General features: G+C 66.3%; 45 protein-coding genes, 2 tRNA genes and 7 pseudogenes (2 of these 54 cut by a window edge). 30 read left to right on the top strand and 24 right to left on the bottom strand.

The features are described 5' to 3' along the window. Positions 1–1607: the 3' portion of an AAA family ATPase gene (locus tag F1D05_RS13345; RefSeq protein WP_185448002.1), read on the top strand. The gene continues 451 nt to the left of window position 1, outside the view; 1607 of the gene's 2058 nt are visible here — the last part of the coding sequence; the start codon falls outside the window, past its left edge; it ends in the stop codon at positions 1605–1607. Beyond that, on the top strand, positions 1604–2077 hold the full coding sequence (locus F1D05_RS13350; protein ID WP_185448003.1) for a DNA phosphorothioation-associated protein 4: 474 nt from the start codon (positions 1604–1606) through the stop codon (positions 2075–2077). The genes F1D05_RS13345 and F1D05_RS13350 overlap by 4 nt, the downstream gene beginning before the upstream one ends. 66 nt (positions 2078–2143) lie before the next feature. Here the strand turns inward: F1D05_RS13350 and F1D05_RS13355 are convergent, their stop codons facing one another. The 5 genes from F1D05_RS13355 to dndB are packed head-to-tail and all read right to left on the bottom strand — an operon-like array spanning position 2144 to position 8571. Next, a complete protein-coding gene (locus tag F1D05_RS13355) occupies positions 2144–3586 on the bottom strand; it encodes a DNA phosphorothioation-associated putative methyltransferase (RefSeq protein WP_281388941.1) in 1443 nt (480 codons plus the stop codon). Then, positions 3586–3975: a DNA sulfur modification protein DndE gene (gene dndE / locus F1D05_RS13360; RefSeq protein WP_185448005.1), complete on the bottom strand. Its 390-nt coding sequence runs from the start codon at positions 3973–3975 to the stop codon at positions 3586–3588. The genes F1D05_RS13355 and dndE overlap by 1 nt, the downstream gene beginning before the upstream one ends. Further along, positions 3975–5954, bottom strand: coding sequence for a DNA sulfur modification protein DndD (gene dndD, locus F1D05_RS13365; RefSeq protein WP_185448006.1), 1980 nt, complete (start codon positions 5952–5954; stop codon positions 3975–3977). The genes dndE and dndD overlap by 1 nt, the downstream gene beginning before the upstream one ends. Next, positions 5951–7477 (bottom strand): DNA phosphorothioation system sulfurtransferase DndC, encoded by a 1527-nt coding sequence (gene dndC / locus F1D05_RS13370; RefSeq protein WP_185448007.1) that lies wholly within the window; start codon positions 7475–7477, stop codon positions 5951–5953. Before dndC ends, dndD begins: the two co-directional genes overlap by 4 nt. Further along, positions 7474–8571 (bottom strand): DNA sulfur modification protein DndB, encoded by a 1098-nt coding sequence (gene dndB / locus F1D05_RS13375; RefSeq protein WP_185448008.1) that lies wholly within the window; start codon positions 8569–8571, stop codon positions 7474–7476. The genes dndC and dndB overlap by 4 nt, the downstream gene beginning before the upstream one ends. A gap of 166 nt (positions 8572–8737) precedes the next feature. Here dndB and dndA point away from each other — a divergent pair, with 166 nt between their 5' ends. Together dndA and F1D05_RS13385 are read left to right on the top strand one after the other, a co-directional pair. Further along, complete coding sequence (gene dndA / locus F1D05_RS13380) at positions 8738–9925, top strand: cysteine desulfurase DndA (RefSeq protein ID WP_185448009.1); 1188 nt, start codon at positions 8738–8740, stop codon at positions 9923–9925. Positions 9926–10012: 87 nt separating this feature from the next. Further along, positions 10013–10348 carry an NAD-dependent epimerase/dehydratase family protein gene (locus tag F1D05_RS13385; RefSeq protein WP_185448010.1) on the top strand — a complete coding sequence of 112 codons (336 nt, stop codon included), beginning with the start codon at positions 10013–10015 and terminating at the stop codon, positions 10346–10348. Here F1D05_RS13385 and F1D05_RS13390 read toward each other — a convergent pair. Next, positions 10306–11588, bottom strand: a pseudogene (locus F1D05_RS13390) (IS3 family transposase). The gene F1D05_RS13385 and the pseudogene F1D05_RS13390 sit on opposite strands and share 43 nt — an antisense overlap. Before the next feature lie 69 nt (positions 11589–11657). On the opposite strand from F1D05_RS13390, the pseudogene F1D05_RS13395 reads away from it, so the two are divergent. From F1D05_RS13395 to F1D05_RS13405, 3 genes and pseudogenes are all read left to right on the top strand, one after another. Then, positions 11658–11960 (top strand): annotated as a pseudogene (locus tag F1D05_RS13395) (transposase); the annotation flags it as partial. 63 nt (positions 11961–12023) lie between these two features. After that, positions 12024–13223 (top strand): annotated as a pseudogene (locus tag F1D05_RS13400) (IS3 family transposase). Between the two features lie 184 nt (positions 13224–13407). Further along, positions 13408–13950, top strand: coding sequence for a hypothetical protein (locus tag F1D05_RS13405; RefSeq protein ID WP_185448011.1), 543 nt, complete (start codon positions 13408–13410; stop codon positions 13948–13950). A gap of 115 nt (positions 13951–14065) precedes the next feature. On the opposite strand, the gene F1D05_RS13410 is transcribed toward F1D05_RS13405, so the two are convergent. The 8 genes and pseudogenes from F1D05_RS13410 to F1D05_RS13445 all read right to left on the bottom strand — a co-directional run bounded on the left by F1D05_RS13410 (position 14066) and on the right by F1D05_RS13445 (position 19947). Then, positions 14066–14138, bottom strand: a tRNA-Ala gene (locus F1D05_RS13410). 333 nt (positions 14139–14471) lie between these two features. Continuing rightward, a pseudogene (gene sepX, locus F1D05_RS42970) lies at positions 14472–15182 on the bottom strand (divisome protein SepX/GlpR); the annotation flags it as partial. 98 nt (positions 15183–15280) lie between these two features. Next, complete coding sequence (locus F1D05_RS13420; RefSeq protein WP_185448013.1) at positions 15281–15898, bottom strand: GNAT family N-acetyltransferase; 618 nt, start codon at positions 15896–15898, stop codon at positions 15281–15283. After that, positions 15898–16386: a MogA/MoaB family molybdenum cofactor biosynthesis protein gene (locus F1D05_RS13425; protein WP_185448014.1), complete on the bottom strand. Its 489-nt coding sequence runs from the start codon at positions 16384–16386 to the stop codon at positions 15898–15900. Before F1D05_RS13425 ends, F1D05_RS13420 begins: the two co-directional genes overlap by 1 nt. Continuing rightward, positions 16383–16868, bottom strand: a complete 486-nt coding sequence (gene moaC, locus F1D05_RS13430; protein WP_185448015.1) for a cyclic pyranopterin monophosphate synthase MoaC — start codon at positions 16866–16868, stop codon at positions 16383–16385. Before moaC ends, F1D05_RS13425 begins: the two co-directional genes overlap by 4 nt. Further along, positions 16865–18091: a molybdotransferase-like divisome protein Glp gene (gene glp / locus F1D05_RS13435; protein WP_185448016.1), complete on the bottom strand. Its 1227-nt coding sequence runs from the start codon at positions 18089–18091 to the stop codon at positions 16865–16867. Before glp ends, moaC begins: the two co-directional genes overlap by 4 nt. Before the next feature lie 10 nt (positions 18092–18101). Continuing rightward, positions 18102–18566 (bottom strand): GNAT family N-acetyltransferase, encoded by a 465-nt coding sequence (locus F1D05_RS13440; protein WP_185448017.1) that lies wholly within the window; start codon positions 18564–18566, stop codon positions 18102–18104. Further along, positions 18559–19947, bottom strand: a complete 1389-nt coding sequence (locus tag F1D05_RS13445; protein ID WP_185448018.1) for a UTP--glucose-1-phosphate uridylyltransferase — start codon at positions 19945–19947, stop codon at positions 18559–18561. The genes F1D05_RS13440 and F1D05_RS13445 overlap by 8 nt, the downstream gene beginning before the upstream one ends. A 58-nt stretch (positions 19948–20005) precedes the next feature. Between F1D05_RS13445 and F1D05_RS13450 the strand changes: the two genes are divergently transcribed. After that, positions 20006–20590 carry a 5-formyltetrahydrofolate cyclo-ligase gene (locus F1D05_RS13450; RefSeq protein ID WP_185448019.1) on the top strand — a complete coding sequence of 195 codons (585 nt, stop codon included), beginning with the start codon at positions 20006–20008 and terminating at the stop codon, positions 20588–20590. Here the strand turns inward: F1D05_RS13450 and F1D05_RS13455 are convergent. After that, positions 20571–23099: a penicillin acylase family protein gene (locus F1D05_RS13455; RefSeq protein WP_185448020.1), complete on the bottom strand. Its 2529-nt coding sequence runs from the start codon at positions 23097–23099 to the stop codon at positions 20571–20573. The two genes, F1D05_RS13450 and F1D05_RS13455, sit on opposite strands and share 20 nt — an antisense overlap. Positions 23100–23188: 89 nt before the next feature. Here F1D05_RS13455 and F1D05_RS13460 point away from each other — a divergent pair, with 89 nt between their 5' ends. Continuing rightward, the gene (locus F1D05_RS13460) at positions 23189–23656 is read left to right on the top strand and encodes a DUF1203 domain-containing protein (RefSeq protein ID WP_185448021.1); all 468 of its coding nucleotides are present in this window, start codon (positions 23189–23191) and stop codon (positions 23654–23656) included. A 125-nt stretch (positions 23657–23781) separates the two neighbouring features. Here F1D05_RS13460 and F1D05_RS13465 read toward each other — a convergent pair whose 3' ends face one another. Further along, the gene (locus F1D05_RS13465; protein WP_185448022.1) at positions 23782–25164 is read right to left on the bottom strand and encodes a hypothetical protein; all 1383 of its coding nucleotides are present in this window, start codon (positions 25162–25164) and stop codon (positions 23782–23784) included. Continuing rightward, a complete protein-coding gene (locus tag F1D05_RS13470; protein WP_185448023.1) occupies positions 25161–25889 on the bottom strand; it encodes a hypothetical protein in 729 nt (242 codons plus the stop codon). Before F1D05_RS13470 ends, F1D05_RS13465 begins: the two co-directional genes overlap by 4 nt. A 219-nt stretch (positions 25890–26108) precedes the next feature. On the opposite strand from F1D05_RS13470, the pseudogene F1D05_RS42540 reads away from it, so the two are divergent. The 3 genes and pseudogenes from F1D05_RS42540 to mscL form a co-directional block, all read left to right on the top strand. Then, a pseudogene (locus tag F1D05_RS42540) lies at positions 26109–26381 on the top strand (FmdB family zinc ribbon protein); the annotation flags it as partial. A 209-nt stretch (positions 26382–26590) separates the two neighbouring features. Continuing rightward, the gene (gene cpaB / locus F1D05_RS13480; RefSeq protein WP_185448025.1) at positions 26591–27220 is read left to right on the top strand and encodes a Flp pilus assembly protein CpaB; all 630 of its coding nucleotides are present in this window, start codon (positions 26591–26593) and stop codon (positions 27218–27220) included. Between the two features lie 118 nt (positions 27221–27338). Then, positions 27339–27722, top strand: a complete 384-nt coding sequence (mscL, locus tag F1D05_RS13485) for a large conductance mechanosensitive channel protein MscL (protein ID WP_185448026.1) — start codon at positions 27339–27341, stop codon at positions 27720–27722. 246 nt (positions 27723–27968) lie between these two features. Here the strand turns inward: mscL and F1D05_RS38835 are convergent, their stop codons facing one another. The 4 genes from F1D05_RS38835 to F1D05_RS13500 are packed head-to-tail and all read right to left on the bottom strand — an operon-like array spanning position 27969 to position 29446. After that, positions 27969–28229 (bottom strand): hypothetical protein, encoded by a 261-nt coding sequence (locus F1D05_RS38835; RefSeq protein WP_206686201.1) that lies wholly within the window; start codon positions 28227–28229, stop codon positions 27969–27971. After that, the gene (locus tag F1D05_RS13490; RefSeq protein ID WP_206686202.1) at positions 28183–28593 is read right to left on the bottom strand and encodes an alpha/beta fold hydrolase; all 411 of its coding nucleotides are present in this window, start codon (positions 28591–28593) and stop codon (positions 28183–28185) included. The genes F1D05_RS38835 and F1D05_RS13490 overlap by 47 nt, the downstream gene beginning before the upstream one ends. Next, entirely contained in the window at positions 28590–28733 is a 144-nt protein-coding gene (locus F1D05_RS13495) for a hypothetical protein (protein ID WP_185448027.1), read from the bottom strand. Before F1D05_RS13495 ends, F1D05_RS13490 begins: the two co-directional genes overlap by 4 nt. A gap of 26 nt (positions 28734–28759) precedes the next feature. After that, positions 28760–29446 (bottom strand): hypothetical protein, encoded by a 687-nt coding sequence (locus F1D05_RS13500; RefSeq protein ID WP_185448028.1) that lies wholly within the window; start codon positions 29444–29446, stop codon positions 28760–28762. Between the two features lie 200 nt (positions 29447–29646). Here F1D05_RS13500 and F1D05_RS13505 point away from each other — a divergent pair, with 200 nt between their 5' ends. The 3 genes from F1D05_RS13505 to F1D05_RS13515 all read left to right on the top strand — a co-directional run bounded on the left by F1D05_RS13505 (position 29647) and on the right by F1D05_RS13515 (position 32780). Then, on the top strand, positions 29647–30264 hold the full coding sequence (locus tag F1D05_RS13505; RefSeq protein WP_246486661.1) for a hypothetical protein: 618 nt from the start codon (positions 29647–29649) through the stop codon (positions 30262–30264). A gap of 169 nt (positions 30265–30433) precedes the next feature. Beyond that, on the top strand, positions 30434–31777 hold the full coding sequence (locus F1D05_RS13510) for an alpha/beta hydrolase (RefSeq protein WP_185448029.1): 1344 nt from the start codon (positions 30434–30436) through the stop codon (positions 31775–31777). Between the two features lie 508 nt (positions 31778–32285). Further along, positions 32286–32780, top strand: a complete 495-nt coding sequence (locus F1D05_RS13515; RefSeq protein WP_185448030.1) for a SigE family RNA polymerase sigma factor — start codon at positions 32286–32288, stop codon at positions 32778–32780. A 74-nt stretch (positions 32781–32854) separates the two neighbouring features. Here F1D05_RS13515 and F1D05_RS40155 read toward each other — a convergent pair whose 3' ends face one another. After that, positions 32855–33055 (bottom strand): hypothetical protein, encoded by a 201-nt coding sequence (locus F1D05_RS40155; protein WP_246486662.1) that lies wholly within the window; start codon positions 33053–33055, stop codon positions 32855–32857. Between F1D05_RS40155 and F1D05_RS40160 the strand changes: the two genes are divergently transcribed. The 9 genes and pseudogenes from F1D05_RS40160 (at position 33045) to F1D05_RS13560 (ending at position 40043) form a co-directional block, all read left to right on the top strand. Further along, positions 33045–33383, top strand: a complete 339-nt coding sequence (locus F1D05_RS40160) for an META domain-containing protein (RefSeq protein WP_246486663.1) — start codon at positions 33045–33047, stop codon at positions 33381–33383. The genes F1D05_RS40155 and F1D05_RS40160 overlap by 11 nt on opposite strands. A 92-nt stretch (positions 33384–33475) precedes the next feature. Then, entirely contained in the window at positions 33476–34768 is a 1293-nt protein-coding gene (locus F1D05_RS13525) for a S1 family peptidase (protein WP_246486664.1), read from the top strand. 134 nt (positions 34769–34902) lie between these two features. Continuing rightward, a tRNA-Arg gene (locus F1D05_RS13530) sits at positions 34903–34975 on the top strand. A 675-nt stretch (positions 34976–35650) separates the two neighbouring features. Then, positions 35651–37510 carry a serine/threonine-protein kinase gene (locus tag F1D05_RS41950; protein ID WP_185448031.1) on the top strand — a complete coding sequence of 620 codons (1860 nt, stop codon included), beginning with the start codon at positions 35651–35653 and terminating at the stop codon, positions 37508–37510. 20 nt (positions 37511–37530) lie between these two features. After that, a pseudogene (locus F1D05_RS13540) lies at positions 37531–37742 on the top strand (IS3-like element ISTesp3 family transposase); the annotation flags it as partial. A gap of 63 nt (positions 37743–37805) precedes the next feature. Then, a complete protein-coding gene (locus F1D05_RS13545) occupies positions 37806–38093 on the top strand; it encodes a YiaA/YiaB family inner membrane protein (RefSeq protein ID WP_185448032.1) in 288 nt (95 codons plus the stop codon). 491 nt (positions 38094–38584) lie between these two features. Then, positions 38585–38860, top strand: coding sequence for a hypothetical protein (locus F1D05_RS13550; RefSeq protein WP_185448033.1), 276 nt, complete (start codon positions 38585–38587; stop codon positions 38858–38860). A gap of 97 nt (positions 38861–38957) precedes the next feature. Then, positions 38958–39683, top strand: a complete 726-nt coding sequence (locus F1D05_RS13555; RefSeq protein ID WP_185448034.1) for an LmeA family phospholipid-binding protein — start codon at positions 38958–38960, stop codon at positions 39681–39683. 120 nt (positions 39684–39803) lie between these two features. Continuing rightward, positions 39804–40043 carry a DUF4242 domain-containing protein gene (locus F1D05_RS13560; RefSeq protein ID WP_246486665.1) on the top strand — a complete coding sequence of 80 codons (240 nt, stop codon included), beginning with the start codon at positions 39804–39806 and terminating at the stop codon, positions 40041–40043. Positions 40044–40181: 138 nt separating this feature from the next. Here F1D05_RS13560 and F1D05_RS13565 read toward each other — a convergent pair whose 3' ends face one another. Continuing rightward, the gene (locus tag F1D05_RS13565; RefSeq protein ID WP_185448036.1) at positions 40182–41144 is read right to left on the bottom strand and encodes an alpha/beta fold hydrolase; all 963 of its coding nucleotides are present in this window, start codon (positions 41142–41144) and stop codon (positions 40182–40184) included. A 112-nt stretch (positions 41145–41256) separates the two neighbouring features. Here F1D05_RS13565 and F1D05_RS13570 point away from each other — a divergent pair, with 112 nt between their 5' ends. Then, positions 41257–43974: an ATP-binding protein gene (locus tag F1D05_RS13570; RefSeq protein WP_206686203.1), complete on the top strand. Its 2718-nt coding sequence runs from the start codon at positions 41257–41259 to the stop codon at positions 43972–43974. Between the two features lie 146 nt (positions 43975–44120). After that, entirely contained in the window at positions 44121–44411 is a 291-nt protein-coding gene (locus tag F1D05_RS13575; RefSeq protein WP_185448037.1) for a hypothetical protein, read from the top strand. A gap of 102 nt (positions 44412–44513) precedes the next feature. On the opposite strand, the gene F1D05_RS13580 is transcribed toward F1D05_RS13575, so the two are convergent. Next, entirely contained in the window at positions 44514–45095 is a 582-nt protein-coding gene (locus tag F1D05_RS13580) for an adenylate kinase (RefSeq protein WP_281388942.1), read from the bottom strand. Positions 45096–45260: 165 nt separating this feature from the next. Between F1D05_RS13580 and F1D05_RS42545 the strand changes: the two are divergent. From F1D05_RS42545 to F1D05_RS13605, 4 genes and pseudogenes are all read left to right on the top strand, one after another. After that, positions 45261–47019 (top strand): annotated as a pseudogene (locus tag F1D05_RS42545) (non-ribosomal peptide synthetase); the annotation flags it as partial. Further along, complete coding sequence (locus F1D05_RS13585) at positions 46999–50070, top strand: non-ribosomal peptide synthetase (protein WP_343066632.1); 3072 nt, start codon at positions 46999–47001, stop codon at positions 50068–50070. The pseudogene F1D05_RS42545 and the gene F1D05_RS13585, both read left to right, overlap by 21 nt. After that, positions 50067–54770, top strand: a complete 4704-nt coding sequence (locus tag F1D05_RS40170) for a condensation domain-containing protein (RefSeq protein WP_246486666.1) — start codon at positions 50067–50069, stop codon at positions 54768–54770. The genes F1D05_RS13585 and F1D05_RS40170 overlap by 4 nt, the downstream gene beginning before the upstream one ends. Continuing rightward, a protein-coding gene (locus F1D05_RS13605; RefSeq protein WP_246486858.1) for a non-ribosomal peptide synthetase/MFS transporter crosses the window boundary here: on the top strand, positions 54742–57671 show its 5' portion. It continues 901 nt past the right edge of the window; only the first 2930 of its 3831 coding nucleotides appear in the window; its start codon is at positions 54742–54744; its stop codon lies beyond the right edge, outside the window. The genes F1D05_RS40170 and F1D05_RS13605 overlap by 29 nt, the downstream gene beginning before the upstream one ends.

The following is a 57671-nucleotide window of genomic DNA, read 5'->3' on the forward strand; positions in this document are numbered from 1 at the left end:
TCTTCTTCAACGGTGAGCGCATCGAGAATCTGGTCAAGAAGGGCGCCTACGCCGAGGTCCAGAAGGACATCAAGGTGCTACTCGATCTGGAACAGGTCGAGCGAGCCATCGCCCACCTGCCGAAGGTCGACAGGAAGCTAACCGCGGACCTCAAGAAGCACGGCGGCGACAAGGCCAGCGGGATCCAAGAGGCGATCGACGTCCTGGACGAGCGGGAGACGGCCGCCCAGGAGGAGCTGAAGGTCCTTGAGAGTGACCTAGCGACCTTGACTGAGGAACGCGACAGCGTCACCGATCTGCTTCGCCAGCATGCCGAGTCGGCGCCGATCCAGGCGGAACGTGATGCCGTCGGTAACGAGCTAGAGGAAGCCCGTTCGGCACGGGACGCTGCAATCGCTGAGCGTGCGCTTCTAGTGGCCACCCGTGGCTTCCAAGCCTTTACCGATACCCTCAGCGAATCCACGGCGGCAATGGCTCAGAGCCTTTACCAGAAAGGCGCCCTTCCGGCGCCGCTGAAGAGAGAGTTCGTCGACCAACTCCTCGATGATGGCTCATGCATCTGCGGCACGCCGCTGACTGAACACTCAGTGCCGTGGGAGCACGTTAAGGACTGGCGTCAGCGGGCCGGGCTGCAGGCGGTCGAGACAGCTTGGCAGCAGCTGAGCGGTCAGATCGCGCCACTCTCGGCGGCGCGAGACGAGCTGTGTGACTCGCTCGCCGCACTGATGAAGCGGATCGGGGCCGAACGCGATCGGGTCACACGCCTGGAGGAGCGCAAGTCCGAGCTGGACGGCAAGCTGCGCGACAGCCGTATGGAGGATGTGCAGGCGCTGGAGACAAATCGCATGGAACTCGATGGTCGCATCGGCGTCAAGCAACAGCGCATCGGCGCAGTGAAGGCAGAGCTCCAGACGATCGCCAAGGAGGTCGATCAGAAGACCAAGGAGCGTTCGCGGGCGGTGGTGACCGACGAGCTCGCCACGAAGGCTCGCTCTCGCTCCGACCTCGTGCAGTCGGTCAAGCGGGCGCTGGAAGACATTTTGGCGATCCGTGAAGAGGACATACGGCGACGTCTCGACGCGGAACTCAAGGCGGTATTCAAAAGCATTACACACCAAAACCATGTTCCGACGCTCAGCGCTGGCTTCGAGCTGACTCTCTACAAGGACGTCAACGGCGTCCAGCTACCAGTGCCGAAGTCGACAGGCGAGAACCAGATTCTCAGCCTGAGCTTCGTTGCCGCGGTATCCAAGCTGGCCCGTGAGATCCGCAAGGAGCGCCGCGCGGAGGGCGACTCGGTCGAGGACGCCGGCACATACCCAATCGTCATGGACGCCGCCTTCGGATCTCTCGACCAGGACTACCAGGAGGCAGTCTCTCGAGCGTTGGCCAAGATGGCGCCGCAGCTGGTCGTATTGGTCAGCAAGAGCCAGGGCCTCGGCAAGGTCGTTACCGAGCTCATGCCCTACGTCAGTCATCTCGGTGTCATCGAGACACACACCACCGCACCAGGAAGCGTGTCCGACGACATCGAGCTGGAGGGTATGTCTTATCCATACATCCGAGCGGCAGAGTCCGACCATTCCGAACTAAAGGTGATCAAATGACGATCGCACTCGCCGACGTACGCGTCCGTCGGCCGCAGCAGCATGAGGCTCTGATGCAGGAGCTGCAGAACGAGGCCAACTTCCCGACCTTCCGCGACATACTGCTGTTCTCGGCGGCCGTCGGTTACCGCCAGGAACGCAGCGTGCCGTTCTCTGCTGCAGCTGGCGACCCAATCCGTTACGAGACTCTCACCGGCCCAGCTTTTAGTGACACGCTCGTCAGCATGATCGCAGCCAACGTCGTGGCTGAGGACCCGGAGATAATGGATGCAGTGCGGATCGAAGAACGGATCAAGATCTTCGAGGAATACGCGAACGGGGGACTCGAATTCATCCAGGAACAAGTGAATGTCCGGCATCAGCCGGCCGCTCTCGTGGTGGTCGACCTCGTCGCCGAGGCATTTACGGAGAGCGGAGGCGCCAAGCCGGTATCAGTCGACGAGCTGCTGAGCGGCGTCACCTGGGGTTGATCCCCCGGCCCAATGGAGCATCGCGATTGGCCGACAAGGTTGCGACTATCCTATCGGCGCCCAAGGTTAGCTCCGCTTGAGGCGATGACCCTGAACGGTGACACCCGCCTTCGCCATGGTGCTCTGCCAGCCGACGAGAGTTCCGATGGAGCTGGGCTGTTCGTACAGACCGGCTCGGACCTCGGCGCGGGTTAATCGCTCATACAGCGGGCGCCGAGGATCATCGGCTCCGACGAACTCCTCTTTGCGGTGAAGCAGCGGTGGATTGTCAGACCTGGTGTAGTTCCGCCAGTCGACGCTGAGCTTCTTTAGGTTGACCGTGATGGCTGCCGCCAGAGTTGGGTGAGCATCGCGGTCGAATCGCGGGTATACCAGGTACGAAACCTGCGGGTCCGTTACCGAGAGTTTGATCAGGTTGGCTTGCTCGATAGTTCCGCAGAGGACTCGAGCACACCCCTCGTAGACCTGTAGAAGCGGAGGCAGCTGCGCAAGGGCCGACCGGTGGACGTAGAGCGAGGTCGGCGTCTGCTTGCCGACCGAGGATCCCCGTGCAGGGAGGTAGATCATCGTCTGGTCGCCGGCGCCGTACAGCAGCCGATCTGCTTGAAGACATGCTTCGCGATACGTGCTGAAGTGTGCCTTGATGTCCCGAGCCAGCGTGGTCCCAAGCTGGGTGAGTCGGGGACGTCGTCCGAAGCGGGACAGCGCAACGTAGATTAGTAACTCAGCACGTCTCTGACGAGCCACCTGTTCCCAGTAGTCAGCGTCAGTGACCTGCCGGATGAGTTGAGTACCCCTCCCAATCGTGCCAAGAGCGTCAATCACCAATCGTTCGTCATCAGCGGACAGTTCTCCCTTACGAGGCGGTCGCCCGTGCCCCGACAGGAAGCTCATGATCGGCGCGAGGATGTCCGAGTACTTCTCGTACATCTGATGCGGATCAACTCGCATACGCGGGCGGTAGCTATACACACGCCGAGCCAGGAACTGCTGTTCGTCGGCCGCGTCTCGAAAAACGTAGAAAATGCCGGGAGCGGCCGCCACCGGCTCGACCTCTAAGGCTTGGCGGATCCAATCCGCCAGTTCGGACTGTTGGAAGAACTTCTGGAACGTACCGGTCTTGGTGACGAGGCCATCCCCCATTGGGATGCCCACCAGATCTCGCGACTCCCACACCAGACGGGCGGATACCACCAGAAGTCGCCGAGCTAGATCCCAGGCGGATCGGAGGGTGTTGGCGCGTTCGATCGGATCCTCGATGACGTTTACAACGTATCCCAGGTTAACCACATCGGCGGCTCGCCGCTCGACGTTCGGGCGGTGAGCGGGATCCCAACCATCGACGCGGAAGCCGAGGGCATTGAGGCTGCGGACATCTCCGCCACGTCCGCAGCCGTAGTCGAACACTGTCATCGACTCTGCAAGCAGTTGATCCGAGAGCACCGTTGCGATGGGACGGGAGATAGCGCTCCGAGACATCGCCGTCCGGTGCCGCGGAACCTCGTGCACTACGCCGCCGATTCGTCCAGGGCCAGGCGCGTAAGACCGACAATGTCAGTCACCCGAGGATCGCCAACGAGGTATCCGATGCCGCGGTGTAGATGCAGGCGGAACTGTTGAGCAAGCGTCTCCTCGTCAAGCTCCAGGCCGTCTGTGTGGCAGCGGTATCGCAGGAGCGCCCACAGCTCGTCGCCATGGTTTCCAGCGAACACCCGCCATGTCATCTCAACGTTGCTGTCGAGGACGAGCTTCACAGTCGGCGGTTTCGCCGGCTCCACAAGGGATCGGCAGAGCGCCCATCGACAGAGGACGTTCCAGTGTGCGATCCCGGTCCGGCGCTTCAGCGTGATGAGCTGATCACGAGCCGACTGAGCCAGCCGGATGTGTTCGAGTGGCATCAGTTCTCGTCCTCCCAAAAGTAGCCAGGCACAACCGTCGTGCCGTTGGTAGAGCTGTCGAACACCAAACGGTACGAGCGCCCGATATGGGGATGCAGTTGCTTATACGACTCCGCGTCGATCTCGGTGTCAGTCGATAGCAGGAGAACCTGGTGGCTGGCGTGCGGAAAGTACCGACTCAGGAGGTGCTCACGATGCGTTCGATCGAGCCGGCCAAGCGGGGTATCGACAACGACCGGGAGCGGCTGGCCCGCGGCGCGAGCAAGGCCCCACAGCAGCGCGACCGCAAGCAGTTGCCGCTCACCCGCCGACAACTGTTCCGCGTGAATCTGACTCCCGTCAGGACGTGCAAGCTCGACTGAGTAGGTTTCAGGATCGATCGACACGGCGCTGATCAGCGCATCCTTACGCATGAGCCGCTTGAGCGCTTCCAGAATCAGCTCGCTGATACGCGTCAGATGCCGGCGAGTTGCCGCCGTTCGCAGTTTCTCTAGGGTCTCTCGGACCCGGTCAGCATGGTCAACGATTCGTCGACCATCATCCGCCTCAAGGTTCGCATGGGCTGCCCGATTCAGCGCTGATTCGTGAGCCGCGTCCGCCCGCCCGCGTTCGTTACGAATTGAGGCGTGCTGCTCATCAGCATGGGCCATCGCCGTCTGAGCCCGAATTAGATCATCCGATGCCTCGTCGCGCTGCTTTGCCAGAGGCGCAAGTGTTTCGGGGTCAGGCATGGCGACGAGCAGGCGCTCTGCCTGATCCAGCTCGATCCGAAGCGCGTCCCGTCGCAGCACGAGGGCCTGGAGACGCCGCTCGACTGTCGGCAGCGCCGTAGTCAACGCCTCGAACGGCGCCGCGTCACCGACGCCAGCGATCGCTACCTCGTCCGCGGACTGCTGTCGAGCCTGTCGGTCTTCGAGAAGAAAGCTCTCAAGGGAGGCGATGAGAGCAGCGCGAGTCTTTCCCTCACGTAGCTTCGCAATGATGCTGTCGTCTCGCTCAGACATCACATCGATGGCGACCCTATTGCGGGCAGCGGCGGCCTCCCGTCGGGCCTGATCAGCGAGAGCCGAAAGCTGCGAGGACACCTGAAGTAGCGGTGCCAGGTCGCCGGCTTCGTCCCGAAGTTCTTCTTCGAGCCGGTCTAGCTCATGCCGGAGCGCTTTAACGGATGCCTCGGCACCATCGCGCTTCTGCAGGAGGTCCCCACCAGCTGACCGATATGCTTCACTTGCCTCAAACAACCGCTTCTCCGCGCGCTCAGTATCGAGTCGCTTCGCGGCAAGAGTTGCAAAGGCTGTCTCCTCTGACTGCCTGAGGGCAGTCGCAACCCGTTGCTTCTCCTCAAACTCATGCCGCAGCTCATCCGGCACCTGCTGCGATCGATGGCGACGGCGCACTACGGCCAGGTCTGTCGTCAGCCGCTGGACTAGATCGAGGCCGAGCAGTGCATCTAGGGCAGTGTTGACCACCTGGCGCGAGCGTTCCAGGTCGGCCAGGGCTTCGATCTGCTCGCCGTCGAAGAAGAACAAACCAGCGATTCCGCGAGGCAGGAACGTCTCGACGTGCTCACTCCACGTCGTGGTGAGAGCTGCGTCGTGTCGACCATCCACCAGGACATCCAGGATCTCTCGCATCGAGGCACCGGTGGACATCCACCTTCGACGAATCCTGTACTCCCGTGCAGCGCCTTGCTGGTAGGCAGTAAACGCGAGCTCAACACCGGCGCCCTCTGTGTGTGGCACACCATGATGAATCAGTGCGCGAAGGTAGTTGTCGTAGCTACCAGACCTACGCCCGGAGACAGGAGCAAGCGAACCGTAGAGCGCGAGAAGGATCGCCTCGAGGATCGTGGTCTTACCAGCACCGTTCAAGCCACCGATAACGATCACCGGCTTCTTCGCAGATGCTGGTGACAGGTTGAGCGTCTGCTTGCCGGAGAACGTGCCAAAGTTTCGCAGGGTCAGTTGATCCAGGATCACGGCGCGACCTCTTGTACGGGCCGGACGTAGCCGTCCGCGAGGTCGAGCGGATCAGGATCGTCATCGCTCACCGATCGATCGAGCGTCGCTTTGCGATGGTGGGCACGATCAGTCGCATCGGCTTCGTCATCGTAGAAGCCACGGCGAAGCGCCTTTTCAAGAGACTCAAACAAGCCGGCGCGACGGGCCTGGGAACGGTGACGCTGTTCGATATCGAGCAACTCACGAACGAGCTCAAAGTGAAGACGGTCGCCACCCGTGATGTCCCGCAGCACTTCGACCGTGTCCGGTCCAAGCGGTAGGTGTTCGTCTAGCGGACGTCCCGGATACTTGCTGCCGATCGCGGCCTCGTAGATCTCGGGCAGACGATCCTCGAACTCGTGCTTGTCGACGACCCACATGCGACGAATCTCTTCGAGCTCTTCCATGGTGACGAGCTCGAGGGATCGGACGTAGTCCGGACCGTTCTCACGGATCCAGGCCTGCGCTTCCAACAGCTCACGAAGCCACCGCTCGCGCGCCTCTTGTGTGTACGGTCCGTGGATCGGCTTGTCCTTGAAAAGCTGCACCGATCCGTTCATACGACGAAAGTCTCGCAAGTGCTTGTCGTCCGCCACATCGAGCTGGTTGCGCAGCTCCAAGAGCCGCAGCATCCACTCCTTCTCCTCGTCGTTCTGGATCATGGCCGACATCGACTTGTCCTTGTCGACCAACGTGCAGGTCCAGCATCCGAACCGGCTGTCGCCACAGCTCGGCGTCGACGAATCGACCACCAGCGGGCACTCGCCATCTGCCGATGCGCCCTGGTACATGGTGAGTAACTCCTTGTTGGAGTAACCCCAGGGGTTCTGACTCTGCATCAAGAAGGTCCAGACGTCGTCGTTGGACCAGTTCTCCACCGGCGAGTAGACCAAGCAGTTCGGTAGTGCCTCGTTCGGGCTAAGAAGGTCCCGGACTCGGCGCGACTCAAGAGCCGTCATGCGGGCCGACCGACCCGAGCTCTCAGCCTTGCGTGTGCCGAGGACCAGAATCGCCTCGCCGTGAGAGCGGACCATTTCACGGATGAAGGTGTTGGATGGCTTGATCTTGAGCCGCTCAGTGCACCAACGGAACTTGGGCCGCGGAGCCGGGTAACCACGTCCAATGAGGTTCACCCAGAAAGTGTCAGCGACTGCCGGCGTCAGACGGTGTGGTGTGATGGGCAACCCCTGCTTTTGCGCCGCCTCACCGAGCACATCTAGGGAGTGCGTGACCCATGCGGCGACAACCGGGTTCTCGACCAGCGTGTCCGTGCTGATCACGTGAACCGGCTTCGTGCGCTGGTCTTCCGGCAGTCCAGCCAAGGCGAGCCAAACGAGCTGCAAGACCGCCGTCGAGTCTTTGCCTCCGGAGTAGCCGACAACCCAAGGCACCCCGTCCGCCAAGTAGAGCTGCTGGGTTTGACTGACGAGGCCCTCGACCGTCCTAGCGAAACCGGCGTCATCAAACGCTGACCGGGCACGGATCGGTAGGTTTCGAGTCATTTTTCTCCTCGTCGGAATGCTTCATCAGCATGTTGTTCGTCGGATGGCAGCGGCATGCCGAGTGATGTCCGGATCGCTGCGGTTGTGAGCAGCAGGTTGGCGGCGGTCTTCGAGACCTTCCCACCGAGGGTTGCCCGTCCCTCCCACAACTCTGTGTTCGCCCGGCGCCAGTCTAGGCCAGAGAGCTTCTTGAGCTTTCGACTCCAGATAGCAGGGTCTTGCTTGCCCTGCAGCAGGCTGTTACCAACTCTGCCGACAGCATGCAGAACGATGCCGTGTGTGTGGATGAAGTCTCGGCGCACTTCGCCCGCACTCACTTCGCCCATGTGCACCTGTTGCCATTCTGGGAACTGCTCAGCGACCACTGCCCAGTAGTTGTGGGCAACGTCCACCTTCTGCTCGAAGCTCAGCTTGTCCATGCCGTCGAGCAGAGCCTTGGTGGCTCCGTACAGGGCGGACAGCGTGAACAGCTTCCGGGATCGAGCCGCCAGGTTGTTGCTCTCAGTCTCGGTGAGGTCAGAGAAAAGCGGCGATCGATGCACAACAAGGCGAGCGATGGCAGACAACTCGTCACGATGGTCATACAGGACACTCAGCGACCGCGATGGCCGGATGGCGTACCGATTCAGGTCGGCAAACATCTGCTGGCAGCGTTTGAGCCCAAGGTCGAGAAACATCACGATCGCGATGCTTTCATCACCGAGCTCCGGGTTTTCGCGGAGCGCGTCTGCGATCCCAGCACGACGGTGTTGTCCATCGTTAATGACGAACTTCGCGGACATTGGGATCGTCAGTGCACCGACTCGCTCGCCAGCCCCGGTCGACGGGTCGAACGGGGCGAACTCCACGTCCGCGTCGATGGATGCGGTCAGCGCAGAGAAGACGTAGCTGGTTGGGTTGTCGAGAAGATATCGGCTGAGTTCGGGGACTCGGCTCCTGTTCAGGGTGCGTTGTGCACGCATCTCAGCAGGCAACTCTTCTTCGTCAAACATGAAGAGTCGCGGGATGAGCCGGAGTGGGCACATCGTCACGTAGTACTCGCGGCCAGCTTGGACGCCCCGGATGGCCGGGAACACATACTCAAACGCGCCCATCTTCGCCCGTCTCTGATCCGCTGTGGCGGTCGTTTTTACGTCGCGCATGGCCTATGAAACAGCACGGGCTGTACGGAACGCAAATCTCCTGTACGGATGTGACGACCCGTACATCTGTCCGCGATTCTCCGTACATGTCTCCCACCGTACGCGTACCCTGTTTGCCATGACGGTAGTGACACCCACCGACAGTTTCCGCGCCCAAGAGGACGTCCGACCGGTCTATCTGGACTGCAACGCGACGAGCCCGATGGACCCACTAGTCCAGGCCGAGGTCCTTCGCTTCATGGCGGAGGAGTACGGCAACGCTGGCAGCCGCACTCATGGCTACGGTCAAGTAGCCAAGGAACGCATCATCCGCGCTCGCCAGCAGGTAGCTGATGTCGTCACCGCGAAGCCCGAAGAGGTGATCTTCACTAGTGGCGCCACCGAGAGCAACAACCTGGCCTTGCTCGGCTTAGCTGCTTACGGAGAGCAGATGGGTCGTCGCCACATCGTGAGCACCACGATCGAACACAAAGCCGTGCTGGAGCCCCTTGAGGTACTGAGCAAGCGCGGCTTCGAGGTTACCTTGGTGCCTCCGACGTCAGGTGGCTGGGTCGACCCTCAAGAGATCGCGCGAGCGATGCGCCCTGACACACTTCTCGTCTCGGTCATGGCCGCCAACAACGAGACCGGTGTAGTCCAACCGCTCGAGGAGATCGGCCGGCTCCTTGCGGACCACGAGGCCTACTTCCACGTCGACGGAGCGCAGGCCTACGGTAAGCTGATCGATCAGTTGCGGTTGGCAAGGATCGACCTGCTCAGCATCTCCGGTCACAAGGTCTACGCCCCTAAAGGCGTCGGCGCACTGATCACTAGGCGTCGAGGCTACAAGCGCGTTCCGCTGGAACCGCTCATGTATGGCGGCGGTCAGGAGCGCGGCCTTCGACCAGGCACGCTACCCGTGGCGCTGATTGCTGGTCTCGGCCTCGCATCGGAAATCGCACTCAAGGAACATGAGAATCGGGCCGAACTCTGCGCAGTATTCAGAGGCGAACTTCTAAGTGCGCTAGAGCCGCTTAATGTGACCTACAACGGGGACCTCGATCGAACCGTTCCACATACCCTGAACTTCTCGGTCCCTGGTGTCGACTCTGAAGCAGCCATCGTGGCTCTGAAGGATATCGTCGCGATCTCGAATGGTTCAGCCTGCACTTCGCAGAGCTACGAGCCAAGTCACGTATTGACCACAATGGGTATATCCGACGAGCAGACCGCAGGTGCTCTCAGAGTGTCATGGAGTCACCTGACCCCGCGGGTGGACTGGACACAACTCGTTGAGCGACTCGACAGGCTCCGCTCAACTCGGTAGAAAGCTCCTGTGGTCGGCGTCATGTAGCTCAAGTCGATGGGGCGCTAGATTTTCCTCATGCACGATGACCGGCCGACGAGTCGACCAATGCGGCTGCTCGTCCTCGGTGGCAGCTGGTTCGTCGGCATGGCCGTGGTCTCCCAGGCCATCACTCGCGGCCACGCCGTCACCGTGTTCAACCGCGGCCGATCGACGGCAGCGATGCCCCCAGAGGTGCAGCACGTGACCGGTGACTGGGAGCATCGGGCTGATCTTCGGCGTCTTGTCACCGTGGGTCCATGGGACGCCGTTATCGACATCGCAGGCACGATTCCCCGATTGGTACTGCGCTGCGCCGGGATGCTGGGCCTTACCCCCGGTTGTTGGACACGGGTGGTGGATTACGCCGCTGACGGGAGCGTAGCGGTGTGGAGGGTTTCGTAGGTGATCGGGGACTGGTAGCGGCACCAGGAGTGCCGGCGTCGGGTGTTGTAGCGGACGAGCCACGGAAGACTTCGCGGCGGCAGGTGGCTTCGTCGGGCCAGGTGTTGTGGTCTTGGAGGACCTCTCGTTTGAGGGTGGCGTTGAACGATTCGGCGAGGCTGTTGTCGGCGCTTGTGCCCACGGCGCCCATGGACTGGGTGACACCCAGGTCGTGGCACAGCCGGGCGTAGTCCTTGGACGTGTAGACGGACCCGTGATCGCTGTGAAAGACCGCTCCTGCAAGGCCGCCACGGGTCGTCTGCGCGGCCTTGAGTGCGTTGGTGACGAGTTCGGTGCGCATGTGGTTCGCGATCGACCAGCCTGCCAGGCGGCGTGAGTAGCAGTCGATCACGGTCGCGAGATAGAGGTTGTTGCCGTCGGCAAGTGGCAGGTAGGTGATGTCCCCGACATAGCGCAGGTTCGGGGCCGGGGCGGTGAAGTCGCGGTTCAGCAGGTCGGGCACTTTCTGGTCCGCGGGCTCGGGGATGGTGGTGCCGACCTTGCGTCGTCGCCGGTAACCGGCGATGCCGTTGTCGCGCATCACTCGCGCGACCCGCTTGTGATTCACGCGCTGATCAGCGGGGACTCCGTCGTTGAGTTCGGCGGTGATCCGCAGTGCGCCGCAGGTGTTGTCGTCGGTGTGGACCTTCCGGATCCGGTCCGCGAGCGCCTCGTCCGCGGCGCCCCGGGCCCTGGCGGGCAGGGGCTGCCTTGATCCAGGCTTAGTACGACGACCGTTCGATCTCGACGAGCTCACACAGCCGCTTCACGCTCCAGCCAGGACACGACCTGGCAGAGGTGGTGGAGTGGTCGGCGACGAACTGGAAGCGACTCACCAGTTCGTCTCCCCGGCGAAATACTTGGCCGCCTGGCGGAGGATCTCCCGCTCGGTGGTGAGCTTGGTCTTGTCCGCGCGCAACGCGGCGTTCTCGACCTCGAGGCGGGCGATCTTGTGCTCAGGGGTCTCCGGCTCCGACGGAGGCTGCGCGCTGCCGCTGTTCGGGCTGCTTACGCGACGGGTGGTTGTCGTGCCGTCCGTGGCCGTTTTCTTGCCCGTCCCGTACAGGTCGACCCAGCGTTTCAGGGTTGCCCGTTCGACCCCCAGATCAGCCGCGATGCTCTTCAGCGTCGCGCCCGGGGTGGACTCGTACAAGTCGACGGCCTGCCGACGGAACTCCTCGGAGTAGTTCTTGCGGGCCATAGTTCCGAATCATCTCGCTTCTCCAGCAGATGCTGGATTCAGCGTGTCCAAGAACCAGGGTCAGGGCCCTGGGCTGTCGCCGACCACATGCGCACTGAACTGGTCGAAGACGCCCTCAAAGCCGCCGAACTCACCCGAGGCAGCCTGGCCGGATCCGTGTTCCACAGCGACCACGGATCGGTCTACACGTCGAAGGACTACGCCAACCTCTGCAACGCCCTCGGCGTGACCCAGTCCATGGGTGCGGTCGGCACGAGCGCCGACAACGCACTCGCCGAGTCGTTCAACGCGACCCTCAAAAGAGAGGTCCTCCAAGACCACAACTCCTGGCCCGACGAGGCCACCTGCCGCCGCGAAGTGTTCCGATGGGTGAGGTGCCACGAACCTTCCGGACAGCGGCTCAACTAAGATTGAGCTGTCCGGAAAGGGAAGATGTTGCCGCGTCCGAAGAAGAATTTCACTCCTGAGTATCGGGAGGAAGCTGTGAAGTCGGTGATTGAGACTTCACGTTCTGTCACTCAGGTCGCGAGAGAGCTCGGCATCAACCCGGGAACCCTCAGTAACTGGGTGAGCGCCTTTAAGCGAGACCATGCCGGCGAGGAACCGGCATTGAGCATGGACGAGCGTGCGCGGCTCCGCGAGCTGGAGCGGGAGACGCGAGAACTCCGGATGGAAAACGAGTTCCTAAAAAAAGCCGCAGCATACTTTGCCAAGGATCATCGTTGAGCGAAAAGTTCGAGTTCATCGATGCGGAGTATGCCAACAGGTTGACCCGAGAGAACGGAAATGCGCCGTCGATTGTGAAGATGTGCCGGTGGCTCGAGGTGAAACGGTCCAGTTTCAATGATTGGCGGAGCCGTCCGATGTCGGCGACTGCGCGCCGCCAAGGCGAACTCAAGCTGATCATCGTCAAGTCGTTCGAAGAGTCCGACGAGACCTACGGGTACCGGCGGGTGCATGCCGACCTGGTGGCCTGGGGTGTGACCTGTGGGCTGGAGTTGGTGCGCAAGCTCATGCGTGAGTTGGGTTTGGAGCCGTGCCAGCCGCGGCCGTGGCGGCACTGTCTGACCGAGCAGGATGGCCAGGGCCGGCCCGATCCCGGATCTGGTAGATCGGGACTTCACCGCTGATGCTCCGGGGCACAAGATGGTCGGAGACATTACCTATGTCTCGACCTGGGAAGGGTGGCTTTATCTGGCGACCGTGCTCGATTGCCACACCAAAGCTGTGATCGGGTGGGCCATGGACGACAATTACAAAACCCCGCTGATCGAAGCCGCGATCGACATGGCGGTGCGGAATCACGATCTTGTCGACGGCGCAATCTTTCACTCCGACCGGGGCAGCAACTACACTTCCGCCCAGTTCGCCGCGACTTTGAAGAACAATAATCTTCGCCAATCAGTCGGGCGGACCGGTATCTGTTACGACAATGCGATGGCCGAATCGTTCTTCGGCGCTCTCAAGAACGAGCGTACCCACCGAACCGAGTACCCGACCCGCGACCATGCACGCCGCGATATCGCCCGCTACATCGAATTGCGCTACAATACTAAACGCCGTCACTCAGGGCTCGGCTACCGGACCCCACAGCAAGCCCACGACGACTACCTGGAAACACAATCCGCCGCCTGAATCAGCCATCAAAAAGCTGTCCGGAAAGCGCGTGGCACCTCATGGGTCACCCGCTACAACACCCGCAGGCGACACTCCTGGTGCCGCTACCACTCCCCGAACACCTACGAAACCCTCTACCCCGCTACGCTCCCATCAGCGGCATAATCCACCACCCGTGTCCACGAACCGGGGGTAAGGCCCGATGCAGATCGAGGATGCTGTGGAGCGCATCTATGGCGCGGTGCGATTCAGCCGGCAATTCATCGAGCAGACCCGCACTCATGTGGCCGCCGCTCTGTCTAACCACCAGCGGTCGGCTCGACTGCTCAAGCAGCAGCTTCAAAGCGAGGTCCAGGCCCTCGACGTGAAGGAAAACAACCTGCTTGATCTGGCCGCCGATGGCTCCCTTCCCCAAGCCAAGATCAAGGAGAGGCTCCGCGGAATCGAACGCCAGCGCCACCATCTCTCCGAACGTCTCGGCGAGGAAGCTGAAGACTTCACCGACGACGCCCGCCTGATCGAACTCAGCCTGACACTGCTCGAGGATCCCCAAGCGCTCTACCGCCGCTGCGACGACGACCAGAAGCGGCTCCTCAACCAAGCCATCTTCCACCGGCTTTACCTTGACGAAGACGATGTCACCGGGCACGAACTGCGTCAACCGTTTGCGGGCCCTGCACGCCGTCCATACCGGCCAAACCACCCTGGACGACCCGTCGCCGTCTCGACCCTGAAACCGCCCTAGACGCCGACATGGCCGCCCCCGTCGCCGGGAACGGCCAATCTGTGTCGGACCATCGTCTGCGGGTCCTACTGCCCGGCGATGATCTCGCCGGTTGTTCTAATAAGAACCGCCTGGGTGGAGCTTAGGGGATTCGAACCCCTGACCTCTTCGTTGCGAACGAAGCGCGCTACCAACTGCGCCAAAGCCCCAGGCTGCCGCAGTGGTGCCTTGCGACCGCGAAACTCTAACACGGAGAGGCTCTCGGGCTGAAACCGAGGAGGCGTGTGCCGCCCGGCTGGAAGGGGGGCGGGCAGAGGAAAGCCGCGAGCCGACCGCCCGGGATGGGAGGTCGGCTCGCGGATGTAGGGGGCCGGGATGTTGGGCGAGGTCAGTCGCCTACCGCTCGGCGGATTTCTGGTTCTTCTTCGATGGGGGCGGCGGGCTCCGGTACGACGGGGGGCCGCTTCCGGCTCGGGGTCCACGGTACGGGCTGAGGAGAAGACCTCGGGACCCGACAGGCTGATCGTGCGAACCGTGCGGTCGGGTGCCTTCTCCTTCATCACGTACGTCGGCAGCGTCACCGGGACCGGATCCCACAGGCCCTCGGCAGCAGGGACCGGCTTCGGGACGACCACTGGCTCGGGCTCCGCGACAGGGAGCTTCACCTCGACGGTCATCTCGTGGTCGGGCGAAGGCGCGGTCGCCGGCCCGCAGTCGTGGTGAGCTTCCGCGGCAGCCCGGCGCTCGGCCACGACGGCCGCCCGCTCGCGAGCCTGACGGCGAAGCTGCACACGCGTCAGTACGACGAAGCCGACGATGAGCGTCGCCGGAAAAGCGACGGTCCACCACAGCAGGATCCCCAAGCCGGCCAGCGCAGTGACCGACAGGAGCGAAAGGGTCAGGATCGACAGCACCCGCCGGCGGCGCATAGCGGCCACCCGGCGGGCTCGGTTCGGGACATAACGCGCCGGCGGCGACGAATCCGTCGAGACCGGCTCAGCATGCGAACCCGAGCCGCCGCCCGAGGCACCCGCCGAGCCCGCAGGACCAGTAGCACCAGAGGAACCAGCAGGTCGTACGACGTACTTCGTCTGCGACTGCACATCGTTGTTCCGCGCCAGCACGCGCGCGTCCGACGACGAAGGCGCCGTGCGGCGCGTACTCGCCTCGTCGTTGCGCTTCAGCAGCATCGGGACAAGGTAGGCAGCCCACGCGGCGACGATCGCCACATAGATCAGCCCTGTCGTCCCCATGCGACGACGCTAAGACCAGCGGAGGGCCAGTTCCGGTACGTGCGCCGGTGTGTCGCAAGAAGACTCGTGTGACTGGTGTGAATAAGCACGCAGTGTGATCAGGTCAGTCGTGCAACCAGGCCCGGTCCGACTTCCTCGGCGTTCAGCGCGAAGATGCGATGGTCGCGCCACTCTCCGTCGATGTGCAGGAACCTCGGCCGTTCGCCTTCGTGGCGGAAGCCGAGTTTCTCCACCACCCGCAGACTCGCCTTGTTCTCCGGGCGAATCGCGACCTCGATCCGATGCAGGCCGAGGGTGAACCAGCAATGGTCCGCGGCGAGCGCGACCGCCACCGGGACGATGCCGCGTCCGGCGTACTGCTCGTCGACCCAGTAGCCGAGGTTCGCCCACCGGGCTGAGCCATAGGTGATTCCCGAGACCGTCAACTGCCCCACGAGCGGCCACTTCGCACGCGCACCAGGGCCCGCCGCCCCGCCGTACGTGATGACGAAAGGCAGCATCCGCCCGTACCGCGCCTGCCGGTTCCAGTCGCGAGCCATCGAGCGGAAGGTCCGTGCTCCGTCGTCGGCACCCGGCGGCTGGGTCGCATCCCACGGGCGAAGCCAGCTGAGGTTGCGCTGCCGTGCCGCGCTCCACTCGGGGCCGTCGCCGGCCTTGAGCGGCCGGAGCTGGACCGGGCCGTGCTGGAGTTCGACCGGCCAGTGCACCGCTGCCATCAGACCTCGTCCGTCCGTGGGTGATCCCCGCCCCGGACCTGGTCGACCGCGTGCTTGAGGAGCGGTTCGAGGACGACCAACCCGTCCTTCACACCGCCGCGCGAACCGGGCAGGTTCACGATGATCGTCTTCCCAGCCACCCCGGCGAGCCCGCGCGACAGCGACGCGGTCGGGATGCCCTTCGATACGCCGTACGCACGAATGGCTTCGGCGATCCCAGGGATGTCCTTCTCCAACACTGCCGCGGTCCGCTCAGGTGTCTCGTCCGTGGGCGAGATCCCGGTTCCACCGGTAGTCACAACGACGTCGTACGCCGATGCGACGGCCGCGACCAGCGCCTCGCCGACAGGTGCACCATCCGGCACGACCTGCGGGCCGTCGACCTCGAAGCCCCAAGAAGCCAGCGCATCGAAAATCAGCGGGCCGGTTGTGTCTGTGTAAATTCCGGCCGCAGCGCGGTTGGACACGCTGATCACGAGCGCTCTCACGGGCGGACCCAGTGGCCGGTCTTGCCGCCTTCTTTGGATTCAACCCGTACGTCGGTGATCACGGCGGCCGGATCGAGCGCCTTCACCATGTCGATCACCGCGAGCCCAGCGACCGCGACGGCGGTCAGCGCCTCCATCTCGACGCCGGTCCGATCGGCTGTCTTCACGGTCGCGACGATCAGCACCGCCTCGTCCGCCACGGAGAGATCGACCTTCACCCCGGTGATGGCGATCGGGTGGCAGAGCGGGATCAGCGAAGGTGTCTGCTTGGCACCCATGATCCCGGCGATCCGCGCGACGGCCAGCGCGTCACCCTTCGGCACGCCCTCACCGCGCAGCGCGGCGACGACCTCGGCGCTCACCAGAACCTTGCCCGAGGCAACGGCTCGGCGGGCGCCGGCCTCCTTGGCCGACACATCCACCATCCGTGCGGCACCGGTCGCGTCGACGTGTGTCAGCCCCCGCCCAGCGTCCTCGGTCATCCGGTCTCCTCGTCCAGCAGCCACAGCTCGGCCTGATCGCCGGCCCGGACGGCGGTGACGTCCTCGGGCACCACGATCAGCGCGTTCGACCGGCTCAACCCGCCGAGCAGGTGTGAGCCGTGCCCGCCGACTGTACTGGCCATCCACCCCTCGTCGCCGGAGGTGGCCGCGGCCCGGACGAACTGGCGCCGCCCGGACGGCGAGGCGAACCCGTCCATCACGATCCCCCGCACCGGCGTACGGCGGTAAGGCATCGCGCCCATCATTCTGCGCAGCGCGGGCCGGACGAACACCTCGAACGACACGTACGCCGAGACCGGGTTGCCCGGGAGCGTGAAGATCGGCACCTCGTCCTCACCCATCACGCCGAACCCCTGCGGCTTGCCGGGCTGCATCGCCACCTCGGGGAAGTCGATCGTGCCGAGCTTGGTCAGCACCTCTTTCACCACGTCGTACACGCCTTTGCTCACCCCGCCCGAGGTGATCACCAGGTCCGCACGGACAAGCTGGTCCGACAGTGTGTCCATGATCTTCTTCGGGTCGTCGTCGACGATGCCGACCCGGTAGACGATCGCGCCGGACGCACGAGCCGCCGCCGCGAGCGTGTAGCTGTTGGAGTCGTAGATCTGCCCGTCACCGAGTCGCGTCCCTGGCTCGCGGAGCTCCGCACCGGTCGAGACGACGACCACCCGGGGCCTCGGACGAACGGAGACCCGCGCGCGTCCGACAGCAGCCAGTACTGCGATCTGCCGCGGCCCGAGCACGGTGTCGGCGTCCATCACCTTGTCGCCGGCCCTCAGGTCCTCACCGGCGCGGCGTACCGATCCCCCGAGCCGCGGTTGCTGGGTGATCCGCACCGTAGCGGCGCCGCCATCGGTCCACTCGACCGGTACGACGCTGTCGGCGCCGCGCGGCATCGGCGCGCCGGTCATGATCCGCACGCAGGTTCCGCGGGTCACCACGATCGGCTCGCTCCGCCCGGCGGCGATCTCGCCGACCACGGGCAGCCCGATCGGGTTGTCCGGCGCGGCCTCGGCGAGGTCGGCGGCCTGGACGGCGTACCCGTCCATCGCCGAGTTGTCGAAGCCCGGCAGGCTCACCGGCGAGACGACGTCCTCGCAGAGCACCAGCCCGAGCGCCTCCATCAACGGCTGCTCGAACGGCGGCAGCGGCTTCACCCTGCCGAGAACAACTTCCAAATGCTCGTCAACCGTGCGTCTCACCCACGGAACTCTATCTTTCGGGGTGGGCGCCCCAGACCATGCGTACGTCGGGGACCTTCTCCTCGTTCTCCTGGCCGTCCGTACGCCGTACTTCGGTGAAGCCGTGCTGCCGGTAGAACGCCTGGGCCCGGAGGTTGCTCTGGAACGTCCAGAGCGCCAACCCACCCGGCCGGAGGTCCTTCGCCAGTTCCACCAGGGTGGAGCCGACCCCTTGCCCGGTGGCCTCCGGTACGACGTACAGCTGATCGAGGTCGTCCCCGTCGAGGGTCAGCACGGCGACGATGCGGCCGTCGTCCGATGCGATCCAGGTCTGCGCGTCCGGCAGCAGGATCTCCGCGAACCACTTCCGCACCTCCGCGATCGGCCGGATCGTCGGCGGCAACGGCGAGCCCTCGGCGTGCCGCGACGCCCACCAGACGTCGGCGGCCTCGTCGGTGTCGGGCGGCTCCATCGGCCGGATCAGCAGCTCATCCACGCAGCTCGGTCCCATCAGCGATCTCTCGCCGCTCCCCCGCCGCGGCCTCGACCTCGACGTCACCGATCACGACGACATCCTTGCCGAAGGCAACATCACCGCGGACCTCGAGCCGGTCGGCCCGGACCAGCGACGGCGGCCCGGCCGGGAACCGGGACTCGAAGTCGGCCAGGATCCGGAAGTACTCCGGGTCGAGGTCGACATACGGCTCGTCGCCCTCGTGCGTGGTGGTCAGGTCGCCGGCCTTGTCGAGCTCGTACACGTCGGAGCGCAGTACCAGCAGGTCGTTCGTGGTCTTCACCGGCTTGAACCGGCTCCGGTCGACGATCACGGCCTGCGAACCCTCGAAGGTCTCGATCGCCGTTCCCATCCCGGTCTCCAGCTGGATCACCTTCGGCGAGGAGGGGTCGGCCGGGTCGACGTTCTTGCGGTTCACGATGATCGGCAGGCCGAGGATGCCGTCGTGGCCGGCCATCAGCTCGGCCAGCCGGTCCAGGTCGATCCACAGGTTGTTCGTGTTGAAGGTCTTGTGCAGTTTGGTGTCCTGGAACGAGGCGGTGTCGTCCGGGTGCACCTGGGCGCTGTCGCGCAGGACCAGCCTGCCGTCGGACTTGCGCACCGCGACGTGGCCGCCCTTGCGGTCCGACCTGGTCCGGCGGCAGACCTCCATCCCGAACGGCACGTCGTGCTCGGCCATCCAGGCGGCGATCCGGCCGTCCGGGGTGGCACCGAGGTTGTCGGCGTTGGAGATGAACGCGTGCCGGAAGCCCTGCTCGCGCAGCGCGTCGAGGGTGCCGGATGCGACGAGCGCGGTGAAGAGGTCACCATGTCCCGGCGGGCACCAGGCCAGTTCGGGATCCGCGTCCCACTCGGCCGGCGTCAGGTCGTCGGCCAGCAGCTTGGGCTCCATGTTCTGCAGGAAGTCCAGCGGCAACCCGTCCACCGGCAGGTCGGCGTACTCGCTCAGGGCCGCGAGCGACTCGTCCTTGGTGCGGAAGGAGTTCATCAGCACCAGCGGCAGCGGTACGTCGTACTCCTTGCGCGTGCTCAGGATCTGCCGGGCGATGATGTCGAGGAAGCTCAGCCCGTCCTTGACCGGCAACGCCGACTTCGGCCCGGTGACGCCCATCGACGTGCCGAGGCCGCCGTTGAGCTTGATCACCACCGTCTCGGCCAGCGCGGCGCGCATCGCCTCGGCGTCGGTGTCGAGATGCTCGAGGTGAGGAAGATCACCCACCGGCTCGATCTCGGACTCCCGGATCGTGCCCTGCTGGCCCGATTCGAGCAGCCCGTAGTAGTGCGAGAAGACCTTGATCGCCACCTCGGCCGCACCGGCCGCGCGCATCTTCTCCTGTGCCTGCGCAAGCCCCGCCTCACTCATAGCGACAACCCTAGGGGAAGTCGCGTGAGACAGGGGTTCCGATCCGTACGATCGGTGTGTGTTCGCTACCAAGACGGCCGCACGCCACGCGTTGCTCGCCGCCCGGAACGCCTCGGCTGCCGGAAAGGGGTTGCTGGAGTCCGCGCGGGAGCATCTCGGCGCGCGACAGCGGATCGCGCTGTACGTCTCGATGGGCTCCGAGCCACAGACCGGCGCCCTGATCGACTGGCTGCTGGCCTCCGATCGTGAGGTGCTCCTACCGATCCTGTACGCCGACAACGACCTCGGCTGGGGCATCGCACCCGGTGCGGCCGACCTGGTGCCCGGTCGGCTCGGTCTTTCGGAGCCACGTGTCGACCTCGGTCCCGCGGCCATCGGCACGGCCGACCTGGTGATCTGTCCGGCTCTCGCGGTCGATCGCCACGGCGTACGGCTCGGCCGCGGCGGCGGTTCGTACGACCGCGCTCTCGCCCGCGTCTCCCCCGGTACGCCGATCTGGGCCGCCGTCTACGACACGGAGATCCTCGACCAGCTCCCGGCCGATCCGCACGACCAGCCGGTGCACGCAGCTCTCACGCCCACTCAGCTCGTCACCCTCGGCCGACCCGAATCGGACCGGGACACTAGCGCTCCGGCTTGGTGATCGTCAGGGTGTGTTCGCGTTTCGCCTCGACCGCGCCCTTGGTGAAGGCCCAGGGCAGCGTCTCGCCCTTGACCCACAGGTCGGTCTGGTCGGTGTAGTTGGACGAGAACGCGTGCCCGGAGATGCCGGTCAGGTTGATCCAACGGGACTTGTCGAAGTCCGACAGGTCGACGACCATCCGCATCGACGGCGTGGCGGTGACGGTGTAGCCCTCGGAGGCGTCCCAGCCGGTCGCGTCGACGGTGGACGAGCCGCCGCCCAGCTCGTACGGACCGCGGTTGAACAGCTTCTCGACCACGCCGATGCCGGACTTGCCCAGCGTCTGGTTCGTCAGGGTCAGCTTGTGCAGCTTGCCCCACTGCCAGCTCGAGGGCTCGCGGGCCATCTTCGTGGTGATCTCGGACCGGGCGTCGACCAGCGCCTCGCGGAGGATGTCGTCGCGGGTCTCCCGCTGCGGCGTCCCCGCCTTGTCCCACCAGCCGCTGTTCGGCTGGACGGTCAGGTTGCGCATCACCTCGAACCAGCGCGATCCGCCGTCCGGCCAGGCCGACTCCGGCAACTGGTCGTGGAAGGTGAGCGAGAGGAGGTTCCGCCAGACGATGTTGAAGTAGGCCGCCGGCGCCGAGTCGGCCGGCTGGGTGAAGTCCCAGCCGCGTAGGGTGTCCTGGCCTTGTTTGTCGAAGTCGTCGTTGATGCCGATCTGGAGCAGGTACGGCACCAGCATCTCGGCGTTGCGGTTCTTGGTGTCCAGCTGGATCGACGCCATCGAGTTGACGTCCAGCTTGTCGACCGCGTGGATCCGGTCGAGGATCTGCTGCGACCGGTAGCCGTAGTCCCAGTCGTCGGTGAGGTGGTACTTGTACGACTTCGGCACGACCGCCTGGTTCGCGGTGACGATGATCCCGTCGTCGGGATCGAACTCGGTCGGCATCGCCTCGAACGGGATGGTCCCGTTCCATTCGTACTTCGGGTCCCAGCCCGGCACCGGCCAATCGCCGGTCCCCGCCTTGCGGATCGGCACCTTGCCCGGCGCCTGGTAGCCGATGTGGCCCTCGCGATCGGCGTACACCAGGTTCTGCGAGGGGACCTCGAACTGGCTGGCCGCGGTCCGGAAGGCGGTCCAGTTCTGGGCCCGGTCGATCGCGAAGATCGCGTCCGCGGTCCGTCCCGGCGTCAGGGCCGTCCAGCGCAGCGCCACGGCGTACGGGACCGGGCTCTTGCCCTTCGCGGCGAGTTCACCGGTCTCCTGCTCGTCGTCGCCGACATCAGAGATGATCGGGCCGTGCCGGGACTCCCGGACGATGATCTTCTCCTCCTCGTCCTGACCGGCGACCTTGAAGCTCTCGGTCCGGACCTTCAGCGGCTCGAGCTTGCCGCCGTACAGCGCGTTGTTGCCGTCCAGCCGCTCGAGGTACAGGTCCATCACGTCGGGATCGAGGTTGGTGAAACCCCAGGAGATCGCGCTGTTGTGACCGATGATCACGCCGGGCAGGCCGGAGAAGCTGAAGCCGGAGACGTCGAACGGGCACTGCGGGCCGAACTTGTTGCAGTGCAGCCCGACCTGGGTCCAGATGCCCGGCATCGTCGCGCCCAGGTGCGGGTCGTTGGCCAGCAACGGCTTACCGGAGGTGGTGTGCTCGCCGGAGACCACCCAGGAGTTGGAGCCGATCCCGTCGCCGCGGCCGATCAGCTGCGGCAGCCCGTTGGCCACCTTCTCGACGGTGTCGAGCGACTTCAGGAAGTCCTTGGTCAGCATCGGCCGGCGGGCCTCGTTCTCGACCGGTGCGGCGCTGAACTTGCCCTCCTCGTCCACGGAAGCGCCGGCGATGATCGGCTCATTGCGGTCGTACGGGTAGCCCGGGTACAGGCTGTTGACGTTGCGGGCCGGCTGCGTCGCCGCGAGCTTGGTCCGGTCGATCTCGTCCGCCATGTTGCCGCCGAGGTCCCAGGCCATCGCCTTCAGCCAGGCGAGCGAGTCGGCGGCCGTCCACGGCTCGGGGTGGTACTCGGCGCCCTTCAGCGACAGTACGGCGTACTCGAGGCTGAGGCCGGAGCCGGAGTGCTGGTCCAGGTACGCGTTCACGCCGCGGGCGTAGTCGTCCAGGTACTGCCGGGTGGCCGGGGTGAGCAGCCCCAGCTCCTTCTCGGCGACCTTGCGCCAGCCCAGCGTCCGGATGAACTTGTCGGTCTCCAGCGCGTCCTTGCCGAACAGCTCTGCCAGCCGCCCGGAGGTGACGTGGCGGCGGAAGTCCATCTCGAAGAAGCGGTCCTGGGCGGCCACATAGCCCTGGGCGGCGAACAGGTCGCCCGGCTTGTCGGCGTAGATCTGCGGGATGCCGTTGGCGTCGCGGACCACCTCGACATCCGCGTCCAGGCCGGTCAGCTCGACCGTCCCGTCGTAGCTGGGAAAGGAGTGACGGACGACGAAAACCCCGGTGCCGGCCACCACGAGCAGCAGGATGGCGACCAGGGAACCGCTGATGACGAGGACTCGAAGCAGGCGACGCACGGACCCAACCGTAGAGAATGCCGCCGCGCACCCCAAATGCCGGCTCGGCCGGGTACTCACAAGTACAGGACCGTGGCCGTTGTATACCCATGAACGGTGACCTCGAATATCTGCCCGTCCCGGCTCCCGCCCTGGACCGGATCCGCTGCAACGACCATGACGACTACGGCAACTCGCTGATCGCACAGAGCTCCGGCGCCGGAGCGCCGCTGAGATGCTGCCTTCGCATGTCCACCGAAGGCGAGCAGATCGCTCTGATCGCCTACCAACCGTCGCCCCTGGGTGGCCCGTACGCCGAGATCGGGCCGGTGTTCATCCACGTCGACGAGTGCTCGGGTCCGGCCCTCTCTGGCTTCCCTTTGGACTTCCTGGACCGGCGAGCGGTCTTGCGGCCGTACGACGCCGCTGGGCTGATGCTGGACGGAGTACTGGCCGAGCCTGGCACCAGTGAGGGTGAGCTGAAGCGGCTCTTCGACGACCCGGCCGTGGAGCTGGTGCACGTCCGGAACGTGATCGCAGGCTGCTGGAACTTCTCCGTCCGCCGTTCAGTTGGGTGACGGGCTGCTGGGCGGAGAGAGCTCGTAGACCTGGACAGTGCCGGCACCGAACCGCCAGTGGGACCGGAGTGAGGACGGCGGCTGGGACACCTTCGTGTCGTATACCAGCCAGCGCACGCCGTACTTCATCCACAGGTAGTCCAGTGCCGGCTTGGCCGGGTCGTGGAACGCCTTGTCGTTGAGTGCGAGGAGCGTCGGTCCCAGAAGGGCCCGTTCATGGCGTTCTTGCTGCTCTGCGCACTCGGCGTATAGGCCCAGCCCTCCACGAGGACCCTGCGTTCGGCGTACGCGGACAGCCAGAAGTTGCGGGTGTCACAGCGCGCCGGGTCGTACGCCGGCATGCAGTGTGAGTTGGTGGCGAGCCGGTCGGTGACCGCCGAATGGTCGCGGATGTAACGCGCGGCCTCGGCGCCACCGTCCGGCACCTGCCGTCTGGGGTGACGACAGTCAGGCTTCTCCGGGCCGGCGACGCACACCCTGTCGCCGACTGTGGTCACCACGGTCTCCGGCAGGGCGACGCCGACCACGCCGAAGACGACGAGTACGCCGAGGCCTAGCGCCAGCGGCCGGACCTTCCAGCTCTCTGGAGCCCTGCGCAGGAGGAGGGCGATGATGGCCGCCGCCAGTAGGGCCGTCAGCCAGGGCCCGATGACCTGCAGGCTGACCAATGCGATGCCCTGACTCTTGAACGGCCTGTCCGGGGTCGCCGCGCTGAGGATCTTGGCCAGTACTGCGCCGGTCGCCAGCGCCAGAACCATGCGAGGCAGGGCGACCCGGAAGCGGACCTTGTCGAGTAGCAGCGTCAGACCCCAGGCAGAGCCCGCGATAGCGATCGGGAAGGTGGCCCTGACGAAGTAGAGCTGGCTGAAGCCAGGGTGGCGCAGAAGGGCGCCCGCTGCGACACCGGCGATCAGGAACCCGATCATGAAGACCGCTACCGGGTCCTTCCATCTGCGCTTCTGCAGGAAGGCGATCATGCCGATGCCGGAGATCGCCCAGGAGACCAGGAGCGTGGCGCCCGTAGTACCGAGGACTACTGCTGCTGCGGCATGGCTGCTGTAGTGGCTGCCGAAGCCCACCTTGGTCGCGAGCGCGCGGAAGCTCTGCCCTGGCGACAGGCCGATGCCCGACGAGCCTGCGCTGAACAAGACGACTTGAGCCAGGGCCAGGGCGAGCAGTACGACTGCGGCGAGCCCAAGGTGGGTGCGATTGAGCTTGCGGGTCGTGACCAGCTGTACTGCGATCACCAGCCCTACGGCGGCGACCAGGATGGGGACGAAGGATGCTTTGGCTCCTGCCAGTCCAGCGATTCCTACCGCTAGCAGCATCCAGTTGCCTGGTCGTCTGTCGCCGCGAAGCAGGCAGACGACCAGCCAGACGACCGGGATGGCGAGGACGACAGCGAAGGCGTGGGTGAGGCTGTACATGAGGACGGCGCTGGAGTACGGAGCCTGGCTGATCAGCTCGCGTCCACCCCAGCCGTAGACGTCGAAGCTGGTGACGATCAACAGGAGCCAGCCCCCAAGGGGCCGCCCCAGGGTCGCTTGGCCAACTTGGTGGCGAGTGCTGCGACCGACAAGATCGGCAGTAGTGCGCACAGCATCGGGAAGAGCCGTCGGAGCAACACGTCCATCTCGATGCCGGTCTGCCAACTGGTCGCGGCCACCTCGGCATGCAGGAACCAGTGGTAGTTCAGGGACTGGCCGATGACGTACGGGATCTCTCCCGGCAGGTGGTTCTTCAGCTCGCCGGCCAGCGCCAACTGGTACGACATGTCGCTGTACTGGAACGCGGCGTCCGGGAAGGCGATCGGTTCGATGGCGAGCCCGTTGCGGGTGATCACCCACAGGCCGAGCACGGTCGCGGCTGCGATGGACCACGCCCACCAGGCCGGCATCGGAGCGCCCTTGGTCAGCCAGTTGGTTCGCAGTACGGGCACTGCTACGAACGCGACCAGGGTGGCGGCGGGGACGACCAGCGGCAGCAGCGGTAGGCCGATGGCGCGGCCGGGGATGTAGGTCAGGATCGAGAGGGCCAGGCCGATGCCGGTGCCGAAGGCGAAGTCGGCCGCGAATCCGTCGACGTTGCCGCGCGACCGGCGCCAGATGAGCATTCCTGGCATCACGATGCCTGCGCCCAGGTAGAGCGAGAAGAGCAGAACCGCGCGCCAGGCGGTGTCGTAGCCGGCCAGCAGCAGGCACGCTGCCGCCCAGACCAGCACGCCTGGCGTCACTCTAAGTATTCGTTTCGGGCCGTTCCCCGGTCCCCACCCCAGTGATCCCACGTTGGGAAGACGCCTTCGACCCGTTTCTGGGTTGCTTCGGCTGCAGTTTCCTGCCAAAACTGGTCCATACCAACAAGCGTTCAGGCAAGAATTGGAATACTTCGGGCCCGTGGCGCATTATTAGCAGTCGTGTAGTAGGAGTGCCAGCGGCCCTGAAGGGAATCAAACGTGCCGACGTACCAGTACCAGTGCACCGAGTGTGGCAACTCGCTCGAGGTCCGGCAGAGCTTCACGGACGATGCGCTGACGGTCTGCCCGAACTGCGACGGCGCGCTGCGCAAGGTTTTCAACGCGGTCGGCGTGGTCTTCAAGGGCTCCGGTTTCTACCGGAACGACAGCCGCTCGACCGGCACCAGCTCGGTGCCCGCCAAGAGCGAGTCCGGTTCGAAGAGCGAGTCTGCTTCGTCGTCGTCCTCGTCCGACTCGGGATCCTCGTCGTCGAACGGGTCGTCGTCCAACGGCTCCTCGTCCAACGGGTCTTCGTCGAACGGGTCGTCTTCGTCGAGCTCGTCCGGCGGTTCCTCGTCAAGCGGGTCGGGCAGTTCCAGCAAGACCAGCGCGGCCTGATCCAGGCCGCCGCATTCAGGTCACCGGGGGGCCCTGTGGATAACGGGGCCTGACCTACCGGAGAAACTCGTACCTTCTCTGGCATGAGCCGATCCCACTCCCTTCTTCGCGACCTCCTCAAAGCCGTCCGCTGGCACCGCCGGCTCCTCGCCGGGCTGTCCGCGGCCGCTGCCGTCTACTTCGCCTTGGCCGCGGTATCTCCTGACCCGCCGCCGACAGTCGCAGTGCTGGCCGCCGCACGCGACCTCCCCGGCGGAGTCGTGCCAACCAGCGGCGACCTCCGCACGCTGCACCTACCAGCCGGAGCTTTGCCGACCGGCGTACTACGCCCCGGCGCCGACCTCGCCAAACGAGTCCTGGCTTCCCCAGTGCGATCCGGCGAACCGCTGACGGACGCCCGCTTCCTCTCCCCCAACACCCCCGGACCAGGCCTAGGCGCCTATCCACTCCGCCTCGACGACGCCGACATCGTGGCCCTCCTCCGCGTCGGCGACCGGATCGACCTCTACGCCGCAACCAGCACCGGCGCGGACTCAGCCGCCCTACTCGCCGACGGAGTCCGCGTAATCGCCCTCCCCGACACCCGAGCCTCACCCACCACCGGAGCCCTGGTAGTCATCGCCGCCTCCCCCGACACGATCGCCCACCTGGCCCAAGCCACCACCAACACTCGCCTCACACTCGCCCTGACCGGCCCACCCACCTCCTCATGACTCTTTGTCACATCTCGGAGGCTGCGGCGCGGTCCCTCGCCTGCACGGCCCGATGGTCCTACCTTTTGCGCATAAGAACGCCGAGGGTCCCACCAGGTCCCAATCGTGGAGGCACGGAATGCTCAAGGGCTTCAAAGAATTCATCATGCGCGGGAACGTCGTAGACCTAGCGGTCGCCGTCGTGATCGGCGCGGCCTTCGGCCAGGTTGTGACAGCGATCGTCAATGGACTCATCAATCCGATCGTTGCCGCCATCTTCGGCAAGCCGAACCTGGCGAACGTGATGACCTTCACCATCAACAAGGCGGATTTCTCGATCGGCCTGATCCTGCAGGCAGCGCTGAACTTCCTGTTCGTCGCGGCGGCGATCTACTTCCTGATCGTGATGCCGCTGAACAAGCTGGCCGAGCGTCGCGCCCGCGGCGTCGAGGTGGAGCCGGACCCGCTGACCACCGACCAGCAGCTGCTGACCGAGATCCGCGACTCGCTCCGCCGCCCCTGATCTTCCCGTCTCCAAAGCCATTGCGATCTTCAGGTGGTCGCGATGGCCTGGTGACTACCGCCGAGGGTGGGACGGATTTTCTACGTCCCACCCTCGGTCGGGTACTGCAGCCAGATGTAGTTGATGGGCTGTGGTTCGTTCCACTCGGCGGCTAGTAGCTCGTCGACAGGCTGGAAGCCCAACCGTAAGCACGTCTTGATCGCCGGCTCGTTGTCGGGCCGGACCCGACCAACTACTACGCGCGAATCAGCCAGATCGGTTCGCGAACGCCACGATCGCGGCCACCAGTGCCTCTCGATGCGGCGGGAAGCCGGGCGTTGGCGGCTCGGGACACCCCGGCAGTTCACGACTCCCCGGGATCAGCCCCAGCAGGGCGTCTACCGTCTTGCGTTGATGCGACGGATTCTCCGGCACCGACGGCAGCACCGCCACCGGAATTCCCAGCCCGGCGAGCTCCTGGTCAGCAACTCCACGCAACGTCTCCCCCGCGAGCAGCCCGTCGGCCACAGCCTCGGAAGCACCTCGCCCGACCAGGCCCCGCCCGGGTCCGCTCGTCGACGGACGAGTCTCCGCCGGTCCCCGGCCATGCCAGCAGCAGTTGGCAGACGGCTGCCGGGTAGGTCAGCGCCAATCGCGCGGCCACCGAGCATCCGTTCGAGGCGCCGACCAGCATCACCGGCCGGCTGGGAAGGAGGCCACCGAGCTCATCGACCTCTTGGGACCAACTGAGCGCCCGGCGTGGACGATCGGGCGCGATCACCGTCATGCCTGCCGCTTCGAGGCCCGCCACGATCCGCGGCGTACGCCAGAAACCGGCTGCGTCCATGGCTTCCCACAGCCCGCCATGGACTAGGAACAGCTCGGCCGTCATCCGTGGTGCGGCGGAACCTCGCGGAGGATGCGCTCATCGTCGTCGTCGCCGCGCGGGTCGGTCTCGCCCCAGGTGCGAGGGTCGTCGTCGCGCGTCTGCTCGGGCAGCAGCGGTTCGTCGTCTTCGTACGGGCTCGTCATACCTCCAGATTACGGGAGGCGCGGGCTCAGTCCTGCCCTGGGATTCGGGGCAGACCGCGCTGCTGCTGGCCTTCCAGCTGACCCTGCGTCTGCCCCGGTGCGACCTGCGGTGCCGTCGCGGCCTGGATCAGCGGCGCGATACCCGGCTCGCTCTGCCAGCGATTGGCCCCGAGCACGGTCCACGCGGTCAGTACGGACAAGGTCGGAGCCGAGAGACCGCCGAGGCGCAGCGGTTCCGCGTTCTGGAAGCCGAACGTGATGGTCCAGTTGGCCGGATCGGGATAGAACTCCTGCACCGAGTTGTAGTAGAAGCTCAGCCAGCCACGGGCCGGGAGATGGCACATCAACCGGTAGTTCGTCGCGATCGTCGGCACCTCTTGCAGGTCGCGCCAGAGCAGTTGCATGTCGCGACGCGCGGCAGCCTTCCGGCCGGCGTTCATCGCGGCGTTCGCTGCCATCAGGCCGAGGACCATGCCGGGCCTGCCGAAGAAGACGCCGCCGCTCTGGCTGTAGCGCCCGCTGCCGCCGTAGAGCCGCGCGTAGTGCGCAGGTGCCTGCAGATAGGCGACCTCTCCGTGCTCCAGCACGATGCCGTACAAGGTCAGCGCCTGCGGTGCGTTCCCGGCGATCAGCCAGCGCGCCCAGTCCTGCCCGAGTTGCCACTCCTCGCGCTCTCTCTCCGCGAGGTTGGCCGCATCCTTCTTCTTGCCCACGTCCGTCCTTCCGTCGACTGCCCTTCCAGATCATCCCAAACGGGCGGCCCGAACAGTCCGCACACGTTACAGAACTGCTGCTATTGACACTCGATCCGGCCCGTGACCGGATAGACGCCGCGCCGTGACAGTACCTACACGGCCAGTGAGACGCAGGTCGAGCATCATGGGACTCCTTGCCAACCCGGAAGGACCGAGTCGTGAGTGCATCAAGGACACGGGGCCTCATCGGAGCATCGATCGTCGTAGCCGTCCTCGGAATCACCGCCGCCTGCGGTAACGAGGACGCTGCCTCCCCCGGTGCCCAGCCCACCGAAACGCCGACCACCACCGGCACCACACCAACCCTGCCCACCGCCACCCCGCCCACCCCCAGCGGAACGCCGAGCATGGACTGCCCCGACACGATCGCCTCGGTGAAGACCGCCGTGGAGAAGTCCGTCTGGGGCAAGGGCTCAGCCAAGTCCGCCTTCCACCCGGTCAGTGTGACCATCTGCCAGTACGACCCGACGGCGACCGGTCAGGCCTACGCCAGTGTCCAGACCAAGCGGATGGCGACCAAGGCGACCGACCTGTTCGCTCTCGTCAACAGCGCGAAGCCAGTGGCCGACAAGCCCAACATATGCACGAAGGAGCTCGGCCCGACCTATGTCCTGCGGTTCACCGACAACGACCGCGGGGTGCTCTCCTACGCGGCCGAGGCCTTCGGCTGCCGCCGCCTGGTGGCGACTTCTCTGGAGGGCCAGGGCAAGCCCGGCGAGCTCGCTTCGCCGCGGCAGGTCTCACCCGAACTGATCAAGTCGCTCGGCCTGCGCTGACCCTGCCCCTGCGCTGATCCTGCCCCTGCGCTGATCCTGCCCCGGACGCGCCCCCCGAAGCCGTCCGGGCCGGGGTCATCCGCCTGCCTTGCGGGTCGCCCTCTGGTGTCGACCCGCAAGGCGGGTGCCAACTCTTGCCAGCACCCACCGCCGCCTGCACGCTGACCGAATGCGGCTGGTCCTGGCAGTCATCCTCCTGCTGACCTGTGCCTGCACGGGCCCGTCGGAGTCAAAGGAGTCCTGCGCAGGCGTAGCCGGATTCACCTGTACGACGTTGCGCGTACCCCTCGATCATCATCAGCCTGGCGGCAAGGCACTCGACCTCGCGGTAGTCGTAGCAGACAACGCCGACGCACCACGCGGCGTACTCCTGATGCTCACCGGCGGCCCCGGCCAACCAGGAGTTGGCCTGCTGGCACGTGTTCGCACCTACCTCGATCCAGCCGTACTGCGTGAGTACAGGCTGGTCATGTTCGACCAGCGCGGCACAGGTACGCCTGGTATCAACTGCCCTTCGTTGCAGACAGCTGTCGGTGGCTCCGACTTCCTGACTCCCCCGGTGGATGCCGTGCAGGACTGCGCCCGTCAGCTCGGCCCGGACCGCGACTACTACGGCACGCCCGACACCGTCGAAGACATCGAACTCCTGCGCCAGTCACTCAACCAGGAGCGGCTCACCCTCGACGGCACGTCGTACGGGAGCTTCACGGCGGCTCAGTACGGGCTGAAGTACCCGAGCCGCGTCCGCTCTCTCGTACTGGACTCCGTAGTGCCGCACGGCGGCATCAATCCCTTCGGTGTCGACCTGATGGCCGCAACAGGCCCAGTTCTCGCTGCTGCCTGCAAGCGCGACCCCGCCTGTACTTCGGACCCTGTGGCCGACCTTGCCTGGTTGGTGCGCCACGGCGAACTGGACGGAGCTCCACTGAACGGCACCAGCCTCATGGAGTCGCTGTCGATCCTCAGCCTGAACGCCGTGAACCCCTCCTTCGACGGCATCCCTCGCGTCCTGCACGCCGCCCGTGGCGGTGACACGGCCGGCCTCAACGACCTCTTCCAGCAGGCGACCAGCCGCAGCGCGGCGTACGACGACCTATCGGCAGGACTCCACCTGGCAACCTTCTGCTCCGACCTCCGCTTCCCCTGGGGAACCTCCGCCACCCCGCTCGCGGATCGCCCCGCGCCCCTGGAATCCGCCCTGAAACGCCTGGACCCCGCCTACCTCTACCCCTTCGACGTGGCGACCGCGCGAAACCAACTAATGACCGACGCCTGCCTCCGCTGGCCCCCCACCCGAACTTCGACCTACCCCGCCGATCAGACCCTCCTCCCACCCACCCTGATCCTCCACGGCAGCAACGACCTCTTCTGCCCCGCGACCTGGGCCACCTGGGAACAAGCCCACGCCCGCAACGCCCGCCTGGTACTGGTCCCAGGCAGCGGCCACGGCGTCCAACGCAGCCCCACCAACCCAACCGGCAAAACCGAAACCCGAAACTTCCTCCTCCGCTGACCCGCACCCGCGCCTTCCCTCACCGGCCCTGCCTTCTCCACGCCTTCCCTCAACCCAGCCCCGCACCTCGCCTCACCTCCGCCCCGGCCCGTCTTCCCCCACCTCCGGCACCCACCTCACCACCACTCCGCCTTCCCTCAACCCAGCCCCGCACCTCGCCTCACCTCCGCCCCGGCCCGTCTTCCCCCACCTCCGGCACCCACCTCACCACCACTCCGCCTTCCCTCACCCCAGCCCCGCACCTCGCCTCACCTCCGCCCCGGCCCGTCTTCCCCCACCTCCGGCACCCACCTCACCACCACTCCGCCTTCCCTCAACCCAGCCCCGCACCTCGCCTCACCCCACCACCTCCGCCTTCCCTCACCCCAGCCCGGCACCTTCCTGCCACTGCCCTCGCCTGCACTTCTGCGGGGTGAGATGCAACTGTGTGTGAAAGGTTGCAGCACCCTGGGTAGCTCACTGCGTCTAATAGGTGTGAGGTGTTGCACGCCCGAGCTGGGAGTTGCGAGTGGAATTCGAGGAGTACGCGTCCGCGCGCGGACAGGAACTGGTGCGTCTCGGCTTCACCGTCTCCGGCGACTACCAGCGGGCGGAGGATCTGGCCCAGATCGCGCTGATGCAGGCGTTCCGGTCCTGGAAGAAGGTGCAGCGGGCGGACGACCCGCACACCTACGTCCGGCGGATCCTGATCAATTCGTACCTGTCGATGACGCGTCGCCGATCCTTCACCGAGGCCCCGGCGGCCGAGATCGACACCGAGCACACGGTGCCCGACCCCGCCAACGACATCGTGAACTCCGACGACCTCTGGCGAGCACTCGCCACGTTGTCGGCCCGGGAAAGGGTCGTCCTGGTCCTGCGCTACTACCAGGACATGGACGACCGGACGATCGCCGACCTGCTCGGCATCAAACCGTCCTCCGTGCGAGCGACCGCCAGCCGGGCGCTCGCCGCACTGCGGAGAACGAGACAGTCCCACCGTGTTGATGAGAGGTTGCCGTGAGCAAGACCGAGCTCGAGGAAGACCTGCGCGCCACGTTCGACCGCGCCGCCGCTTCCGTCCCCCTGGCCCCCGACCTAGCCGGCCCGCGCGACCACCGGCGTACGGCAGGCCCAACGCCGTACGTGGATCGCGTCCGGCGCTGCCGCCGCCGCGATCGCCGTGGTCGCCGGTATCGGCTTCAGCCTCAACCACGGCAGCACCTCCTCGCCGCCCGCCCCCGCGGCCAGCAACCCGGCACCGGCCACCACGGCAACCGGTACGACGGTGACGTCCACTCAAGCATTGGCCGGCACCTGGCGTCCGGTGAAAATGAGCGGCTTCACCACGCTCAAGGTCGGCCGGCCCGAAGACCCGACCCTGACCTTCCGTAGCGACGGCACCTGGACCGGCTCGGACGGCTGCAACAGCCTCGGCGGGACGTTCACGATCGGCCAGCGCGGCGAATTCACCAGCCACGCGAAGGGTCAGCGGTTGATCGAATGCGGCAACGTGCCGCACACCGCGATCCTCGCCGCGGCCCAGCGGATCACCGCGGACCGGTCGACACTCCGGTTCTATGCCGGCGACGGGCGTGAAGTTGCGACATACGCTCGCACACGGTAGTCAAATTTGCTTGCAGACGGTGATCGGCTATTGACTATGGGTCGTCCGTACCCGGACCATTCACGGAGGCCGTCCACCGATTGGGGAGCTTAGTGCGACTCTCAGCTACCGTCCCGCTGCTCGCCCTTTGCTCTCTGTCACTCACCGTCGCATCGCTGTCGGCGTTGCCCACCTCCGCCTCGGTGGCAGGCCCGGCCAGCTGCACGCACGCCGACCCGGCGACCACGTCCAAGGACGCGAGCCGGCTCTCCCAACCGACCAGCGCGAGCGATCCACGCCCGCTCGGCCAGGCGCTCGGCGAAGGGGTTTCGGCCGCCGTCCGCTCGATCGAGCCGCTGACCAACACCGGCCGCCCCACCTCCGGCCTGCCGTACGGGCTGAGCCAGGGCATCGTAGGTATCCTCGGCTCCCCCAAGACCGGCTACAAGGTCGTGCTCGACGACTCGGTCGTGGACGACTCGAAGTACCAGAACGCCGTCTCCCGCAACGTCCCGCAGGCCGGCCTGAAGATGCTGGGTGTCGAGCGCAGTTGCCGCTCCGCCCGCTCCATCGCCGCCGCCTGGAACAAGATCGGCGCCCGTAGCTGGTCGCCGGACGCCGCGAAGACCACCTTCACCGCCGACCTCGAGCCGGCCAGCGAGAACATCCTGGTCGAGTACGACCAGGCAACCACCTCCGCCGGCAGCCTTTCGGGCCTGCGCGGGATCGACGGTGTCGCGATCGTTGCCGGCAGCCCCCAGCGGATGAGCCGCCTGAGCGACACCGCGACCGGCGGCCACTGGGGTGGCGCGCGGATCACCTCGACCACGAAGAACTGCACCGCCGGTTTCTCGGTCGTCATCCAGGCCACCAACACCCGCGGTGCTGTCACCGCCGGCCACTGCGGCGGCGTCGGCACCGTCTGGAAGTCGGGCCCCAACTACTACGGCACCACCACGGTCCGGACCAACTACCCCGACTACGACCAGTCCCTGCTGGCCGGCAGTTCGTACGGCGCCAAGATCTGGACCGACGGCCCCGGCGACAGCGTCGACACCCGCACCGTCACCGGCGCCTCCGACCCCGCGGTCGGCACGTCCATCTGCCAGTCCGGCTCCTTCAGCACCTCGCTGTGCGGCATCACCGTCCGCTCCACCAGCGCCGAGTACTGCGACGCCGACGGCTGCACCACCTACGTGATCCGGGCAACCCGAAGCGGCCTGGTAGCCATCGTCAGCGGCGACTCCGGCGGCCCCATCTACACCCGCCCCACCGCAACCACCGCCACCATCCGAGGCCTGGCCTTCGCCGGCTCCGGCTGCACAGCCGGCCGCTGCACCACCCTCTACGCCGAGCGCTACGCCTCCATAGCCGGCCACCTGAACATCCGAGCCCTAGTCGGCTAACACCCGCCCCCAGGTTGGCCAACCCACCATCCCTAGCCGGCAAACTCGCCGCCCCCAGCCGGACCGCCCCACCCAGACCGCTTCAGCTGGCCCACCCCCAAATCAGCTACGCTATCCCCCGTCTCACCACGTGCGCCCCCGTAGCTCAGGGGATAGAGCGTCGGTTTCCTAAACCGTGCGTCGCAGGTTCGAATCCTGCCGGGGGCACAAATCGGCGCCTGACCTGGCATAGACAGACTGTTTGCAGGTCAGGGCCGAACCTCCTCCGCTAGTAGCCAAGGCCATGCACACACAGTTTCGGGTAAGCGGATCGGTCCGCCGAGACCGAGGAGTACCAGCGCATGCCCACCGTTCCGGGCCGCGCACCGGACCGACCGGCGCGCACCCTGAGAGCCGTGCCGGACGCTACGGGCCAGGCATCCCGCGCCCAACAGCGTGACTTGTTCGCGACAGCCTGCGGGCAGAGAACAGCAAGCGCGGCAAGCCGTACAGCGAGCGTCAGCGAAGTGGTCCTCGATGCCCGCCGCGATTCTGGCGGTCGGGAACTGCGGGGCTTGGCCGATCGCATGGGTCTGTTGTCCGCGCTCTGACAGCATGCGCCCCCGACGCACGAGCGCCGTCACGGTAGACCGGGTAGCCGTTGGCGTCGATCCCTCCTGCACGATCGCCACCGGGTCGAGCGCAAGGGTGGTCGGCGAGCAGCCGAGGCCGCCGAGTTCGAAGCAGTACTGAAGGAACTGGCGGACGAAGAAATGATCCACGGCCGCCTGAACCACATAGGAGATGCGATGCGGGTCGCGGGCTATTCCGCCGGGACCCGCACTGTCCGTCTCCCCGAGGGTGAAGGGGATTGCGCTCCGCAGGATGGGGCACCGGTGATGAATGCGCACCGAAGAGTCGGAGGGTCGTCTCCTGGCCGGGCGGTACCGGCTGCTCGGCTCCCTGGGGCGGGGCGGGATGGGCGTGGTCTGGCACGCCCATGATGAGGTGCTCCACCGCGAGGTGGCGGTCAAGGAGATCTTGCTGCCGCCCGAACTGCCCGACGAAGAACGCAAGATGCTGCGCCGCCGGACCCTCCGGGAGGCCCGCTCGGCCGCCAGGCTCAGCCACCCGAACGTCGTCGCCGTGTACGACGTGGTGGAGGAGGAGGGGCGGCCGTGGATCGTGATGGAGTTCGTCAAGTCCCGTACGTTGGCGGACGCTCTGCGGCAAGAGGGGCCGTTGCCGTTCCGGCTGGTGGCGGAGATCGGGCTGCAGGTGCTGGACGCACTGGAAGCGGCGCACCCGGCGGGCGTTCTGCATCGCGACGTGAAGCCCAGCAACGTACTGCTGGCTGAGGGCGGCCGGGTGGTGCTCACGGACTTCGGCATCGCGACCCTGGAAGGCGATCCGTCGCTCACCCAGTCGGGCACGCTGGTGGGATCACCGGCGTACATCGCCCCGGAGCGGGTGCAGGCACGAGGCGCGGGCCCGGAGTCGGACCTGTGGTCGCTGGGCGCCACCCTTTACACAGCCGTCGAAGGTCGCCCACCCCACGACCGCGGTGGTGTGCTCCCCACGCTGACCGCTGCCGTAACCGAGGCGCCAGATCCGCCGAAGTTGGCCGGCCCGCTCTGGCCGGCTCTCGAAGCTCTACTTCGCAAGAACCCAGCCGAGCGCGCAGACGCCCGCACCGCCCGCTCCCTGCTACACCGGGCGGCCACAGCCCCACCCTCCACCGCCGCACCCGCTCAGCCCACCACCCCCACCTCGCAACCCAGCGCAGCCTGGGAACACGGCCAGGGGACGCGTGTCCTTCCAGGAGCACCGCTCGTTCCGCAGCCTCCGCCGACTCTGGCGGAGCCCGAGCCGCAGCCGGTTGTGCCGCAGCCGGAGCCGGTTGGTTCGGGGTCATCGCTGGTTGTGCCGGAGCCGCGGGGCTCGGCTGTCTCGTCCGCATCGGGTTCGCCAGTGGTTCCGCCTCCTGCCTCCCCAGTTGCTCCGGCCAGGTCGTCGGGGCAGCGGCGACCGAAGGTGCTCGTGGCCTTGGCTGTCTGTGCAGTGATAGTGGCTGGCCTCGGGGCGTGGGCGGCGTTCCGGCCGAAGGACGACAACCAGCAGAGCCGGCAGCCAGGCGCGTCCAGCGCGGCGCCTACGGTCGCCCCAAGCACACGTCCATCGGGTGGTACGCCAACCGCCTCCGGGAAGAGCAGCGCGCCCCCGAGCAGTGGACCTCAAAGCAGCGCTCCTTCGTCGCCGGTGTCATCGGTTCCAAGTAGTAGGCCCACGCAGCCCACCACTCAGCCGACGAACCCCTCGGGCGCGGTAGTACCGGCCGGTTTCGAGCGGCACAACGATCCGACCGGGTTCTCGCTGGCGGTACCGATCAACTGGACCGTACGGCGCGAGGGCGGACGCGTGTACTTCCGTGACCCCCGCGGATCTCGCTTGCTCCTCATCGACCAGACCGATCAGCCGAAAGCGGACCCGGTGGCCGACTGGCGTCAGCAGGAGGAGGCGCGACGCGACGGATATCCGGAGTACAGGCGGATCCGGATCGAGGCGGTGGACTACTTCGAGAAGGCGGCGGACTGGGAGTTCACCTATGCGGTCCGGGGTGGGCGGCAGCATGTACTGAACCGCGGGGTCGTCACGAGTCCGCGACAGGCGTACGGGATCTACTGGTCGACCCCGGACGGTCAGTGGGCGGCCAGCCAAACCATGTTGCGCACCATCACCGCCAGCTTCCGCCCGGCCGCCTGACCGCGATTGGGGAGCCGGTCAAGACCACCCTGCTCGAGGCCGAGAACCAGGCGTTGCGGGCGGACAAGACCAAACTCACGACCGAGCGTGAGATTCTGCGTCAGGCGGCCAAGTATTTCGCTGCGGCGACGAACTGGTGACCCGCTTCCAGTTCGTCGCCGACCACTCCACCACCCACGAGGTGAAGCGGCTGTGTGAGCTCGTCGAGATCGAGCGCTCGTCCTACTACGCCCGGACGGCCGGTTGAGTAGTTTGGCTCATGTGGTGGGGCTTTGGTGGGGTGACTATTTGGGGTATGACTAAGACTGTTCAGCCATCGCAGACGGCTGCGTTTTACGCGCAGGCTGTTGCGTCGTTTGTTGTTTCGTTGGGGGCTATGGGGATTGCGCTGGTGTATTTGCCGGCGGCTGGGTGGGTTCGGGGGTTTTTGGGGTTGGGGTTGTTGTATGTGGTGACGTCTACGGTGACGTTGTGCAAGGTGGTTCGGGATCGGCAGGAGACGGCCGGGGTGAGCAATCGGGTGGATCAGGCGCGCTTGGACAAGTTGCTGGCTGAACATGATCCTTTCAAGGTTGAGGTTTGAGGGCGTTGGCTGCGCGTTGACAGTGGGGAATTGGGTTTGGATACTCGCGGTAGGGAGCTGTGGCGTTTGGGTGTTTTCTCCGTGCGTATTTCGGGGTTCGGAGAGGTGTGAGCGGGGCAGTCGCTTGAATCGGGGGGGACCGATGGCTGGAGCTCAGGGGCAGCGGGAGCCGCTGGGGTGGCGGCGGGTGCGGATGTTTGCGAAGGATCCGCGGCAGGCCTGGATTGAGGCGGAGATTGCTGAGTTGCGGCTGGAGGTTGAGCGGGCCGGTGAGCTGCCGCGATGAGGATCCGGAATGAGGGGATCTCCAACGACTATTGGCGGCTGGCCATCGTTCGGCATTATCAGCAATTGCTGATTCTTATCGGTGGGCCTGTGCTGCTGACTGTGATCGTGATCCTGGCGATCTCTCCGACAGGATCGGTACGAAGGAGTGGGCGGCGGGGCCGTTCCTCTGCATCTTGTCGGCATTACTCGGAGTTCTTGGGGCGGTGATCAGCGCGGCCAAGAGATCGACGGGAATTCTGCCTGAGCATGTGCCGGCGCAATTGGGTTCGAATGTCGCGTCGTGGTCCAGAATTCCCATCGGTGGAGTTGCCGGGTTGACCGTGTGGCTGTTCTCCATCGCGACAGCGGAGACTTCGAACGTCAACGCGGCGAACCTGCTGCTCGCGGCGTTCGGCGCCGGCTTTGCCGAACGGTTGATCGTGCAGGGTCAGTCGAGCGAGTCGAGCGACCACGACTTCAAACGCGCAGCGACCAAGTGAGGCTGAGCGGGCGGCTGTGAGGGGTTGCTGGATAGGCTCGCGCCATGACGACTGCACGCAGCCATGACCTTTCGCAGCCGAAGTCGGGGAGAGTTTGATGAGCCCCAAGCGGCGTCGGCGTGGGTTGAAGGCGTTTGTGATCGTTCTGGTGCTGCTGGGCGGCCTGCTGTTCGCCGTGGATCGGGTGGGTGAGTCGCTGGCAGAGAACCAGTTGGCGAAGGCGGCTGCGCAGGAAGCGGCGAAGTACGACGTACGGGCGTCTGACACGTCTGCCGAGATCGGTGGGTTCGGGTTTCTGCCGCAGGTGGCCAGGGGTGAGTTTTCCAAGATCACGGTGACAATGCAGCGGCCGACTTTCTCGTCGGTGGCGGCCGAGGATCTGAGCGCCGAGATGACCGGGGTCCATGTTCCGCAAGAGCTGCTGACCGGGTCGAAGGCGGTTGTCACGGTCGACACGACCGACGTACGGCTTCGGTTGTCGCCGGGCGCGCTGACCAAGTTGACGGCGACGGTCAGCGGGTTGAGCGGGCTGTCGCTGCAGATCAGTGGCGGGAAACTGCTGGCTCATGTGAAGGTCCGAGGGGTCGATGCGACCGCGACTGTCCGCCCGCAGGCGGTGAACGGCCGGATCAGGCTCGTGGTCGACCAGCTGCCCTCCGAGCTGCCGTCGGTCATCCGCAAAGCCGTGACCACCTTGCTGGCCAAAGGCGTCGCGCTGCCCGATCTGCCCTTCGGCGCCACGCTGAAAGAGATCGCCCTGGACGGTCAGGCGATCGCCTTGACCGCGACCGCGAAGAATCTCCAGCTGACCGCCGGAGCCTAGGCGGGGTTGTAGTTCCACCAGCATTGAACCGGACGGTCCTGTCAGCCGTGTGGGGTGGCAAGGGGGACGGCGGATGATCCGCCGGACCATGACAGATGGGATAGGCAAGTGGGACTGTTCATGGATGAGCACACGATCGAGGGTGGGGTTTCGGCCGCGGATGTCGCCGCCGCTCACCAGGCCGATCTCGCCACGCAGGGCGCATACGGGGTGAACTACCTCAAGTACTGGGTGGACGAGGCCGCCGGGAAGATCTTCTGCCTGGTCGAGGCACCGGACGCAGAGGCGGCCAACACCGTGCACCGCGAGGCACACGGCCTGGTGGCAGACAAGATCCACCCCGTCTCCGAGCACGCGTAAGAGTTCGCCCCAGCTGAACTCTGCCCATATGACGAGGGCGCCAGGCTGGACCCAGGCGCACCACGGGCGAGCCCGGCAGTTCATCTGCTGGGCTCGCCCTCGCGCTGCTTCCCTTAAACGCCTTGAGTAACTGGTCGGTTAAGCGGTTTCTCGGGTGGCGAGGGCATTGATAGCGGCGGTTACCTCTGCGGGGGCGGAGATGAGGGTTAGGTGGCCGGCGTTCGGGATGATGGTGGGGGGTGGGGCGCCGATGCGGGTGGCGGTTTCGGGGGCGGAGCCGCCTTGGGTGTCCAGGGCACCGAAGACGACCGAGGTGGGGACCTTCAGGGTTTTGAAGGTGGTGAGGCGTTCGGGGGAAACTGCCGGGATGCCGTCGGCGGTCATCTGCCAAAGGGCATTTTCGGCGCCTGGTTGGCGGAACGGGCGGGTCCATTGGTCGACGGCGGCGTGGTCCAGGGCGGGACAACCTTGAGCGCAGGCGCTGGTGTAGGCCTTGCGGACGATGGCGTCGGAGCCGAGGACCAGGCGAAGGATGCTTGTTTTGTAGGGGTTGACGAAGACGTGCCGGACGAAGGAGGCGCGTTGGCCGGGCAGCGGCAAGGCGTCGCCGTCCAGGAACATCAGGCCGCCGATCCGGGCCGGTGCTTCCAGGGTGGCTTCGGCGGCGATGCCGGCTCCGAGCGAGTGGCCGACGAGGATCGGGCGTGGTTGCCCGGGGCCACCAAGGTGCATGGCGTCGAGGAAGCCCAGTAGCTGCGCCGCGAGGTGTTCGACCGTGTACGGCGCCTTGCGCTCGCTATACCCGTATCCGGTGATGTCGTACGCGTAGACGCGGTGGTCTTGGGCCAGTAGTGGCACCAGCTTTGACCAGGTCTCTACCGACTCCGCCGATCCATGCACGAGGACGACCGGCGTACCCGTCGTACCCCAGGTCTCGTACCGCGTGTTGACGTCGCCGGCTGCCGCGAAGCGAAGCCCGTCCGGTGGCGCCTCATGGTCGCCGGTGAATGCGTTGTACGTCAGCGAGGCACCGGTGACGACAACCAGAAGAACCAAGAGCCCCAGCAACACTCGGCGCAGCACACGCGCGACCCGTTTCACGCTGCCAAGTCTGACCGACCCCGGCAAACCGGTCCGCACCGGGCAAGGATCCGCCGGACTCCCCCCGCGCGGCCTACTTCCGCATTCGGGGTGGGCAGGAGATCCTGGCGGGATGGGGATGGTGGGGCGGGCGCGCGAGCTGGGGCGGTTGCGGGAGTGGCTGGACGCTGCCCGGGCCGGATCAGGGCGCCTCGTGCTGTGTGTCGGTGAGGCGGGGATCGGCAAGACCCGGCTGGCGCAGGAGTTCGCGGGGAGTGCCCTCGCGGCCGGAGCCGCCGTCGCCTGGGGGCGTTGCGTGGAGACGGAGGGTGCTCCCGCCTACTGGCCCTGGCGGCAGATCCTCAAGTCGCTCAGCCTCGATCCCGACAAGGTGCTGACAGCCACCGAAGATCGCTTCCGGTTGTACGAGGAGCTGATCGACGTACTGCGAACCGCCGCCGGCTCGCGTGGTCTGGTGGTCATCCTCGACGACGTCCACCGCGGCGACGAGCCCTCCCTGCTGGTACTCCGGCAGCTTGCCGACCAGCTCGCCGACCTCCCGATCCTCGTGCTCGCCACCTGCCGCGAATCCGAACCGTCGGCCGCCTTCCCCCGTTTCCTGCCGGACCTGCTCCAGTCCCGCTCGGCCGAACGCCTCGACCTCAGCGGCTTCGGCCTCGACGAAACCCGCGAGCAGTTGCCAACAGCAACCGAACGGCAGCTCACCAATGTCCACGAGATCACCGGCGGCAACCCGCTCTTCGTCCGGGAGGTCGCGCGGGCGATCGCGGACGGAACGTGGCAGGAGGACCGGCCGCCGAAGAGCGTGCTCGACCTGGTTGCCGCCCGGCTGCGAAGGGTCTCCCCGGACTGCTGCCGATTGGTCCAGGCAGCAGCGATCATCGGCCGGGACTTCCGGGCGGACCTCCTCGCCGCGACCCTGGCCGTTCCGGTCGGCGATTGTCTGCCGCTGATCGACGAGGCGATCACCTTCGGATTCGTGGACCAAGTAGGCGCAGGCGAGTTCCGGTTCGTCCATGCCCTCACCCGGGATGCCATCGAGGCGTCCTGCGCGACCGCCGACCGGGCCAACTGGCATCGCGGGGTCGCGGAAGCGTTGGAGGATCGGTACGGCCATGACCTGTCCGAGCACCTGGCGGATATCGCCCGCCACCGGGCGCAGTACGGGGAGACCAAGGTCGCGGCTGAGTGGATGATCCGCGCGGCCGAGGACGCCGTACGGAAGTTGGCGTACGAAGAGGGCGTGCGACTTTACAAGGCAGCGCTGAAGCTCAACACCCAAAGGGATTGCCGGACTCAGATCGCGCTCGGGAAAGCCGCCTACCTGGCCGGAGATCTGCAGGAATGCGTCAAGGCGGCGATGGCCGCGGCGGAGGCCGCCCCGACGCCGGAGCTGAAGGCCGAAGCCGCGCTGATTCTCGAGGCGGTGCCCGATCCAGGGATCAACGCCGGCGCCAAGCGCCTTTGTGAGGAAGCCCTCGCCGTCACCACCGATACCGCGCTCAGGGCGAGACTGACGGCGCAACGCAGCCACTTGGCCTTCTACGACGGCGAGCAGGAGCGACTCGATGCATTGAGCCGTGAGGCGCTGGCCCTGGCCCACGCTTCGCGGGACGATCACGCGTTGACCGAGGCTCTGCGAGCAAGGCAGGAAGCATGTCCCGGACCTGCGGGCCGGGCAGAGCGGTTGCTACTGGCAACCGAGATGCTCGACCTGGCTCAGCGGACCGACAATGCCCGCGCCGCCATGTGGGGCGAGCTCTGGCGACTCGACGCCCTGATCGAGAGCGGTCGGCTTGCCGCCGCATCGGCCGAACTTCCCGCCCTCAAGGTCGCGGTCGATCGCGTCGGCGGACCGGTGAGCGCGTGGCATCACGACCGGGTCGCCGCCTGTGTCGCGCAGGCACGTGGCCAGTACGCCGAGGCCGCCACGATCGCGCGCCGCGGCTTCGACCGGATGCGGCTGGTTGAGCGAGCTCCCGCGACCGGCGCGTACTTCGCCTTGCAGATCGCGCTCGCGGGGCACGTCGGCGTCCACCCGGACGCGGCCGCTTTCGCCTCGCAGAGCTTCGACCCGCCGCCGCGCTTCGCGACGATGGCGTTGCTCTCCCGGGCATACCTGCTGATGTGCATGGGGAGGTCCGACGAGGCGGACGCGTCGTACCGGCAGGCCGGACCGATCGAGAGCTGGTCGTTGCCGGCCTTCTTCGTCCTGCCCGGTTATGTGTACGCGGCCCTGGCATCCGCGGGACTGCGCCACCACGACGACCTCGCGTTGCTGATCGATCGGCTCCAGCCGTTCCGCGGCGAACATGCCGTGGGCAACGGAGTCGCCTCGATGGGTCCCGCCGAGCTGGCGATCGGGCGGGCGGAGCTGACCCTGGGCCGGTTCGACGCCGCGATCGAGGACCTCACCGGCGCAGTACGGCGAGCCGAGTCGGCCGGAGCGCCGGGCTTCGTGGCCGAGGCGCAGTTCCAGCTCGCGACCGCGTTGGCCGAGCGAGACGATCCGGGCGATCGCAAGCGTGCGAAGCCGGTGGCGGAGCAGGCCGCAAGACTGATCAGGTCGCTCGGCATGACCCCGTACGCCGGACAGCTGGCCGCGCTCTTCACGAAGCTCGACGACACGGGTGGGTCGGCCACCGGGTTGAGTCCACGGGAGGCGGAGGTCGCCGGGCTGGTCGCCGAAGGGCTGACCAACCGGCAGATCGCCGAGCGGCTGGTGATCTCGGATCGGACCGCGCAGAACCACGTCCAGCACATCCTGACCAAGCTCGGCTTCGCCAACCGGAGCCAGATCGCCACCTGGACCACCCGCACGACCCGCTGAGAACCGGCCGCAGAGCACCATCCGCTGAGCATCCGCCTGTACCGAATGAGTAGCCGGCTGAGTACTTCGGCGGATTCGCCGCGGGCCGCTCGCTTCTAGCGTCATTGTCGTGGCCAAGCGGCCGCGGATGAGCAGAGGAGAGCATCATGCAGTGGATCGCAGTCGCCACCCCGCCGTTCGGTTCGATCGAGCAGTTCGACCAGGTGATGAGCAACATGGGCCAGGAGCCGGACGGGCTTCAGGCGCGGTACGTCGGTACCGCCGGCGACGGCGTGCGGGTCGTCACGCTGTGGGAATCCAGGGAGCACGCCGAACGGTTCTTCGCCGAACGGCTCGGCCCGGTCCTCGCCAAGGTCCTCGGCCCCGACCCGGCCGGGACCCCGGAGATCCTCGGAATCGAGGTCGCCCGCACCTACACCCGCCAACCGGTCGGCTGACGCCGTGTGGGTGGCTCGGGCAGCCAGGGGGGATCCGCCCGAGCCATCCACACGGTCCCAGCCACCCACACGGCCGGCCTCAAGCTGGAGCAGCCCGGCCTACTAAGCCTGCTGCTGGAGAGAGACGGCCATGGTCAGCACCCGTTGGGAGACCTCGTGCGTCTCGCCGTTGCCATCGATGGTGGTGACCAGGCCGCGAGAGGCGTAAACCTCGATCAGCGGCTGGGTCTGCTCGGCGTACACGGTCAGACGGCGGCGGATGACCGGCTCGGTGTCGTCGGAGCGGTGCGCCTGCGCGGCTCGGTGGAGTAGGCGGGCCACCAACTCATCAGCGTGCACCTCGAGTACTACGACGCCGTCGACGAAGCGTTGCTGCCCGGCCAGGAACTCGTCGAGCACAGCGACCTGGTCGAGGGTGCGCGGATAGCCGTCGAGCAGGAAACCGGCTCGGGTGTCATCGGCGCAGAGGCGCTCGCGGATCATCGCGTTGGTGACCGAATCGGGGACATACTCCCCCGCGTCGAGGTAACCCTTCGCCTGCTGCCCGAGCGCCGTCCCATCGGCGACCTGGGCCCGGAAGATGTCGCCGGTCGAGATGGCCGGAACCCCCAGCCGCTCGGCCAGGACGTCCGCCTGCGTCCCCTTGCCGGCACCAGGCGGCCCCATCAGAACGAGGATCGTCACGAGCCGCTCCCGGGGGTCGGAAAATCTCAGGCTAACCGGGTGTCGCGCGGTTTCCCATGGTCGGCGACTGTTGCCTCTCTCACGCCAAGAACGCGAGGTAGCCGTCCGGGGCCGCCCTGAAGGTCCGCCGGTCACCGACTCCGAGGCACCCCGTGGTTCAAACGAGTGAGTCACCGTGGCTGGTTGCCCGGGTGCAGAGAAACCCTTGCCTTTAAGGGATATTTCTGCATTTTCTCCCCTCGATCACTACCTGCGTGCCTAGCATCGAGAGCCGGGTTCGGGTCCGCCGAACGGGTCCGAGGGGGGACTTTGAGGTCTGCTGACGCCGGTCCGAAATCGATCGCTGTAACCATCGCCACACTGGCCGCGGCCAGGCCCGGCCGAACCGCCGTCGTCCACGCCGGCGAGACCCTGACCTACGGCGAGCTGATCGAGCGAGCAGACTCCGTCGCCGCCGCTCTGAGCGCGTCCGGTGCCGGTCCGGACAACGTTGTCGCACTGGAAGTGCCGCGCGGGACCGAGTTTGTGATCGGTGCTCTCGGCGTACTGCGAGCCGGCGCCGCCTACCTTCCCGTCGACCCGGCTCTTCCCGCCGCGCGACGCGACTACCTGCTGACAGACGCCAAGCCCACCGCCGTACTCCGGCCGGGGCCTGCTCAGCGCGGACACCAGCACCTGGATTCCCCGGGACTCCCGTCCCGACGATCTCGCCTACGTGATCTACACGTCCGGCTCGACCGGACGCCCCAAAGGCGTGCAGATCCCCCACTCCGGGCTCTCGAACCTGATCGCCTGGCAGCAGCGCGCCCTCGATCTGACCGAGACCGACCGGGTGTCGTTCGTCTCCGGCCTCGGCTTCGACGCGGCGATGATGGAGATCTGGACGACGCTGGCTTCCGGCGGAACCTTGGTCATCCCGACCGAGGAGCAGCGAGTCAGACCTACCGCCTTGCGCGACTTCCTCCTCGACTCGGGAATCACGGTCGCCTTCGCTCCCACCGTTCTGGCCGCGGAACTGATGACCTTGCAGTGGCCCGCCAATCCGCCCTTGAGAGCCCTGTTCACCGGCGGCGATCGGCTGACGGCACGACCGCCGGCCACCCTGCCCTTCACGATCTACAACGTCTACGGGCCCACCGAGACGACGGTGGCCGCAACCTACGGCCTGGTCGCCCCAGGCGACGACGTACCAACGATCGGCAAGGCCATCGACGGCGTCACCCTGCAGATCCGCGACCCTCACGGCGTACCGGCGACAACCGGCGAACTCTTCATCGGCGGTGCAGGTGTTGCCCGCGGCTACCTCGACCAACCCGAACTGACCGCGGATCGGTTCGTCACCGATCCGGAACACGGTCGTCTCTACCGAACCGGCGACCTGGTCTCACGCCGCGCGGACGGCGAACTCGCCTACCTGGGCCGGGCCGACGACCAGGTCCAGATCCGCGGCCAGCGGGTCGAGCCGGGCGAGGTCGAGATCGTGCTCGGTGAACATCCCGACATCGCTGCGGCAGCCGTAGTACCGCAGGAGAACGGCGAGGTGAGTCTCGCGGGCTTCTATGTGCCGACCCAGGCAGGAGTGGATCCGCGCGAATACCTTGCCGGACTGCTGCCTGCGCACATGATCCCGTCGACCCTGATCGCTCTGGCTGAGCTGCCACGTACGGCGAACGGCAAGGTCGATCGCGACGCGCTCAAGGCTTACCGGGACGAGAACGCAGTCGGCCGGGCGCCCGCTACAGAGGCTGAGCTGGAGATCGCCGCGATCTGGGAGCAGGTTCTCGGGCGCTCCGGGATCGGGACGGACCAGCCGTTCGACACGGTCGGCGGACACTCGCTCGCCGCCACCCGGGTGGTCACCAGGCTGTCCGAGCGATGGGGCCGCGACTTCTCCCTCGAGATCATGCTCGGCTCGGTCACGATCGCAGAACTCGCCGTCGAGCTATCCACTCCCCCTGCCGAGACAAAGGCAGCAGAATTCCAACGAGCGGGAGAGGTCGCCCCGCTGACGGCTGCCCAGCGCAGCTACTGGTTCCTCGACCAATACCTCGCCGATCCGTCGATCTACGACGTCCGGATGCGCTACACGATCGACGGCCCGCTCGACCCCGATCGCCTCGCGGCCGCCCTCGACCAGCTGGTCGAGCGACACGAGGCCCTGCGTACTGCGATCGAAGCCCTCGCTGACGGTCAGTACCAGCGCATCGCGCCCGCCTACCGCGTGCCCTTCGACGTACTGGAACCGCAAGGCGACGATGTCGACGAGCAACTCGCCGCACATCCCCAGCCTGGCAGCGATCTGGCCGCCGGCCGACTCATCCGCGCAGTGCTCGCACCGACCGGCGACGACAGTTGGCGGCTCCTGCTCACCATCCACCACAGCGCCGTCGACGCACGCTCACACGAGATTCTGCTGACAGAACTACCGATCCTGTACTCCGGGCGCCAACTCGCGCAGCCGGAGCTCGGCCCGCGTGAGGTCGCGGCCTGGGAGGCGAGGCAGCCGCACGCCCAAGGGCTCGCGTACTGGCGGGACCGACTGGCCGGTGCTCCGGCTCACCTCGACCTGGTCACCGATCACCAGCGCCCGCTGGTTCCTGATCACCATGGTGGCTCGGTTCAGGTCCCGCTTTCAGAGGAGCTGCTGGCCGGCCTCGACCGCTTGGCAGCAGCCGAGCGAGCCAGTCGCTTCGCCGTGATCTTCGCGGCCGTTGCGGCACTACTGCAACGGCAGACCAGGCAGGACGACATCGTCGTTGGCGCACCGATGGCCAACCGGACGGTTTCTGGGTTCGACAAGGTTGTGGGCTGCTTCGTCAACACGGTTCCACTGCGGATCGCGGTCGACGGTGAGGCGAGCTTCCGCGAGCTGCTCCGGCAGGCTCGCAGTACGGTGCTTGAAACCCACGCCCATCAGGGCGTTCCGCTTGAGCAGATCGTGGCCGACAGAAGCAGTGGTGCAGCTCCGTTCGACGTCCTGCTCGTGGTCGGTCAGCCCGATGGCGAGCCGATCCGCCTGGGTGACGCCACGATGACCCCGGTTGGCGAGTGGCATGGCGACAATGCCCGATTCGATCTCATTGTGCTGGTCGAGCCGGTCGATGGCCGGATGACGCTGACCGTTCAGTACCGCGGCGATCTGTTCGAGCGATCCACCGCTGAGCGGATCAACCGGCAGCTGCTCAATCTGCTGGCCACCGCCGTCTCCCAACCCGATCTGGCCGTCGCCGAACTGCCGTTGTGCACCGCGCAAGAGGTCGACCAGCTCATTGCTCTAGGCAATGGACCTGCTGCTTTCGAGGAACGTCGACCGGTTTACCAACTGGTTGGTGATCAGGTCCAGACCAGGCCGCATCAGCCCGCGGTGATCTGTGGGCAGGAGGTGTTGACCTATCAAGAGCTGCAGCAGAGGGTGAACCAGCTTGCTCGGCTGTTACGAAGCCATGGCGTTGTGGCCGGCAGCCCGGTCGCAGTACGGCTTCCGAGGTCGGCAGACGCGGTCGTGGCCCTGCTTGGCGTGGCGACGTCGGGCGGCTGCTACGTCCCGATCGAGCCTGATGTCCCGGCGCTACGGGCTGAAGAGATGCTGGCCGATGTCCGTGCCGAGGTCATCGTCGACGAAGACTTCCTGGCCAAGGCGGCTCAACAGTCAGACGAACCGCTGGACGATGTGGTCACTTCGGAAGATCTCGTCCATATCTTCTACACCTCCGGTTCGACCGGCAGGCCTAAGGGCGTTCTCGCCGAGCATGGCGGGCTGACCAACCTCGTGCTGGCGAAAATCCGCAACTTCGCCGTCGCGGAGGACAGTCGCGTACTCCAGTTCGTGCCGTTCGGCTTCGAGGTTTCGGTCTCGGACGTCTATATGACCTTGGCCGCCGGGGCGACGCTCGTCGTACGCACGGATGAGGTGGCCGGCACCGATCTGGTCGAACTCATCGATCGGGAGCGGATCACCAATCTCGTCCTGCCTGCCTCGGTCCTCGCGGCGTTTCCAGATGACGCGACATTGCCGACGGTCCGGGCGATCGCGGTCGGCGGCGAGGCGTGCTCGGCGGAGCTGGTCGAACGATGGGCGCCGGACCGGTACTTCGTGAACTCCTACGGCCCGACCGAGGCCACTGTCGCCGCGGTGATGAGCCATTGCGTTGCTGACGGCAACCGTCCCGCGATCGGCAAACCGATCCCCGGCGTACGGATCACCATCGTCGACCCACGCGGACGGCTGGTACCGATCGGCGTACCGGGTGAGCTGTTGATCGGTGGCGTGGGGGTCACCAGGGGCTATCTCGACCGGCCCGAGCTGACGGCGGAACGGTTCACAGCCGACCCGTACGGCGAGGGTAGGCACTATCACACAGGTGATCTCGCGTACTGGCGCGAGGACGGCACGATCATGCTGCTTGGCCGGATCGACGATCAGGTGCAGTTGCGAGGGATCCGGATCGAACTCGGTGAGGTCGAAGCCGCTCTCACGGCGCATCCCCAGGTCACCGAGGCCGTCGCCTTTGTGCACGACGATCCGGTTGCCGGGTCGAGTTTGAACGCCTACGTGGTCGGCCGGGCAGACGGTCTGCGGGACTGGCTGACCACGCGCGTCCCGGCCCATCTGGTTCCCGCGACGATCGGCGAACTCGCCGTCCTCCCGCGCTCGGCGAGCGGCAAGCTCGACCGACGGGCGTTGCCCGAGCCCACGACGCACCGATCACCTTCACGTCCGCCGAAGTCGGTGACCGAGGAGGTGCTGCTCGACCTTTGGCAGGAGGCGCTCGGAGTACCGGAGCTTGGGGTCGAGGACGACTTCTTCGCGGCCGGCGGGCAGTCCCTGCTTGCCGCTCAGGTGATGGCCGATGTCCGGGAGCAGTTCGAGATCACCATCGGTGTCCGGGCCCTCTTCGACGCTCCGACCGTGGCCAGGCTGGCCGTCGTGGTGGAGCAGTCGATCGTCGAACAGTTGCTGGGGGCATCTTCATGAGTGCCGATCTGACCACCGACGCGATCGCCGATGCGCTGGCGGCGAGGCTGGCGAAGGCGAAGGCCAGGAAGCCGAAGCGGGTCGGGATTCCGAAGGCGGCATCCGTCGTACTGTCGTCAGCTCAGCGCAGGCTGTGGTTCCTTCATCAGCTTGCGCCCGACAGCGCCGCCTACACGTTGCCGGTCGCCTGGCGACTGCGCGGAACGCTGGACAGCACGCGTTTGCGGAGTGCGTTGATTGCGGTCGTTGAGACGGCCGATGCGCTCCGCACCTTCTACCCGGCAGTGGACGGCATGCCTTCCGCGGAACTGGCTGAAGCTGCTGCGCTCGACTGGCGTGAGTACGACGATCTGCGAGGGTTTGAGGACAAGCTACGGCGGCCGTTCGAGCTTGGGCGTGCGGCGCCGTTCCGGGCTTCGCTGTTCCGGGTCGGGGCGGATGAGCATGTGTTGCTGCTCTGTGTGCACCACATTGCCGCCGATGGCTGGTCGATGGGGCTGATTGCCGATCGGCTCAGTACCGCGTACGGCGGTGGGGCTTTGGTTGCCGGCACGCAATACGCCGATGTTGCGTACTGGCAGGAGCAGCGGTCGGCCGATGCCGATCTGGCCTACTGGCGTGAGCAGCTTGCCTCCTCGCCTCGGCCGGTTCAGCTGCCGACTGATCGGCCGCGGCCGGCGCATCCGAGTGATGCCGGCGCCGAGCACTCGTTCCAGCTGGGCGAGGGTGCGACGGCTGGGCTTCGGGCTCTTGCCGCCGGGGAGCAGGTCAGCACGTTCATGTGCCTGGTCGGGGTCTTCCAGGTCTTGTGCGGTCGGCAGGCTGGTGTTGACGACGTGACCGTGGCCGCGCCGGTCAGCGGGCGAGACGCCGTACCGGAACTCCGTACGGTTGTTGGTTGTCTGATCGAGACCGTGTTGCTCCGGGCAAGAACCACGCCGGCGCAGACCGGGCGGGAGCTTCTTCGGGAGGTCCGGAACACAGTGCTCGAGGCGAGCGAACACGCTGCGGCGCCGTTCGAAGAGGTAGCCGCGCTGTTGCCGTATCCGGCGGAGGGTCGACCGCCGTACTCCGTGCTGTTCAGCGCGACCCACGTGCCCCGGGTGGAACTCGAGCTGTCAGGACTTCGGGTCGAGCCGGTCTCGATCAGCGCGCCGGCCACGAAGGTCGACCTCACGATGGAGGTCGCCGATCTCGGCGGCCGCACGATCTCGGCCACGATCACCTACAGCACCGAGCTCTTCGACCCGGAGACCATCGAGCGCTTCGCCGGGCAATATCTTCTGTTACTCCAAGGACTCGCCACCGACCCAGCTGCACCCGTCGCGCGATTGCCGCTCCTGACACCAGCCCAGCAGACCGAGCTACTCGCACCCCCAGCCGCGACCGTTGCTCCACCCACGATCCTCGACGGCTTCGCAAGCACCGTACGCCGAGCGCCGGACCGAGTCGCCGTGATGAGCGGCGCCGCGAGCCTCACGTACGCCGAACTGGACACCCTCAGCAACGCGCTCGCCGCACGTCTCCGCGCGGCAGGTGCCGGGCCAGAAGCGCTCGTCGGCCTCTCGGCGGCACGCACCAGCCGGTACGCCGTCGGCTTGCTCGGCATCCTGAAGTCCGGTGCCGCCTACGTCCCCATCGAGCCAACCCACCCACCAGCTCGCCAGGCAGCCCTCCTTACCACCGCAGGCGCAACCCTCGCTGTCGATCTCGACGCCCTCCCCGGCATCCAGACAATCGATGCCATAGGCAATCAGTCAACACCCACCACAGAGCTTGAGGCGGGCGCGGGAGCTGCGCCGGAGGCGGGCGCGGGGATCACGCCGGAGGCGCGGGTGACGACGGGGGCGGAGGCGGGCGCGGGGATTGCGCCGAGGGCGGCGGTGGGGTTTGCGCCGGAGGCGGCGGTGGGGTTTGCGCCGGGGAGGTTGGCCTATGTGATCTTCACGTCTGGGTCTACGGGGCGGCCGAAGGGGGTGGCTGTTGAGCTTGGAGGGCTGGCGGCGTATGTGGATGCGTTTGCGGAGAGGCTGCGGCCGGAGGACGGGGCCAGCTACGCCGTGTTGTCCACGCTGGCTGCTGATCTTGGGCATTCGATGGTGTTTACCGCGTTGTCGCGGGGCGGCACTTTGCAACTGATCGACGCGGAGCTTGCTGCTGATCCGGTCGCGTTGGGTGAGCACTTCAAGCGGAACCCTGCTGACTATCTCAAGATCGTGCCGTCGCATCTGGCGGCTTTGATCGGGTCTGGTGAGTGTCTGCCGCGCAAGGCGCTTGTCCTGGGTGGCGCGGCGTCGCCGTGGTCGCTGGTCGACACCGTTCGACGGCAGGCACCTGGGCTGCGGATCCTCAATCACTACGGCCCGACCGAGACCACGGTCGGGGTGCTGGCGCATGAGATCCCGTTCGAGGGCAGCAGGTCGGCGACGGTCCCGCTGGGTACGCCGCTGGCGCATGCCGCCGTCCACATCCTCGATCCGCACGGGCAGCCACAGCCCGTCGGCGTCTGGGGAGAGCTGGCTGTCCGCGGCCCGGCGGTCGCGCGTGGCTACCTCGGTGACGGCAATGCCCAGGTCGTCGCCCGCGGATACCTCGGGGACGGCACAGCCCAGGTCGTCGCCAGCGGATACCTCGGGGACGGCAGCGCCCAGGTCGTCGCCAGCGGCTACGTCGGTGACGGCACCGCGCAGGTCAGCGAGAGCAGCGGCGAACCGGTAGCGGGTGCTCGGGCGCTTCGATCGTCTCGCGACCCACGGCTCAATACCCCCGCCCTGCAGACCTCCTTTGATGGGTACTACGCGACTGGTGACCGGGCGAGGTGGCTGGCGGATGGGACCGTCGAGTTCGGCGGCCGACTGGACCGGCAGACCAAGATCCGCGGGCATCGTGTGGAGCCTGGTGAGATCGAAGCCGTCCTCAGCACTCACCCGGCGGTCGACGCGGCTGCGGTTCTGGTTGCTGATGGCAACTTGCACGCGTATGTCGGCAGTGACACTGAAGACGATCTGCGCAGCTGGTTGGCGGAACGGTTGCCGGATCACCTGGTTCCCACGACCATCACCGTGCTGCCCGAACTGCCACTGAATGCCAACGGCAAGGTCGATCACGCAGCTCTGAGTCCGTCAGGACCCTCCTCAGATCAAGCAGGTGGGCAGCGATCCGGGTCGCGGCAACTGCCGCTGACCGGGCAGACTCAGCACCGGATCGCCACCGTCTTCGCCGAGCTCCTGGACATCCCCCAGCCCTCAGCGGACGCGGACTTCTTCGAGCTCGGCGGGCACTCGCTCCTGGCGATCCGCGCCGCGGCAAGGCTGCGGCGGGATTGTGGCGTCGCGATCGTCGTCCGCGACCTCTTCGACCATCGCACGATCGTTGCCCTCGCCAACCACATCGACGGACTGCGCCGCAGCGACGGCCCGGAGCTGGTCCATCACGAACACCAGTCGACAGAGCTGTCCCACGGCCAGCAGCGGTACTGGTTCCTCGACCAGGTCGACCCCGGCAACCCGGTGAACAACCTGCCGAGCGCGTTCCGACTCACCGGCGCCCTCAACGTCGACGCCCTGCGAGCCGCGCTCGCCGCGGTGGTCGAGCGCCACGAGACCCTGCGTACGGCGTACCCGAGTATCGACGGCGAGCCACAGATCGTAGTACTGAACGCACCCGAGATCCCGCTGCATGTCAGCGATCTGCGAGGCGCGACAGAGGAAGTGATCCGCGAGCGGATCGACGACGAGTTCCAGCACGGGTTCGACCTGGCCGCCGGTCCCCCGCTGCGTGCAGCGCTGCTGAGGACCGGGGAGGTCGAGCATCTCCTCCTGCTGACCGTGCACCACATCGCCAGCGACGGCTGGTCCAACGCGGTCCTCCTTGGCGACCTGTCGACGGCGTACCGGGGCGAGCAGCTCAACGACGTGCCCGTGACGTACTCCGACTACACCCAGTGGGAGACGGAGAAGACCTACGAAGCCACCAAGGAGTTCTGGCGGACCGAGCTAGCCGACGCTCCCAGCTCACTCGATCTCCCCCTGGATCACCCACGGCCTGCCCTGCCCAGTCACCGCGGCGGCGCAGTCTGGCTCGACCTCGAAGCACAGCTGACCAACCAGCTCACAGAACTGAGCCGCGCCAACGACGTAACCCTCTTCATGACGCTCCTGGCGGCTTACCAGATCGTGCTCGCCCGGTATTCCGGTGTCGAGGACGTAGTGGTCGGTACGGCGGTCGCCGGTCGCGATCACCCGGATCTCGATCGCGTCGTCGGCATGTTCGTCAACAGCCTGCCGCTGCGCGGAAAGCCCCGGCGCGAGCTCCCGTTCCTCGACTACCTGCACCAGGTACGCCGTACGGTGCTCGACGGCTTCGAGCATTCGGCGATGCCGTTCGACCGGTTGCTCACCACGCTCGACGTACCGCGTGATCCGAGCCGTACGCCGGTCTTCACCAGCATGTTCGTGCTGCAGAACACTCCACCGGGCCGCCCTCGACCTGCCCGGCATCACGGTGGCTCCCGTCGATGCCGCGACCGGGGTCGCCCGGACCGACCTCTCGCTCTACCTCACAGAAGAGGACGGCGGTCTCCATGGCGCGCTGGAGTACAACGGCGACATCCTCGATCGGTCCACCGCGCAACGCCTGACCGGCTACCTCCGCACCCTGCTCACCGCCATCGTGGCTGCACCATCCACGAAGCTCGGTGAACTACCGCTGAGCGACGACGCTGAACGCCGACAGGTCCTGCAGGAGTGGAACGCCACGAGCAGTCCGCTACCGAGCGGGCTGACTCCTGACTGGATCCTCCGCCAAGCCGACCTGCGCCCAGAGAGCATCGCAGTACTGGATGATCGCGAGGAGCTCACGTACGCCGAACTGGCGAGCCGATCGGCATCGTTGGCCCACCGCCTGAAGGACTTGGGAGCCGGCAAGGGCACCATCGTCGCGCTCGCCCTCGACCGTTCTGTCCGGATGCCGGTCGCGATGCTCGCCGTACTCCGCTTAGGCGCGACCTATCTCCCAGTCGACCCGGAGTATCCGGCCGACCGGCTGGCCTACATGGTCGAAGACTCCGGTGCCGCCGTGCTGGTGACGGACGGCTTCGCCGAGACCTTCGGCCTACCCTCCATCGATCTGCGCGAACCCCTGCCGCCCGCCGAAGCGCCCGAGGCGACGCCGACCGGAAGCGATCCGGCGTACATCATCTACACCTCCGGATCGACCGGACGGCCCAAGGGCGTCGTGATCCCGCACAGCGCGCTCGCCAACCTACTGGCGTCCTTCGCGGCAGAACCCGGGCTCTCCGATCAGGACACCGTCCTCTCGGTGGCCAGCATGTCCTTCGACATGTCGGTCAAGGAACTGCTGCTTCCGTTGACCGTAGGCGCCACCCTCGTCATCGGTGCCCGGCGCCTCGCGGCCGACGGTGAGGCACTCGCCAGACGGATCAGCTACACCGGAACCACCTATCTGCAAGCGACTCCGCTGAGCTGGCAACTGCTGCTCGAAACCGGCTGGACCGGCGACCTGGACCTGATCGCAGTCTGCGGCGGAGAAGCGTTGCCACCCGAACTGGCTGTCCGGCTCCACACCATCGTCGGCGAACTCTGGAACTACTACGGGCCAACGGAAACCACGGTCTGGTCGACACGTGAGCGCATCACCTCAGCCGATGTGACCGTCGGCCGGCCGATCTCCAACACCTCCATCTACGTGTTGGACGACAAGCTGCAGCCGATGCCGATCGGAGCGATCGGCGAACTGTGCATCGGAGGCGCCGGGGTCGCGCTCGGCTATCACGGCCGGCCCGCACTGACCGCCGAACGGTTCGTGACGAGCGACTTCGGCCGGATCTATCGCACCGGTGACCTGGCCCGCTGGCGACCCGACGGGCGGATCGAGGTCCGCGGCCGGGCCGACGGCCAGATCAAGCTCCGCGGCTACCGGATCGAGGTCGGCGAGATCGAGACCGTCCTGCTCGGGCACCCCGAGGTCACCTCGGCAGCGGTCAACATATTGCAGGACCGCTTGATCGCGTACGTCGTGGGGCTCGCGGACGGGACCGCCGACGCGGAGGTGCGCGAATACCTGCGGGGCACGCTGCCCGATTACATGCTGCCGGCAACCTTCGTCCGGCTGGACGAGCTTCCGACCACCCCGAACGGCAAGATCGACCGGCTCTCGCTGCCGGCACCGACAAAGCCGACCGGAACACCGCAGCAAGACGCGACTCCAGAGCAAGCAGCGATCCTGAAGGTCTTCAGCGACGTGCTCGGCAGCGAGGTCGGGATCGACGACGGCTTCTTCGACCTCGGCGGCGACTCACTGCGCGCAGTACGGACCGTACGGGCGATCGATCCAGGACTGTCTGTACTCGACCTCTTCCGCTATCCCACTGCGCGATCGCTGGCCGAGTACCTGCAGACCAAGACTCCGGCTGACTCCGACGTCCTTCAGAAGATGACCAAGCGAAGCGCTGCCGATGCCGAGCTCACGGTGATCGGTGCACCGTTCGGCGGCGGCGGCGCGATCGTGTACGCCGACCTGGCGCAACGGATGCCGGACAACTGGGCCCTCTACGCGATCCAGCCGCCCGGCACCGACTACTCCCGCCCTGACGAGGCGCTGATCTCCCTACCGGAGTTGGCGGATCGCTGTGCCGAACGGATCCTGGCCGAGGTCCCCGGACCGGTAATGCTCTACGGCCATTGCGTTGGCAGCGCCTTGGCCGTCGCTGTTGCGCAGCGACTCGAGCGGGCCGGCAAGATCCCCGAGTCAGTAGTCCTCGGCGCTTCTTTCCCCAACACCCGGCTTCCCGGCGTACTCGGATCGATGGCGCGGCTGGCACCTGGTCGACGACAGTCCGACCGGATGCTCACCGACACACTCCGAGTCCTCGGCGGTCTGGGCGAAGAACCACCCGAGGCCGAGCGGGCCTTTGTGGCCAAGGCGATTCGACACCAGGCCGATCAGGGCGAGTTGTTCTTCACCGCCTCCTTCACCGACGACGCTCCCAGATTGTCGAGCCCGTTGCGGGTCGTGGTCGGCGACCTCGACGAGGCCACCCGGTTCTCGTCCGAACGCGTCCACGACTGGGACCGCTTCGGCGAGGTCGTCGAGCTGGTCGGGCTGCCTGGTGCCGGACACTTCTTCCACCGCGATCCCCGAGTCGCTGGGCTCCTGACGAGACCACCCGAAACCGACGTACCGAAGCCACCCAAGCGACAAGCGAACCTGCCGGGCTTCTTGACCGTCACTGCCGGCCAGTTCGTGTCGCTGATCGGCGCCGGACTGTCGACCTTCGCACTGGGTGTCTGGGCCTATCAACAGACTGGTCGGGCAACGGCCTTGGCGACGATCGCCGCCTTCGCGATCGTTCCGGTGATTCTCACCTCGCCACTGGCCGGAGCCGTCGCGGACCGCTGGAATCGCCGCCGCGTGATGATGGCCTGCGACCTGGTCGCGCTGTCCGCCGCGGCGATGCTGATCATCTTGCTGGCCGTCGATTCGTTGGCGCTCTGGCATCTGTACGTGTTCGTGACGGTGGTCGCGGTCACCTCCTCGTTCCGGCAACCGGCGTACCTGGCCGCGGTCGCGCAATTGGTGCC

Source organism: Kribbella qitaiheensis (genome assembly GCF_014217565.1).
Taxonomy (GTDB): domain Bacteria; phylum Actinomycetota; class Actinomycetes; order Propionibacteriales; family Kribbellaceae; genus Kribbella; species Kribbella qitaiheensis_A.

Excerpts from the sequence above, each read along its gene's own strand:
- dndC (WP_185448007.1), bottom strand. The coding sequence starts at position 7,477 with ATGACTCGAAACCTACCGATCCGTGCCCGGTCAGCGTTTGATGACGCC.
- F1D05_RS13420 (WP_185448013.1), bottom strand. The coding sequence starts at position 15,898 with ATGGCAGCGGTGCACTGGCCGGTCGAACTCCAGCACGGCCCGGTCCAG.
- F1D05_RS13405 (WP_185448011.1), top strand. The coding sequence starts at position 13,408 with ATGCAGATCGAGGATGCTGTGGAGCGCATCTATGGCGCGGTGCGATTC.
- dndB (WP_185448008.1), bottom strand. The coding sequence starts at position 8,571 with ATGGGCGCGTTTGAGTATGTGTTCCCGGCCATCCGGGGCGTCCAAGCT.
- dndA (WP_185448009.1), top strand. The coding sequence starts at position 8,738 with ATGACGGTAGTGACACCCACCGACAGTTTCCGCGCCCAAGAGGACGTC.
- F1D05_RS40170 (WP_246486666.1), top strand. The coding sequence starts at position 50,067 with ATGAGTGCCGATCTGACCACCGACGCGATCGCCGATGCGCTGGCGGCG.
- F1D05_RS13585 (WP_343066632.1), top strand. The coding sequence starts at position 46,999 with ATGCTCGGCTCGGTCACGATCGCAGAACTCGCCGTCGAGCTATCCACT.
- F1D05_RS13555 (WP_185448034.1), top strand. The coding sequence starts at position 38,958 with ATGAGCCCCAAGCGGCGTCGGCGTGGGTTGAAGGCGTTTGTGATCGTT.
- cpaB (WP_185448025.1), top strand. The coding sequence starts at position 26,591 with ATGAGCCGATCCCACTCCCTTCTTCGCGACCTCCTCAAAGCCGTCCGC.
- mscL (WP_185448026.1), top strand. The coding sequence starts at position 27,339 with ATGCTCAAGGGCTTCAAAGAATTCATCATGCGCGGGAACGTCGTAGAC.
- F1D05_RS13545 (WP_185448032.1), top strand. The coding sequence starts at position 37,806 with ATGACTAAGACTGTTCAGCCATCGCAGACGGCTGCGTTTTACGCGCAG.
- F1D05_RS13495 (WP_185448027.1), bottom strand. The coding sequence starts at position 28,733 with ATGACGAGCCCGTACGAAGACGACGAACCGCTGCTGCCCGAGCAGACG.
- F1D05_RS13510 (WP_185448029.1), top strand. The coding sequence starts at position 30,434 with ATGCGGCTGGTCCTGGCAGTCATCCTCCTGCTGACCTGTGCCTGCACG.
- dndE (WP_185448005.1), bottom strand. The coding sequence starts at position 3,975 with ATGCCACTCGAACACATCCGGCTGGCTCAGTCGGCTCGTGATCAGCTC.
- F1D05_RS13570 (WP_206686203.1), top strand. The coding sequence starts at position 41,257 with ATGGGGATGGTGGGGCGGGCGCGCGAGCTGGGGCGGTTGCGGGAGTGG.
- F1D05_RS13560 (WP_246486665.1), top strand. The coding sequence starts at position 39,804 with ATGGATGAGCACACGATCGAGGGTGGGGTTTCGGCCGCGGATGTCGCC.
- F1D05_RS13445 (WP_185448018.1), bottom strand. The coding sequence starts at position 19,947 with ATGAGTGAGGCGGGGCTTGCGCAGGCACAGGAGAAGATGCGCGCGGCC.
- F1D05_RS13350 (WP_185448003.1), top strand. The coding sequence starts at position 1,604 with ATGACGATCGCACTCGCCGACGTACGCGTCCGTCGGCCGCAGCAGCAT.
- F1D05_RS41950 (WP_185448031.1), top strand. The coding sequence starts at position 35,651 with ATGCGCACCGAAGAGTCGGAGGGTCGTCTCCTGGCCGGGCGGTACCGG.
- F1D05_RS13460 (WP_185448021.1), top strand. The coding sequence starts at position 23,189 with ATGAACGGTGACCTCGAATATCTGCCCGTCCCGGCTCCCGCCCTGGAC.
- moaC (WP_185448015.1), bottom strand. The coding sequence starts at position 16,868 with ATGACCGAGGACGCTGGGCGGGGGCTGACACACGTCGACGCGACCGGT.
- F1D05_RS13575 (WP_185448037.1), top strand. The coding sequence starts at position 44,121 with ATGCAGTGGATCGCAGTCGCCACCCCGCCGTTCGGTTCGATCGAGCAG.
- F1D05_RS13490 (WP_206686202.1), bottom strand. The coding sequence starts at position 28,593 with ATGACGGCCGAGCTGTTCCTAGTCCATGGCGGGCTGTGGGAAGCCATG.
- F1D05_RS13385 (WP_185448010.1), top strand. The coding sequence starts at position 10,013 with ATGCGGCTGCTCGTCCTCGGTGGCAGCTGGTTCGTCGGCATGGCCGTG.